Origin of the sequence: Pseudomonas sp. HOU2 (genome assembly GCF_040729435.1) — a bacterium.
GTDB lineage: Bacteria > Pseudomonadota > Gammaproteobacteria > Pseudomonadales > Pseudomonadaceae > Aquipseudomonas.
Window position 1 is genome coordinate 4,076,449 of record NZ_CP160398.1, and the last position, 53,552, is coordinate 4,130,000.

Genomic DNA, 53,552 nt, shown 5'->3' on the forward strand with positions numbered 1-53,552 from the left:
GCTCGGCAGTTGCGACCCCAATTCGCATATTCAATACGGTGCCGGCGGCATCGCAATCATGCTGGATACCCCCGTCGCGCAAAACTCGCAGGACTTGCTGTTTTCCAGCGGTACGCCATTCGCGACACCCGCCAACCTGAAACTGCCGCCAAGCGTGCAATCAGCTGCGCCGACCTCCAATATCGTCGGCAGCCTGAGCAACACGTTGGCGGGGATCAATTTGATCGTATACAGACCGCAAGGCAGTAATCCACTGGGCGCAATCGTGACTGGCGTCGCCTCATTGATCAGTGACGTCACCAATCATCTGCTGCCTGTGGTGACCAACCTGGTCAGCCCGTTGCTCGATCCATTGCTCAACAATCTGCTTAAAAGCCTGGGCATCAACCTGATGGACGTCGACGTCGGCGCCAACATGACCTGTGGCCAGACCGGCAAGGCCTATCTGGTGATCTAGGCGTCCGGGGCAATCGGCAACTCGATGCAGAAACGTGCGCCTTCCAGCGAGTTGCGCACGCTCAAATGCCCGCCCATGTTTTCGATGATGCCGTAGCTCACCGACAGCCCCAGCCCGGTGCCGACGCCCACCGGTTTAGTGGTGAAGAACGGTTCGAAAATCCGTTCCAGCAAGCGCGGATCGATGCCGCCGCCGTTGTCCTCGACCCACAGCCGTACCTTGTGCTCGTCGCGCTCGGCATAAATCGAAATCCAGGGTTTGAACGACGAGTCTTTCTCGCGTTTGCCGAGCAGCGCATCGCGGGCGTTGACCATCAAATTGATCAGCACCTGTTCCAGTTGATCGACATAACCGCGTACCTGCACGCTGAACGCGGTTTCGCTAATGCGCAGATCGACACCTTTGCCGCGCATGCCTTCGGCGAGCAACGACAGCGTGCCTTCGATAGCCGAGGCCGGGTTGAACAGTTGCTGTTCGATCTCCGAGCGGCGGCCAAACACGCGCATGTGATCGACCACTTTTGCCGCGCGCTGCACCTGGGCATCGATGCGGTTGAGCTTGTCGGTGAGGTAATCGATCTGCACATCGCCGTTGCCCAGACGCTTGAGCACGTTGACGATGGCCATGCGCATCACGTTCAGCGGCTGGTTGATTTCATGAGCCAGACCGGTGGCCATTTCGCCGAGGGTGGCCATTTTCGCGCTTTGCGTGAGTTGCTGCTGCGAGCGCCGTACCTCGGTGTTGTCGCGGCCCACGGCCTGCACTTCAATCAAGCGTCCGTGTTCATCGAACACCCCGCGGTCGGACCACACCCACCACGCATGCTCGCGCCCAGGTAATTGCAGGCTGATTTCGGCGGTGCTCACCGGCAGCTCCGGGGTCAGCAGTGTCAGACGCTGGAGGAAGGCGGCGCGTTGTTCGTCGGACATCCAGCTGCCCAGATCGACCCCCGGCAATTGCTCCGGGGTGCATTCCAGATAAGTCGCCAGCGGCCGGTTGCCGAAGGTCAGGGTCAGGTCCGGGCGGTAACGGCAGATCATCGCCGGCGAGTCTTCCACCAGAATCCGGTAACGCTCTTCACTGTGTCTGACCTGTTCGGTGGCGAGGGTCGCTTCGGTGACGTCCAGCCAAAGACCGACGGCTTCGACCGGCAGGCCAAGGTCGTTGCGCAGCAGCCTGGCTTCGTCGAGCAGCCAGTGGTACTCACCGTGCGCGTCGCGCAAGCGATAACGCGCGCGCACCGAGCCTTCGCGCAACAGCTGGCGGGTGCGAGCGAAATACAGTTCGCGGTCCTCGGGGTGAATCAGTGGCACCCAGTCGGCGGCGCAGCCCTCGGCCGGCGTCCAGCCCAGCAGCGGCTGCAGGCTGGCGCTGAAAAAGTCAGGAAGCAGCGCACCCTCGACGTAGCGCTGCACATAAATCACTGCCGGCGAACTGGCGATCAGATTATCCAGCCGCGCATGGGCGGCTTCGGCGCGCTGCTGCTGGTTGCGCATGTCGCTGATGTTTAGCATGAACCCCACCAGCCGCCGCTGTTCACCGCTGCCGGCGACCTGGCCCTGCACGCGGTACCACAGCGGTGTCTGTGCGGGGCTGGAATGGTGCAGACGAACGTTAAGGGTCAGCGCTTCGCCATGCAGTTGCAGGGCGTGCAGGCGGCTGCGCAGTTCTTCGCGATCGGCCGGATGAATCAGTGCCAGCCAGTCTTGCACGGGCATGCGCGCACTGTCCGCAGGCAACACGTCGAGCAGCGACGGGGACAGCAACATCTCGTTGCCGAGCATCTCCCACCAACCGGTGCCGAGCAGGGTCTGCAGCGATTCGAGGCGTTCGCTGTATTGATGATGCTGCTGTTCTCGCAGGCGGCTGAGCAACGGGCCGGCGAGGGCGCTGGTCAGGGCCATCCAGTCGCGGTCGTTCAGGTGCGGGGCGGCAATGTCCACGGCATAGAAGCCGCAGAGCAGCCACGCGACCACCCCACGATCATCGCTGTAGGGCACGGCGAACCCGTCGGCGTTGCCGAACGTGGCCTCCACCCGCGCGTGTTCGTACCAACCATGATGGGCGCCAAGGCGTTGCGGCGCGCTGCCGTTGAGGCTGTCGAGCGGCGTGCCCAGACGCTGGCCGTCCTGCCACAGCAGCGGCGCATCGTGGGCGCGATATTGCTCGTAGATCCGCCAGCCCTGCTCCTGTTCGTCGAGCAGGGCGAGAGCCAGACACGGGATATGCCAGCGCTGGGCGATGGCCTGCAGTTGCTCGCTGAGCACCAGCGGCAAACGCGTCAGGCTGCAGACGCGCAGGTGTTCGCTGATCTGCCCGGCAAGTGCCTGGCAGGCTTCGCGGTGGCGCGACTGCTGGCGCTCCAGCAGCAGGTCGCCGATGTCCATCAGTTGCAGCATCCAGCCCTCGGCCGAAGGCTGCACCCAACCGCGCAGGTGCAGGGTCTGATCGCTGAGACCGGGGAAATCCAGGTCGAGCATTTGCCCCTGCCAGTCTTGCGGGCGGCCTTCAATCGCCAACGTACTGTGCGCGAGTAAATAAGCCGACAACGGCAGCGGCGAGTCGTGAGGCGGCTGTTGCGCCAACAGATGACGCAACGGCCCGGCCATCTGCAATACGCCGCCGTCGTGGTCCAGTTGCAGGTGCAGGCCCAGCGGCGGTGCGCCGAGATGATCGGGCAGTTCGTTGGCCGGCGGTGGCGCGCGCTTGAGCAGGCGTCCGAACAGATTGTCGCCGGCGGTCAAAATTTCAGGCTCGACGCGGCGGAGAGGGTGGCGGGCAGACTCGGCACTGCACCCACGCCCGGCAGCACCAGAAACGGAATGACCTGATTGAGCTTGCTGGTGGGGTAATCGACCCTGACCGTCAGCGTACCTTGAGTGGCGTCATACACCGCCGAGGTGTCGACGCCGACCACCAGGTTCAGCGCTGATGGCACCCACTGCAACTGCTGGGTCAGCGCGGTATTGGCAGTGCTCACCACCACGGAGGCGTAACCGGGAGTGTTGGGGTCGACTGCGACGCTGCGGCGCACCGCTTCGGACGTCGCCTCGTTGAAAGTCTGCATCAATACAAACGGCAGGCTGTAGCTGACCAGCGCGTAGAACACGGCGAAAAAAATCACGAATACCAAGGCGAATTCGATCGCCACTGCGCCTGCCTGTGATTTTGCGAAGCCGGTTTTCATGACTGCGTCTACCCTGACGTTCACTGCGTAGTATCAGCATAGAATCATTCAGCAAAATCGGATGGATTTAACCGGATGCAGAGTTTAGTTCTCCTGATCTGGCTGGCCATGTGCGCCGCCCAGGATGCCCGGCAACGGCGCATCTCTAATGTGCTGACGTTCGGTGCAGGAGCGCTGGCGCTGATCTACCTGCTGGTCACCGGGACGACGTGGCTCGGTGCCGATGCGCAGCAGGGACTTTGGGCGGGCGTGATTGCTCTGGTGTTGACCTTGCCGGGGTATTTCATGGGCCGGATGGGCGCAGGCGATGTGAAATTAATGACAGCCATGGGCCTTGCGACGAACGGTTTATTCATTCTTTGTGCGTTTATCGGCGCGGGTATCGCCAGTCTGCTCTGGCTACTGATCGCGCCAAGAGTCTGGCTTCATATGAGTCAACGACTTAGAGAACATCTTCGATATATGGAGCCGGGAGCGTCAAAGAAGCTGCCATTTGCACCGTTCGTGCTGCTGGGGGTACTGGCTTCGATTCATTGGATCCATTAGTCGCCAGGTGCCACTAGTTCTATGTACATAGTCGGAAAGTGCGTCTACTTTCAAATGAAGTGGTTACATTGCCAAAGTGCAGAAAAAGTCAGCTTTGGCCCGAGCAATGGAGTGGTTCGTGAACAAGCTTACGTCGGCGGTAAAAGTGCTCGTGGTCGATGATCAACCGTTGATTGTCGAAGAGTTGTGCGAGTTTCTCGAAAGCAGCGGTTACCGCTGTGTGCCGTGTGAATCCAGCACGCAGGCGATCGAACGGTTCAGCGAAGACGTGGAAATCGGCCTGGTGCTGAGCGATCTGCACATGCCGGACATGGACGGTATTCAACTGGTGCAGGAGCTGCAACGCATCAGCGGCAAACACCGGGTGTTCGAAGCGATCATGCTCACCGGGCGCGCCGACAAACAGGACGTGATCAAGGCGCTGCGCGCCGGGATTGCCGATTACTATCAGAAGCCGATCCAGCTGGATGAACTGCTCGAAGGCGTGAAGCGTCAGGAAGCGGCCCTGCAAGAGCGGCACAAGAATGTGCAGTTGGGACACCTGAACCAGAAGCTGCAGTTTCTCTCGGAATCCATCGACGATCTCTACCAGGACCTGGACAAGGTCCGGCGCAATCCGGCGGCGGTGGTCAAAGACATGCTCGGCGGCGACAGTGCCGAAGCCGAGCAGGAGATTCCGGCGATCTTCAATCAGCTGTCACCACGGCAACTGGACGTGGCGCGGCTGGTGGGCAAAGGGCAGACCAACTATCAGATCGCCTGCGAGTTGGGCATCACCGAAAACACCGTGAAATTGTATGTCTCGCAGGTGTTGCGCCTGACCCATATGCACAACCGCACCCAGTTGGCATTGGCGCTATCACCCAGTGCTTCGGCCGCCCGTCAGCGTGTGACAGCACACTGATCACGATTGCCTGCCCTTCGCGGGCAGGCAGTCAATTCTTCCAAAAACACCCTGAGTGAATTACCCGGCCTGCGTCTTCGGTTTGGGGAACAGATTGTCCAGGGTTTCCAGCAGGCGCACGTGGTAGATCGGCTTGCGAAACAGGTCCAGCACCTGCAGACGCAGCATGTCGCTGACGTCTTCCATGTCGGCATGTCCGGAGGTCACGATCACCGGCAGATGCTGGCGTGAGGTGTGCTCGCGCAGACGCTTGATCAGCGACATGCCGGACTCCTCCGGCATGCGCAGATCGGTGATCACCAGGGCGATGTCCGGATAGCGAGTGAGGTGATGCAGGGCGAGTTTCACCGACGTCGCGGTGTGGCAGACAAAGCCCTCGCCCTCCAGTAGCTCGGCCAACTCAAGCAACGCATCCTCTTCATCGTCAACCAGAAGCAACTGTTGGCGGGGGAGTGAGGAAGCAGTCATGGGCAGTCCCTGAAAAGCTGAAAGTGCAATCGAGTGTAGCGCGACATTCGCCGGACGCGACTCACATCAGGGGGTTTGCACCGGAGCGGTTTGTGCAGTGCCGCCGAGGGATACCAGGACGTTGTTGAAAATCGCAAAGATTTTCGCGCCCAGCGGTGTGATGAACACCACCACCACGACCGCCACCATAGCCACGACAATCGCGTACTCGATGGCTGAAGCGGCTTCCGTGCTGGCCAGAAAGGACCTCAGGCGCAATATCAGGTATTCAACGATCATTGAAATTCTCCTCATGACAGCGGGAGATCGGACCTGTGAAATCCGATGATTGCCAGTGCCGGAGCGTTGCTGTTTTCAGCAGGGGGCCAAGGCACTGGAAGAAGGGAAAGGATTTTGATTAAGGCGCGACTCTGCTCTGTGCCGTGCCACCGAGCTTGGTCAGCACCAGGTTGAAAATGGCCAGCACCTTGTCGCCGATGGGCGTCACAAACACCACAACCACGACAGCCACCATTGCCACCACAATTGCGTATTCGATGGCAGACGCGCCTTCTTCACTTCTGCACAGCAGCCTGGCCCTGGCCAGTAGATAGTCGATGATCATCCGAAACATACGTCCACTCCTTTGCGCCTCTGGCGCCGATCCAACGCTACAGCGGCATGCTTTCACCGTGCTATCAGAGCATTGTCAACAAACCCCCGCTCAACAACTGTAAGAACGGATTAATCACAAAGGATTAACCAGAACGTTAGTCGAGCCAAACCCTGCAGTTAATTGGCCAAGGCTCATACTTTAGTGGGTTATTTTCCTGTCAGTAATGGCGTTTTGTCTCGGATCAGCTAGCTTGGAAATAGCGAAATCGTTGCATGTTCATAGCTGCCTGATCGCGAAAAATTCTCTCGACAGGAAGTACAGGCTGTCGGTGCAGCAGGAAAGGGAGAGCCGTCATGAACAGTCGCGTCACCATGGGTCTTGCAGCAGTGCTGCTGTTGGGAGCAATCGTCGTCGGTTACTGGGGCCTGGTCCTCAGTCGGCAACCGACTCCCGTTGCCCAGGTGCCTGCCGCCCCGGCAGTCGCTATGGAAAAAACCGTGGCCGCCGCCGAAGATCAGACCCGCCAGCCAGTGGTCGTGTTGTTGCACGATGTCCCGCCGTTCACGCCGCTCACGGCTGCCGATGTGGCAGTGGAGAAACTGCGCAGTGCGCCAGCCGGCAGCCTTTCCAGCGTCGACCAAGCGGTGGGTCGCACGCCGTGGCGGCACCTGAGCGCTGGCACCTGGCTCAACGATGAAAGCTTTCAGGCCGGTGGCTCACTGGCACGGATGATTCACAGTGATGAGCGCGCGTTGACCGTGGCCGTGGACGAAGTGATTGGCGCCGCCGGGCAACTGATCCCCGGCGACTACGTTGATGTGCTGCTCTACCTGCGTCAGGACGCGAGCAATCTGCAGCAGTCGGCGCAGATCGTCGTACCGGCGATGCGCGTGCTCGGTGTTGGTGAGCAATACGGCCTGACCAACGATGGGCAGCCCGCCAACCCAGCCTTGAGCGCCGACGAAAAACTCAAACAGGATCAACGCCGGATTGCTGCGCGCACCGTGGTGCTGGCGGTGCCCGAACAATTGCTCAGCCGGATGATGCTCGCCACTCAGGTCGGCACGTTGCGCCTGGCCGTGCGCAGCAGCGAAGAACAGCGTCTGGCCAAGTACTGGGCCGGTGAAACCCAGTCACCGGCGCACGTGGATAACGCCAACAGCCAGCTCTTCCAGTTCACCCAACTGGCCCTCGGTGCCGCGCCGAAAGCGCCGGCCGCTGGCGGCCATGGCGGTGCGCGGCCGATGGAAGTGATCCGCGGCAATCAGCTTTCCCAACAAGCCCCATGACTGAGCAAGGATCCACGTGCATGCAGAGTCGATTCAGGCCGCTATTAACACCTTTAGTCCGGGCCTTGATACTGATGGGACTGTCGATCAACGCCGCCATCGCGGCCACCGGCAATTGCTCGGCACTCGGCCGTATGCCGCCGGTGATCGAGATCGGCGAAGGCTTCCAGCAGGACATCCAGTCGCCGGTGGCGATCACCCGCGTGGCCATCGGCGACCCGAAAATCGCCGACGTGCACGACACCGGCAGCGCCTCGTTTCTACTCACCGGGGTGGCTCCCGGCGCCACCAGCCTGATGGTCTGGACGTCGTGTTCCAGCGAGCCGCGCCAGAGCATGGTGTTCGTCAAGGGCAGTGCCACCGCCGCACTGACCAGCGCCAGCAGAATGCCTTCCGACGATCCGACACTGCCCTCGCAAGTGCAGACCGACATTCGTTTCGTCGAAGTCAGCCGCACCAAACTCAAGGAAGCCACCGCTTCGCTGATCGGCACCCGGGGCAATTTCCTGTTTGGTTCGCCCGGTACGTTGCCACCCATCGACGGCGTGCCGACGCCGAGACTGCCGGTGGATAACGGCTTGTTCAACTTTTCGTGGATCGGTGGCAAGACCATGGCGATCATCAACGCCCTGGAAACCAGCGGTTTCGCCTACACCCTTGCGCGCCCCAGCCTGGTGGCGCTGAGCGGGCAGAGCGCAAGCTTTCTGGCCGGTGGTGAAATCCCGATTCCGGTGCCTAGCGCCGGCAGCGACAACGTGTCGATCGAATACAAGGAGTTCGGTATCCGCCTGACCCTGACGCCGACTGTCATCAGCCACGACCGCATCGCGCTGAAAGTCGCACCGGAAGTCAGCGAACTGGATCTGAGTAACGCCGTGCAAATCGCCGGCACTACCGTGCCGGCCCTGACCATTCGCCGCACCGACACCAGCGTTTCGCTGGCCGACGGCGAAAGCTTCGTGATCAGCGGCCTGATCAGCACCACCAACACCTCGCAGGTGAACAAGTTTCCGGGGCTGGGCGATATCCCGGTGCTCGGCGCCTTCTTCAAAGGCTCGCAGATCAAGCGCGAAGAGCGTGAACTGCTGATGATCGTCACCCCGCACCTGGTGCAGCCACTGGCGGCGGACGCGCAACTGCCGTCGTTGCCGGGGGAAAAACTGCGCAACTACGACCCGAATTTCTACCGCATGTTCTTCCTCGAAAACGGCAACTTCGACAAACGCAGTGGGCTGTCCCAATGAACCAGAACCTGAGCCAGACCTTTCTGGCGATCACCCGTAACAACACCGATCTGGAGTGGCTGCAAGGCGCACTCGCGCCGCTGGGCCAGGTGGTGAGCGCCGGGGCCGGGAGCCTGGACGAATTGCTGGCGCTGGTCGACGTCACCTTCGCCAGCCTGGTGTTCGTCGGCCTCGATCGCGAGCATGTGGTCGCGCAGAGTGCGTTGATCGAAGGTGCGCTGGAAGCCAAACCGATGCTCGCCATCGTTGCGCTCGGCGATGGCATGGACAACCAACTGGTGCTCAATGCCATGCGTGCCGGCGCCCGGGATTTCGTCGCCTACGGTTCGCGCGCCAGTGAAGTCGCCGGGCTGGTGCGGCGCTTGAACAAGCGCCTGCCACCGGTGGCGGCCAACACGCAGCTTGGCGGCCTTACGGTGTTGTACGGCACGCAGAGCTATTCGGATGGCGCGCTGCTGGCCAACCATATGGCGCAGGTGGTGCAAAAGAGCGGACAGCAGACCTTGCTGCTGGATCTGGGCCTGCCGCGCGGTGACAGCCTGGCGCTGCTCGGGCTCGAGAGTTCGTTCCACTTCGGCGATGCCTTGCGTCACTTGCGCAGGCTCGACGCGACGCTGATCGACAGTGCCTTCACCAGCGCTGAAGCGGGTCTGCGGATTCTGGCGTATGCCGGCAGCGACGAGCCGCTGGAAAGCACCAGTGCCGCCGAGTTGTACATGTTGCTCAGCGCCTTGCGCCAACACTTCCAGCACATCGTCGTGAACCTCACCGGGCAGTCCGACAGTGAAGCCTTGCGCACGTTTGTCAGCCACTGCGACAAGCTGATCTGGTACACCGATCAGAACGTGCTCAACTGTCGCCGCAACCTCGCTGTACTTAACTTGTGGCGCGAGAAGGGCATGAAGCTCGACCACGCGCGTTTGCTGGTGGACGGCTATCTGGGCAGCGTGGCCCCGGATGCTGAAACCCTGGGCAAAACCTTCAACCTCGAAGTGATCGCGGTATTGGCCGCCAATGCCGAAGTGCGCCTGAACGCCAAGAACCAGGGCGTCAGCCTGTTCGAACTGGCCCCGCGGGAAAAACTCACGCAAAGCCTGCGGGCTCTCGGCGAACGTCTGGCCAAGCGCTCGGAAGGCCTGGCCAAACCCAAGGTCACCTGGTTCGACCGCTTGCGAGGCACCTCATGAGCGCGGAAAAACTGTTCGGCGCGGTACACCACGGCGCGGTCGGCAATACCGATCACGAAGGCCTGAAACTGGTCCTGCACCGCTACATCATCGACGCCATCGAAGAGTCGGGGAAAAACCTGCTGGAGGGCTCGCGCCAGTTGCTGGCGCAGTTTGTCACCGACAAGGTCGCCGAATACATCGCCCGCCTGCACCTGGCGATTTCCCGCTACGAGATGGAGCGCCTGGCCGAGGAAATCGTCGACGAACTTACCGGTTTCGGTCCGCTGGAAGTGCTGCTGCGCGATCAGTCAGTGACCGAGATTCTGGTCAACGGCCCGCACCGGGTATTCATCGAACGCGATGGCGTGCTGCATCAAAGTGACCTGCGTTTTATCGACGCGCATCACGTCGAGCGGGTCATGCAACGGATTCTCGCACCACTCGGACGGCGCCTCGACGAGTCTTCACCGATGGTCGATGCGCGCCTGCCGGACGGCAGCCGGGTCAACGCGATCATCCCGCCAATCGCCCTCGACGGCCCCTGCCTGTCGATTCGAAAGTTCCGCAAGGACATGCTCAAGAGCAGTGACCTGATGGCGATGCAGACCATCGATCTGGCGATTTTCGAGTTCCTCCAGGAGGCGGTGGGCAAGCGTTGCAACGTGCTGATCAGCGGCGGTACCGGCACCGGCAAGACCACGTTGCTGAACATCCTCAGCCAATTGATCAACCCCCACGAACGTCTGGTGACCATCGAAGATGTCGCCGAATTGCAGCTCGGCCACCCGCACGTCGTGCGCCTGGAAACCCGCCCGCCGAACGCCGAGGGCCACGGTGAAGTCAAGGCCAGCGACCTGATCCGCAACGCCCTGCGCATGCGCCCCGACCGAATCATTCTCGGCGAGATCCGAGGCGTTGAAGTGGTCGATGTGCTGACCGCGATGAACACCGGTCACGACGGCTCGATGAGCACCGTGCACGCCAACAATGCCCAGGATGCGTTGTTGCGGCTGGAGACGCTGGTGGGGCTGACCGGTCGCTCGATCGCCGAGCGCACCTTGCGCCAGATGATCTGCGCGGCGCTCGACGTGATCATTCAGCTGACCCGCATGCCCGACGGCCGCCGCTGTGTCAGCGAGGTGGTGGAAGTGGTCGGCATCCGCGAAGACGTCTACGTCACCAACACCTTGTTTCGCCTTGATCGGCGTACCGGTTTCGGCTTCCTGCGCGAAGCGGTCAATCCGGCGGGCGACAAGTTGCGCCACGAGACCCACCTGGGCTGACCGCATGGGACTTGCATCATGATCGGACCGGCCATTCTCATCCTCCTGTGCCTGATCCTGCTCGGGCTGTCGATCTGGCTGTTCGTGCACGGCATCCACAAGACCAACAACGAACGGGTGCTCAATCGCCTCGCGGCGGGGCAGCCGCAACTGGTCGCACAGAAACCGGCCTGGGTCGGGCTTGAACGGATGTTTTTGCGCGCGGGGCTTGGCCGTCCCACCGAACGTTTCGGGCTGTGGATGACCCTGTGGGGCGTGGCGATTGCCCTCGGTTATCTATTGGCAGACTGGATCGGTTTGCTGGCGATGCTGCTGGCGCCGCCGCTGATCCTGCGCCTGTACATTTCCTGGCTGTACCACCGGCGGATCAAACGCATGATCGAGCAGTTGCCGCAACTGCTCGACTACACCGTACGCAGTCTCAAGTCCGGCCGCACCTTGAGCGACGCGGTCATGGGCGGCATCGAATCGAGCGAGGATCCGCTGAAAAAAGCCATGGGCCGGGTGCAGCGCAACGTGCAACTGGGGGTCAATCTGCCGGATGCGGTCAGCGATTTCGCCGAACTCTACGAACAGGACGAATTGCGCATGTTCGCCCTCGGCCTCAAGGTCAACCATCGCTACGGCGGCAACGCCAGCGAACTGCTGGAGAACCTGATCAAGCTGATTCGCGAGCGTGACCAGGGCGCCCGGCAACTGCGCGCACTGACTGGCGAAACACGCATGACCGCGTGGGTGCTGGGTTCGCTGCCGGTGATTCTGGTGAGTTACTTCATGCTGACCAACCCCGGCTACATGCTCGGCATGTGGCACGACTCCGGTGGTCGGACCATGTTGATCATCGCCGTGGTGTTGCAAGTGACCGGTTGCCTGGCGCTGTGGCGCATGTTGCGGAGTATTTGAAATGGTCTATCTCGCCGCTCTGATGCTGCTGCTCGGCGCGCTGTTGCTGGTGGTCAATCACCTGCTGACGGAGCGGCGCCGGGTGCGCCAGGTCAACCAGCGGTTGCAGGGGCATCTGGTGCGCGAGAACCGTTTTGGTAACTGGCTGCGTGCTCTGGGCAACAGCAGGTTCGGCCAGCGCTCAGTGAGCATCGACAGCGAAACCCAGACCCTGCTCAGTCGCCTCGGCTGGCGCCGCGCCAGTGAGCGCTCGCTGTTCGCCGCCTGCCAGATCGGCACGCCGCTGCTGGCGTTGGGGCTGGCGATCTTTTTGCAGGAAGTGTTTTTTCCGCACGCCGCCAACCGCTGGATCGTCCCGATGCTCGCCACCGGTGCCGGTTACCTGTTGCCAAAGCGCTTGCTGGCTTACGCCGCCGGGCGCCGGCAGAAAACCATCGCCGTGGAAATATCCACGTTCATCCCGCTGCTGCGCATCCTCTTCGAGTCGGGCATGGCGGTCGAACAAGCCTTGCGTGTGCTCAGCACCGAGGGGCAAAAACTGCTGCCGGAACTGACTCGCGAACTGCGCCTGATTCTGGCCCGGGTCGACTCGGGCCTGGAGTTGGGGCTGGAACTGAACAAAGCCTCGGTGATGCTCGCGGTCGATGAGTTCACCGACACCTGCGTGATCCTGCAGCAATTGATTCAGCAGGGCGGCGGAGCGATGAAATCGCTGCTCGCGCTCAAGCAATTGCTCGACGACCGCCGCCTGACCCGACTGCAGGAATACATCTCGAAGATGTCGGCGAAGATGTCGGTGGTGATGATGCTGTTTCTGTTTCCTGCCTTGCTGATCGTACTGGCCGGCCCGGGGTTCACCGCGATTACCCGGGCATTTGCAAACTGACGTTGGCTCATGGAGAGCGTTTGATGAAAGCACTGATTGTCTTGGCAAGTCTGTTGTTGCTCGGTGGTTGCGCCACCGACGGTCAGGCGCCGTGGTCGGCGATGCTCGCACCGACCAGTTGCAGCAAGCTCGATTCCGAACAGGAACTGGCGTTGAACCTGGCGGACGATCTGGCCAACGACGGCAAGCTGCACGCCAGCCTGGCCAACCTGCAGAGCCTGCCCGATAAACTGGTCGAGGTACGCCTGCGCAAGGCCAGGGTTTACCGCTTGCTCGGGCGCAGTGAAGCCGAGCCGCTGTATCGCGGATTGCTCGGCACCTGCCTGACGGCGGACGCCGAACATGGCCTGGGCCAGATCTACGCCGCCCGTGGCGACAACGGCCAGGCCCAGGCGCACTTGCAGCGCGCGGTACGTCTGGCGCCGACCAATGAAAAAATCCGCAATGACCTGGGCGTGGTCTACCTCAACCAGTTGCGTCTTGAGGACGCACGCTTCGAATTCCTTACCGCTATTGAGCTCAAGCAGAACGATCAACTGGCCACGCTGAATCTGGTGAGTTTGCTGCTGTATCAGAACAACTGGCAGCAAGCCGCCGAAATCGTCAGCCGCGCGCACCTGACGCCGGAGCAGTTCGCCGACGCCCAGGCCCGCGCGGAAAAACTCAAGGTACCGACCAAGGCTACGCCACCCGCCGGCAATCAGGTGGCGGTGGTGGCGGACCCGCAACCGTCGACGCTCAAGTGACATCCAGGGAGATTGCCATGAACACCTTGTACCGTGTGTGCTGCCTGACCCTGCTCAGCCTGCCGATTGCGGCCCAGGCGATCGACGCCGGCCCGGCCTCGGCGCAGCAACAGGAAACCGAAGGCTGGCTGGTGCTGCAAAGCCGCAACCAGGCCGCCTCGACCAAGCCGCAAACCGCCACGGCGGCGGAGCGCGAACAGGCGATGCAGCGCTGGTTGAAAAAGTACAAATACGAGATTCCGGATTTCTACGACCCGGATGCGGGTGGCAAGATCGAGACCAAGAACTAGGCCGATGGCGTGGCTCAAACCAGTCCTCTATCGCCGACAAGCCGGCGATAGCGGACTGGCTGAAGGCCTACAACTGATAGCTGAAACTGATGCTGTAACGCGCCCGCCGATTGAACGTATCCAGCGCTTCATCCGACATCGGCTTGGCGGCCTCCAACGCAATGTTGTAGTACTTGGCATCGCCAAAACGCAGGCCTACGGCTGCCGATGACAGGTCATTGCTCTGCACCGCCAGCTTGTTGAACCAGGTTTTCGAACGGTCCAGCACCACGTAGGGTTGCAGGATGCGCACCCAGTTGCCGTCGCGATTGAAGCTGTAGTTGACCTCATAAGCCGCGCCCCAGCCCTTGTCGCCCGACGCCTGATCGTCCGGGTAGCCACGGCCGAAATTCTGCCCGCCGAACACCGCACGTTCACTGTCGGGCAGGGTGTCATCACTCCAGTACAGCGCGGCCGACAGTACGCCCTGCCAGTTGTCGAAAAACTTGTCGCTCTGTACGCCGGAGAGACGCAGGCGCAGGAAGTTCAGGTCCAGCGCCGGGTTGTTGGAATGCGCGCCCATGCTGTCGAGGCCTTGATACACGCCACCACTGAGAATCCGCAGCTGCCGGGCATCGGTCTTGCGCCAGTCGCCTTCGAATGCGAGGGCGCGCACGTTGGTGCGCTCTTCGATGCTGATCGGGTAGCCGACCACGTTGTAGCGGTTTTTGTCATCCACTGCATAGAGCCGCGCTCCCGCGTTAAGCAGCTCGTTGGAGGCGGCAATGAACGGGTGGCTGACGCCGATCGAGTAGCGGTCATCTTCCTTGTGCGGCTTGAGTTCAAAGCCATCGCTGGTCAGCACATTGGTGCCCGGATCCGCGCGATAGCGTGAGGCGAACAGGCTCAGTTGCGTGCCTTCGCTGTTGAGGAACTGGTTGTAGTCCACACGGTAGTAATGCTCATGATCGTCCCCCGGCGGAAACAGCCCGCTGAGGGTCAACTGTTCGCCCATGGCGGTCTGCGAATTACTGCTGACCCCCAGCAAAGCCTGGGTGCCATTGCGGTTGTCTTCAGTGGTGCTCATGGTGCTGGTGAACGGTTTGCGACTGGCCTGGGCCACCAGTGTTGTTGCGCCGTCGGTGGTGCCGGGCGGCGGCACTTGCGCCTGGATGGTCACCCCGGGAATGCGGGTCATCAGGGTGGTGTAGCGTTCGAAGGTTTTGCGAGTCAGCGGGCGTTCGGCCTGGATTTTTGCCGCCAGCTCGTCGAGCAGGCCTTTGACTCGGCCGACATCGCCTTGCACCTGCACGTCGCGCACATAACCCTCGACCAGCACCACTCGGGCTACGCCGTCGTCGAAACGTTGTTGCGGCAGGAAAGCGTAGGACAGCAGATAGCCGTCCTTCTGGTAGCGTCGAGTGATGTCGCGGGTGGCTTCGATCAGCTCGGCAAGGCTGGTCTGGTGGCCGATGAGAGGTTTGTAGACTTCGGCCAGTTCGTTGAGCGGGTAGATCGTGCCGCCCTCGATCTGCACGGTTTTCAGATTGACTTTGGTGTCCATCAACAGCGGCTGCGCCGTGGCCGCGCCGGGGTCGGGGACTTGCAGAGGCGTGGCCGCGGGGCGATAGGCATCTGCCGGCAGGTTCGGCACGGGCAGGTTGCGGGTGGTTTCGTTGCTGTTGAGAAAGCTGGGCAGGGTGTCGGCGAGGGCGGCGGAACTGATACTGAGGAACAGCAGGGATGCCATTACGCGCATAGGACACTCCATGGTCAGATCACAGCGCTGAGTTAAATTTTTCCTAAGAAAAAAGCGGAAGACTCGTGGGAATCTTCCGCCCTCAACCAAGCGTAGGCGCTGTAGGTGAGGCCGTCGAATCGGCCAGGTGCAATTTAGCGTTTGTTGCCTCCAAGAGCGCCGGTCAGGCCACCGAGTACACCACCCAGGCCACCGGTTGCGGTGCCACCGGTGGCGGTGCCGCCGTTGAGCAGGCCGCCGACTGCACCAACGGTTGCGCCGACGTTGCTGACCACACCGCCGACGGCGGTAGTGACCGGGTTGTTGGTGGACGCGATGGTGGCGCCAACGGTGCTGACTGCGCCGCCGACCTGGCCGGTGAGACCGGCGACCGGTGCGCCCAGGCCTGTCGCTGCGCCAACTTGTTGGGTGACGCTGGTGACTGCACTGGTGACCGGATTAAGCCCGGCACCGACGGTGGCGCCGACGCTGGCCAGTGGCGAGGTAGTGGCGGTGATCGGAGTACCCGAGCCGCCGAGTACGGTGTTGAGCGAGGCGACGGTATTGCCCAGTCCGCCAGCCGTGACGCCGCCGGCACTGACCACGCCGTTGGTGCTGCCAGCGTTCAGCCCGGAGCCGACGTTGACCACGGCGCCGCCAACCGTTTGCAGCAAGCCGGTACCGCCCAGGCCGCCGCCGAGACCGCCGCCCAATCCACCACCGGTGCTGGTGCCGTTATCCACCAGCCCGCCGGCTTTGCCAACCGCGGTGCCGACGTTGGTCAACGCGCCGCCAACGGTGTTGGTCAAGGCGTTGCCGCCGCCAGCACCGGTTACCTGACCGCCCACGCCTTTGACGGCGCCACCGACCTGGCCGAGTACGCCATTGAGCGGAGCGCCGAGGCCGGTCGCAGCGCCGACTTTGTCGGTGGTGCTTTCAACCATCGCAATCACGGGCACCAGACCGTTGCCGACACTTTTGGTCACTGAACCGAGTGGGCCGGTGGTGGTGGCCAGGCTCAGGGTGTCGCCGAGCATGGTGACTTTTTCACCGACGCCGTCGAGTACCGGGGCGACTTTGGTGACCACGCCGCCGACAACCGGAACGCTGCCGGTGGCGGTCGCCAGCTTGCCGCTCAGGTCCGATACACCGTTGCCGACATCGCTGACCACGCCGCCCACCGAGGATGCGGTGACGCCCAGACCGTTGTCGACGGTGCCCAGTTTGCCAATGCCGTTGGCCACGCCATTGCCGAGGGTGCTGACCACGTTGCCAGTGGTGTTGGCCGCGCTTTGCACGACGCCACCGACGACCGGTACGGTGCTCAGCGAATCGCCGACCTGGCCGACGCCATCACCGACGTCTGCGACGGTTTTGCCGACATCCTGCACCAGGGTGGTGGTCACCAGCGGAGTGGTGGTCGGGTTGGTTGGACCCGTAGGGTCGGTCGGATTGGTTGGGTTGGTCGGATCGGTCGGGTTGGTTGTACCCGTACCGCCAGTACCGCCAGTACCGCCGGTGCCTCCGGTACCACCTGTGCCTGCGGTATCGGTGCCGCCGGTGCCGCCGGTGCCGCCGGTGCTGCCAGTGCCACTGCTACCGCCAGTACCACTAGTGCCGCCAGTGCCCGACGTCGCGCTGTCTGGCGAAGAGCTGCCGGAGCTGCTGTGATGGCCGCCACCGCCGCTGCTGCAGCCAGCGAGGCCAAGGGAGAGGATCAATGCCAGAGCTGTTGCCGATTTGCACCACACTTGAGTTTTCATGATTGAGATTCCTTGCACCTGTAACAACATTCGTCGTTTTCGATGGCTCACCGATCTGTCGCCGGTAATGCCTCGTCCGTGGTGTCAATCTCAATCGCGCCGCAGGTTTCGACCATTCTCAAGTTGGTATTAACGCCTTTATATATAAGGCGCCGCGCCGTGCCTAAGGACTAATACCCAGGATATAGATGCATAAAAAAAGGCCTTGAAAATCAAGGCCTGGGGTTTTTCAGAGTGCGGCGCCAAGCGTGGAAAAACTTAAGTGATATATACACAATTTACAGGCTTGCCCGGGGGTGAGGATCAGGCAATCGGTTGCCATTGCCCGACCATGTGTTCCAGATCGCCGTGGCCGATCAGGCGCAACTCGCCGCTGGATCCCGGCGCACTCGCCAGCAATGAAACCTCACTGGGCAAGCGCACCGGTTTGCGAAAGTGCACGGCGATTTCAAGGTTGGCCTTGGGTAGATGATCAGCCAGTGCCGCGAGGGTTCTGGCCTTGTTCCACAAACCGTGAGCAATCGCCGTGGGGAAACCGAACAGCTTGGCACTGGCGGCGCTCAGGTGAATCGGGTTGTAGTCGCCCGAGACTTTGGCGTATTGCCGACCGATATCGGCTGGGGCTTTCCATTGCGCCACTTGCGTCAACACCTGGGACGGCTCCCAGTGTTGCTCGACAGGTTCTCCATCGAGTTTCACCCCGCGACAGAGCATCTGGCTTTCGGCCTCCCACAGTGGTCCGAGTTGATCGTCCAGAGTGGTCAGTACGTCGAAGGTCGCACCTTTGGCATGCGGCTGCAGGTTGTGCACGCGAACACTGACTTGCGCTCGACTGATCCCGCCCATCGGTCGCAATACGCGTATGCGGTTGCTCAGATGAATCAGCCCCAGCAGCGGGAACGGAAATTCCTTGGCCGTGAGCAATTGCATCTGCAGGGCGAACGCGAGGATGTGTGGATAAGTCGGCGGCAGCAGGCCGTCATCGGCAAAGCCGCAGACCTTGCGATACGCCGCCAGTTTCTGGCCGTCGACATCGACCCAGCAGCGCAAACCGCTGTCGGGCAGTCGGGTACCGGTGATCTTGCGCCGTGTCGCGGCCCGCGCGTACAGGGCGGGCAGGCTCGGTTCACGGTCGAGGGTGTGCCATTCAATGCTCATGCCTATGCCCCCAGAACACTTTGTCCACAGACCCGCAATGCCTGACCGGTGAACGCACCGGTGCCCGGTTGCGCCAGCCATGCGACGGCTTCGGCGACGTCTTGCGGCAAACCGCCCTGGCCCAGCGAACTCATGCGCCGTCCGGCTTCACGCAGGCCGAACGGGATGTGCGCGGTCATCTGGGTTTCGATGAAGCCCGGGGCCACGGCGTTGATGCTGATGCCGCGTTCGTGCAGCATCGGCGCCCAGGCCTGCGCCAGGCCGATCAGCCCGGCCTTGCTTGCGGCGTAGTTGGTCTGTCCGCGATTGCCGGCGATGCCGCTGATCGAGGCCAGCAGAATCACCCGCCCATTGTCGTGCAGGGTGCCGCTGTCGAGCAGGGCCTTGGTCAGCACTTGCGGGGCATTGAGGTTGACCGCCAGCACCGCGTCCCAGAACTCCGGGGTCATGTTGGCCAGAGTCTTGTCGCGGGTGATCCCGGCGTTGTGCACCAGAATGTCGAGGCCCTCCGGCAGCTGTTCGACCAGTTGCGCGGCGGCATCTTCGGCGCAGATGTCGAGGGTGATCGCCCGGCCGCCGAGGCGCGCGGCGAGGGCTTCCAGATCGGTCTTGGCCGGTGGTACGTCGAGCAGAATCACTTCCGCTCCGTCGCGGGCGAGGGTCTCGGCAATCGAGGCGCCGATCCCGCGTGCCGCGCCGGTAACCAGCGCCTTGCGTCCGGCCAATGGCCGGGTCCAGTCGGTGACCGGTGTGGCGCACGCGGTGAGGCGAATCACCTGCCCGGAGACAAAGGCGCTTTTCGGCGAGAGGAAAAACCGCAGCGGGCCTTCCAGTTGATCTTCGGCACCTTCGCCGACGTAGATCAGTTGCAGCGTGCCGCCGCTGCGCAGCTCTTTGGCCAGCGAGCGCGAAAAGCCTTCGAGTGCCCGCTGTGCGCTGGACGCAAACGGATCGCGCAAGGTTTCCGGGGCGCGGCCGAGGATCACCAGGTGCGCGCTGCTGTCGAGATTTTTCATCAACGGCTGGAAGAACTCGCGCAGCTGTTTGAGCTGGTCGGTGTGCTGCAGATCGCTGGCATCGAACACCACGGCCTTGAGTTTCGGCCCGTGCCCGGGAATCCACGCGGTGGCCAGCGACGGTTCGCTGCCGTAGCTGTAGATCGCATCGGTCAGGCGGTTGGCGAACGCGTTGATCCGCTCGGCCAGCGGCCCGCCGCCGATCAGCAGCGCTCCGTCCACCGGCCGCAGGCGTCCGGCCTGCCAGCGTTCCAGCCGCACCGGCGACGGCAGGCCCAAAGCCCCGACCAGACGGTGGCCGATGGATGAGTTGGCGAAGTCGATATAGCGGTCAGACATGGAACGCTCTCCAAAAGTTGGGGTTCAAAGTGTGGACTACCAACGGCAATCAATCGTTCGATCCACGCAATAAGGCCTACGCTAGAACAGCAGAGTAGACCACCGTCCCTCTGGGAGCTGGCTTGCCAGCGATGGCGCAGTGTCAGCCACTGGAAATGCTGGATGTGCCGGCCCCATCGCTGGCAAGCCAGCTCCCACAGGGATTCCATGAATTCGGATCAACAAGGAGCTTTTCATGAGTCAGCTGCGCCGCGTCGCCATCATCGGCGGTAACCGTATTCCTTTCGCCCGCTCCAACGGGCCGTACGCCACTGCCAGCAATCAGGTGATGCTCACCGCCGCGCTTGAAGGCCTGATCGAACGCTACAACCTGCACGGCCTGCGCATCGGCGAAGTGGTGGCGGGGGCGGTGCTTAAATTGTCACGGGATATGAATCTGACCCGCGAGTGCGTGCTCGGCTCGCGGCTGTCACCGGCCACCCCGGCCTATGACATCCAGCAAGCTTGCGGTACCGGGCTGGAAGCGGCGCTGCTGGTGGCCAACAAAATCGCCCTCGGCCAGATCGACTGCGGCATTGCCGGTGGCGTCGACACCACCTCGGACGCGCCGATCAGCGTCAGCGAAGGCTTGCGCAAAATCCTCCTGCAGGCCAACCGCGCCAAGACCACCGGCGACAAGCTGAAAACCTTTCTGCAACTGCGTCCGCGGCACCTGATCCCGGAATTCCCGCGTAACGGCGAACCGCGTACCGGCCTGTCGATGGGCCAGCACTGCGAACTGATGGCGCAGACCTGGAACATTCCCCGTGAAGAGCAGGATCAACTGGCCCTCGAAAGCCATCACAAACTCGCTGCCTCCTACAGCGAAGGTTGGCACAACGATCTGATGACGCCGTTCCTCGGCCTGACCCGCGACAACAATCTGCGCCCGGACCTGACCCTGGAAAAACTCGCCACGCTCAAACCCGCTTTCGAACAAAGCGCCAAGGGCACGCTGACGGCGGGCAACTCCACGCCGCTCACCGACGGCGCCTCGGTGGTGCTGCTGGGCAGCGAGGAATGGGCGAAGGAGCGTGGCTTGCCGATCCTCGCCTATCTGCGCGATGGCGAAGCGGCGGCGGTGGATTTCGTCAACGGCGCCGAAGGCCTGTTGATGGCGCCGGTGTATGCCGTGCCGCGCCTGCTGGCACGTAATGGGCTGACCCTGCAGGACTTCGATTACTACGAAATTCACGAAGCGTTCGCCGCCCAGGTGCTGTGCACGCTCAAGGCCTGGGAAGACCCTGAATATTGCAAGACGCGTTTGGGGCTGGACGCACCGCTGGGCTCGATCGATCGCAGCCGGTTGAATGTGAAAGGCAGCTCGCTGGCGGCGGGGCATCCGTTTGCCGCGACCGGTGGGCGGATTGTCGCAAACATGGCGAAACTGCTGGATGCGGCAGGCAAGGGCAGGGGGCTGATCTCGATCTGCGCGGCTGGGGGGCAGGGTGTCACCGCAATCATCGAACGCTAAAAGATCGCAGCCTTCGACGCCAATTTCATGCAGGAGCTGCCGCAGGCTGCGATCTTTTGACCTTGAATCTTTTCATCACCGCTGCGTGTCAGATTCTGTCGCAAATGCCCTCGACAGCCGATAACTACAAGCAAGGTCGGCTCGGCTATGATCGGCAAAGCTCGATTATTTCGGCACAGTGTGTGCATCCACAGGGTTCACAGGTCGGCAACCCCTCCCCGTAGCGCGAGGATTGCCGTATAACGAGTGACATTCGCGTGTTTGGTAATAAAGGACCCACAATAAAAGCTGATGAAGACTCCAAAACGCATTGAACCCCTGATCGAAGACGGTCTGGTCGACGAAGTGCTGCGCCCACTCATGAGTGGTAAAGAAGCAGCTGTTTATGTGGTGCGCTGCGGTAACCAGTTACGTTGCGCGAAGGTTTACAAGGAGGCGAACAAACGCAGTTTCCGCCAGGCAGCCGAGTATCAGGAAGGCCGCAAGGTGCGTAACAGCCGGCAGGCCCGGGCGATGGCCAAGGGTTCGAAATTCGGTCGCAAGGAGACCGAAGACGCCTGGCAGAACGCCGAAGTCGCGGCGTTGTTCCGTCTGGCCGGTGCCGGTGTGCGAGTGCCCAAGCCGTACGACTTTCTCGATGGCGTGCTGCTGATGGAGCTGGTGGCCGACGAGTATGGCGATGCGGCGCCGCGTCTGAACGACGTGGTGCTGGAGCCGGATCAGGCCCGCGAATATCACGCGTTCCTGATCTCGCAGATCGTGCTGATGTTGTGTACCGGTCTGGTGCACGGTGACCTCTCGGAGTTCAACGTGCTGCTGACCCCGACCGGCCCGGTAATCATCGACCTGCCGCAGGCAGTGGATGCCGCCGGCAACAACCACGCGTTCAGCATGCTCGAGCGCGATGTGGGCAACATGGCTTCGTACTTCGGGCGCTTTGCCCCGGAGCTGAAGCAGACCCGCTACGCGAAAGAAATGTGGGCGTTGTACGAAGCCGGCACCTTGCATCCCAACAGCGTGCTGACCGGTGAGTTCGACGATCCGGAAGATCTGGCTGATGTTGGCGGTGTATTGCGCGAGATCGAAGCGGCGCGGCTCGACGAAGAGCGCAAGCAGGCGATCCGTGCGGCGGATGACCAGCCCAAAGGCAAGTCCGACGAACCACCGCCGCCACCGTGGATGCAGTAAGCGCTTGAACAGAAACCCGGCTTCGGCCGGGTTTTTTGTGCCCGTATATTCCGTCACCACACCTCACTGTGGGAGCTGGCTTGCCAGCGATAGCGGTGGTTCAGCTGAAAATTTTATCGGATGTACCGGCCTCTTCGCTGGCAAGCCAGCTCCCACAGGGGGCGGTGGTATCTATGGACGTTATATGGGAATCTTGTCCGCCCCCGCACACTCAAGGATTGAATGTGAACGCCCGCCTGATCATCACCGCCCGTTTGATCTCAGACTTCGGCGCTTTCCTCAACATGGTCGCGCTGGCGACTTACGTTTACCTGCTGAGCAACAGCGCCATGAGCGTCGGGATCTTTCTCGCCAGCCGGGTTGGCGGGGGGATTTTTGCCAGTCTGATCGGTACGCGCTTCTACCGGCGCTGGAATGGCCGGATGCCGTTGATTGTCTTCGATCTTTTGCGTGCGACGTTGCTCGGTCTGCTGTTGATCCTGCCAGTGAGCCAGCAGGCGTTGCTGTTGCCGGTAATCGCTTTCGGCCTGGGCTTTGGCAACTCGATGTTCGCCATCGGCCTCAACAGCCAGTTGCCGAGGCTGATCGCCCCGGCGCAGCTACTGAAAACCAACGCCTGGATCACCTCGGCGTCATCGGCGGCGATGGTTGGCGGCAGTCTGGTCTCGGGGTTGCTGGTGGCGGCATTCGGCTTCGAAACGGTGTTCGCGCTCAACGCACTGACCTATCTGCTGGCGGCGCTGTTGATTGCGCCGTTGCGCTTCGCCGCTGCAGAAGTCAGCGAACAATCGGCCAGCGAACGCGGCGAATGGTCAGCCCTGAAACAAGGCCTGCGCAGTGCCCCGGTGATTGCGGCGATGCTCGCCGTGACCATGGCCGACACCTTGGGCAGTGCCGCGCACAACGTCGGGTTCCCGATCATCTCCAGACTGCTGACACCCGATTCGGCCAGCACCACGCTGGGCCTGATGCTAGCGGTGTGGGCCAGCGGCAAACTGCTCGGCGCACGGATTGCCAGTCGCCTCAAAGGCACGGATAACCGTGATCTGGAGCGACGGTATTTCTTCGGGGTGGCGTTGATGTCCTGCGGTTTTATCCTGATGTTCCAGCAGCACAGCCTGCTCGGCCTGCTGCTGTTTTCCCTGCCGGCGGGGTTGGGTGATGGCGTTTCCGAAGTCGGCCTGATGTCGCGCCTGCAACGTGAGCCTGAGCATTTGCGTCTGCCGATTTTCAGTTTCCTGACCTTGCTGCAAATGACCGGGTTTGGCGTCGGCATGCTGATTGCCGCGCCGTTCTACGAATGGTGGACGCCGGGTGCCGTGGTCATGCTGTTCCACGGCATCCCGCTCGGTACGCTGTTGACCGTGAAGTTGCTGGCGCTCAGGCGCGGGCGGGTTGCGCGCAGCAGCCCGACGCCAGCTCCTTGAGGATCGGACAGTCGGGACGATGGTCGCCATTACAGTGCTCGACCAGATCCTGCAGGGTGTCGCGCAACTCGCCGAGTTCGCGGATCTTCTGATTCAGTTCGTCGATGTGCTGACGCGCTAGCGCTTTCACATCGGCACTGGCACGTTGGCGATCCTGCCACAGGGTCAGCAGCTTGCCGACTTCCTCCAGGGAAAACCCCAAGTCCCGCGAACGCTTGATGAACGCCAGGGTGTGCAGGTCATCATCGCTGTAGACCCGGTAGCCGCTGTCGGTGCGATGGGCCGCCTTGAGCAGGCCGATCGACTCGTAATAGCGGATCATCTTCGCGCTCAGGCCACTGTGTCGGGCCGCTTGGCCGATGTTCATCGGTGCTCCTCCAGATCCTTCGGTTTCCAGGTTTTCAACAGTAGCGCATTGCTCACCACGCTGACGCTCGACAGTGCCATCGCCGCACCGGCCAGCACCGGGTTGAGGAAGCCGAACGCCGCCAGCGGAATGCCGATCAGGTTGTAGACGAAGGCCCAGAACAGGTTCTGGCGAATCTTCGCGTAGGTCTTGCGGCTGATCTCCAGTGCCGCCGGCACCAGCCGTGGATCGCCGCGCATCAGGGTTATACCGGCGGCATGCATCGCCACGTCGGTGCCACCGCCCATGGCGATACCGATGTCCGCTGCGGCCAGTGCCGGGGCATCGTTGATGCCATCGCCGACCATTGCCACCACGCCGGTTTTCTTCAGTTCGGCGACGGTGGCGGCTTTGTCGGCGGGCAGCACTTCGGCGTGCACGTTTTCGATGCCCAAAGCCTCGGCGACCACTGTCGCGCTGCCACGGTTGTCGCCCGTCAGCAGATGGCTGTGGATATCGCGGGCGGTCAGTTGTTGCACTGCTTGCAATGCGCCGGGCTTGAGCGTGTCACCGAAGGCGAACAGGCCGATTACGCGCGGTTCAGGACTTTGCTCGATCAGCCACGACAAGGTCCGGCCTTCGCTTTCCCAGGCCTCGGCGGATTCGGCGAGATTGCCCGCGTTCAGGCCACTTTCTTCCAGCAAACGCCGATTGCCCAGCGCCAGACGCCGACCGCCAAGATTGCCGGCGATGCCACGCCCGGTCAGGGACTGGCTGTCGCTGACATCCGGCACGTTCAGACCACGCTCGGCGGCCGCGTCCAGCACGGCTTTGGCCAGCGGATGTTCGCTGCCGCGTTGCAGGGCGCCAGCCGTTGTCAGCAACGTATTCTCATCGCCATCCACCGCGCTCAAATGCGCGATGCGTGGCGTGCCGGAAGTCAGCGTGCCGGTCTTGTCGAAGACCACGTTGTCGACTTCATGGGCACGTTCCAGCGCTTCGGCATCCTTGATCAGAATCCCGTGACGCGCCGCCACGCCGGTGCCGGCCATGATCGCTGTTGGCGTGGCAAGGCCGAGGGCACACGGACAGGCAATCACCAGCACAGCGACCGCATTGATCAACGCCGTTTCCATGGGCGCGCCGTACAGCCACCAGCCGATCAGCGTCGCCAAAGCGATCAGCAACACGGTGGGCACGAACACCTGGCTGACTTTATCCACCAGTTTCTGGATCGGCGCTTTCGCCGCCTGAGCGTCCTCCACCAGACGGATGATCCGCGCCAGCACGCTTTCTGCACCGAGGGCAGTGGTGCGCACCAGCAGGCGACCTTCACCGTTGATCGCGCCGCCGGTGACCGTGTCGCCCGGCTGTTTTGGCACTGGCAGGCTTTCACCGCTGATCAAGGCTTCGTCAGCGTGGCTCTGGCCTTCCAGCACTTCACCGTCCACCGGAAAGCGTTCGCCAGGTTTGACCAGAACCAGATCGTTGAGGCGCAGGGCACTGATTGCCACGTCCTGTTCGCGACCGTCGATCACTTGAATCGCCCGCTCCGGGCGCAAGGCTTCGAGGGCGCGGATGGCGCTGGCGGTCTGGCGTTTGGCGCGGCTTTCCAGGTATTTGCCGAGCAGCACCAAGGCAATCACCACGGCTGAGGCTTCGAAATACAGATGCGGCATGCGCCCGGCGGCGGTGGCCCATTCGTACAGGCTCAAGCCATAGCCTGCGCTGGTGCCGAGGGCGACCAGCAAGTCCATGTTGCCGGCGCCGGCGCGCACGGCTTTCCACGCGGCCACGTAAAACCGTGCACCGAAAATGAATTGCACCGGGGTGGCGAGGGCGAATTGCGCCCAGGCCGGGAGCATCCAGTGAATGCCGAACGGTTGCAGCAGCATCGGCAGCACCAACGGCAACGCCAAGGCGATGGCGCAGATCAGCGCCCAGCGTTCATGGTGCAGACGCTGTTGCTGGTTATCGGTGGCGGGATGTTCGGCTTGCCAGACGCTGGCCGAGTAACCGGCCTTGCTCACAGCATCGAGCAGCGACTGAATATCGACCTGACCGAGCCATTCGAGGTGCGCACGTTCGTTGGCGAGGTTGACGCTGACGCTCTTCACCCCGGGGACTTTGTTCAGGGCGCGCTCGACGCGACCGACGCACGAGGCGCAGGTCATGCCTTCGATGGTCAATTCCACGGTTTGCTGCGGCACGCTGTAACCAGCGCGTTCAACCGCCTCCATCAACGCCGGCAAGCTGTCGCCGGGCGCCTGGACGCGGGCCTGTTCGGTGGCGAGATTGACGCTGACGCCACTGGCGCCGCTGACTTTGCGCAACGCCCGCTCGACACGCCCGGCGCAACTGGCGCAGGTCATGCCGGCAATCGGCAGATCGAAAGTGGTGGAATCGGACATCGGTCGTACTCCCTGTAGTAGATGCCTACAAGGATCAACCTTGCCATGCGGGCAAGGTCAAGCGCCAATCTGAAAAGCAAAAGATCGTCCGATCGCGGCGGTTGACTCAGTATTCGAGGGCAGCAGGTCGCAGGTACAAACCTTTGGCATTTGCCGCGATCCGGTACTTGAGCACATCGCCGGCCTTGAGCGTGATCTCCTGCGCCGGCGGCGCGAGCATGCCTGCCTGGCAACCCGGCACCTGGCCAGGCAACTGTTTCAGCCGAATGGAAATCGTGCCGTGGGGCAGGTTGAACGAAGTGGTCTGTTCCTGCAGCAGGCGCGCTGCCAGTTCATCATTGACGTACACGCCAATCTCGCAGGGAGTCGGTACTTCCAGACGCTCGCGCGAGATGATCAGTACGGCGTAGTCCTCGCCGGTCGCATTGGCCTGGGGCAGGGCGGCAAAGAGGCTGAGCAAGCCAAACAGGCTGAAAGCTGACCAGCGCATGGCTGAATCTCCTGAATTTGAGTCATTGATGCACGCAGCTTGGCTGAGCGCGGCGCCGAATGCCAGCCCGGCAGGTTTCTGCAGAACTTGACCTTGCCATGGTGGCAAGCTCGACACTGCCGGCAACCTCACTCAAAGGAGTCCATCCATGCAAGTGTTCAACGTTCAAGGCATGTCCTGCGGTCACTGCGTCAAAGCCATTACCAACGCGGTGCAGGCGAAAGATCCGGCGGCCAGCGTGCGGGTCGATCTGGGGGCCAAAGAAGTCGGCGTCGAGAGTTCGCTGAGTGCCGAGCAGGTGATCGAGGTGATCAGTGAAGAAGGCTACCCGGTAAAACTCGCCGGATAATGATAAATCCCCTGTGGCGAGGGAGCTTGCTCCCGTCGGGTCGCGAAGCGGCCCTTTTTCCAATTGAAAAACACTGGGCCTGCTGCGCAGGCCAGCGGGAGCAAGCTCCCTCGCCACAGGTTTCAGGTGTAGGTCATCTGATTTTTAATAGTTAGCGAGCTATCGGAATGTTCAAGGTGTCTCAGCGCGGCTAGACTGTCGGGCTGCCGACTTCTATCCCACCTGGATGCCTGATGAACTTCCGTACCATTCTGATTCTCGGTGCCTTGAGCGCCTTCGGTCCGCTGGCGATCGACTTCTATTTGCCCGCGTTTCCGTCGATGGCGCTGGCCTTTGGCACTGATGAAAAGCATGTGCAGCTGACCCTGGCGGCCTATTTCGCCGGCCTGTCGATCGGGCAGTTGCTTTACGGCCCGGTGGCGGACCGTTTTGGGCGGCGCCTGCCGTTGCTTGGCGGGGTCGGCCTGTTCACCCTGGCCTCGCTGGCCTGTGCCTACGCACCGAATCTGGAATGGCTGATCGGCGCGCGTTTCGTTCAGGCGCTGGGCGGTTGCGCGGGGATGGTGATTTCCCGGGCGGTGGTCAGTGACAAGTGCGATGCGGTTGGTTCGGCGAAAGTCTTCTCGCAGTTGATGCTGGTGATGGGGTTGGCGCCGATCCTCGCGCCGCTGCTCGGCGGTCTGCTGGTCAACACCACGGGCTGGCAGTCGATCTTCCTCGTGCTCACCGGCTTCAGTGCGCTGGCGGGCTTGGCTGTGGCGCTGGGTCTGCCGGAAAGTCTGCCGGCCCATGTGCCACGCCAGCCGTTGTCCGGTGCGTTGCGCCAATACGGCCGGTTGTTCGGCGACCGGGTGTTTCTCGGCCACGCCCTGACCGGCGGTATCGCCGTCGCCGGGATGTTTTCCTATATCGCCGGTTCACCGTTCGTCTTCATCAAGCTCTACGGCGTACCGGCCGAGCATTTCGGCTGGTTGTTCGGCACCAATGCCGCGGGTTTCATTCTGGTGGCCCAGGTTAATGCGCGGCTGTTGGCCAAGCGCGGTCCGGCGTTCCTGCTGGCGCGGGCGGTCTGGGTGTATCTGTTGGCCGGTGTGACTTTGCTCGCGGTCAGCTCGATGCACACCGACGCCTTGTGGCCGTTGTTGCTTCCGTTGTTCGTGTGCATTGCCAGCCTCGGCTGCATCCTGCCTAACGCAGCGGCCTGCGCGATGAACGGTCAGGGCGCGCGGGCCGGCAGTGCCTCGGCGCTGATGGGTTGCCTGCAGTTCAGCGTGGCTTCCGGCGCGGCCTCGCTGGTGGGTGTTCTGCACGATGGCAGCGCCATGCCGATGGCCATGGTCATCAGTCTGTGCGGATTACTGGTGGTGAGCGTTGCGATGTACACCCGGCATTTGCAGAATGCCCGGGCGCTGGCGCAAGCACAGGCCGAAGCCTGAAACCTTCAGCCGGCGGCGCGTTGCTGTCCGGGGTCGGGAAACTGATGGGGCGCGTGCAGGCGCGCTTCAAGGGTGCGGGTGAAGGCGAGGGCCTCGGCTTCACTGCGAAAGGTCACGGCGTGCTGGTCCAGGCGAACCTGCCATTGGGACTTTGCCACTTCTTTTATCAGGATCTTCATTGCTGACCTCCCTTGTGTAAAAGATGCATCGCAGAGGCTTCGATTGTAGACCTGAATACGATCGCATTTGTGACAACGCTCAAGCATCTGACTGACGGCAAAAAACAGCACCAGCCCTTAAAGGGTCTGGCGCTGATTGCGGCCTTCGGATTCTCAGAAACTTTCTAAAACAATTTTCCCCTTGGCTTTGCCACTTTCCAGCAACTCGTGCGCGCGACGCAGGTTGGTCGCGTTGATCGTGCCGAAATGTTCGCCCACCGTCGTTTTCAAAGTCCCCGCATCAATCAGATCGGCCACGCGGTTGAGCAGTTTGTGCTGCTCGATCATGTCCGGGGTTTCGAACAGCGATCGGGTGTACATGAACTCCCAATGCAGCGACAGGCTCTTGCGCTTGAGCTGGCTCACGTCCAGCGACTTCGGATCGTCGATCAGCGCGAGTTTGCCTTGCGGCGCCAGGGCCTCGACCAGTTGATCGAGGTGCAGATCGGTCTGGGTCAAGCTGGCGACGTGGGTCACGTGATCGATGCCGGCGCGCTTGAGTTCTTCGCTCAACGGCTGGCTATGGTCGATCACCCGGTCGGCGCCCAGCTCCGTCACCCAGTCGCGAGTCTGCGCACGGGACGCGGTGCCGATGACCTTCAGGCCGGTCAACTGGCTGGCCAGTTGGGTGAGGATGGAACCGACGCCGCCAGCGGCACCGACGATCAGCAGGCTCTGGCCCACATCGGTTTTGCCTTCGCTGATCTGCAGGCGTTCGAACAACAACTCCCACGCGGTGATCGCGGTCAACGGCAGAGCGGCAGCTTCGGCGAAACTCAGGGACTTGGGCATGTGGCCGACGATGCGCTCATCAACCACGTGCAGTTCGCTGTTGCCACCGGCACGGGCAATGGAGCCGGCGTAGAACACTTTGTCGCCAGCCTTGAACAGCGTCACTTCACTGCCGACAGCCTTGACCACGCCGGCAACGTCCCAGCCCAGCACTTTCGCCGCGCCGTTCTCCGGCGCCACGTTCTGCCGTACCTTGGTGTCCACCGGGTTGACCGAGATCGCTTTGACTTCCACCAGCAGGTCGCGCGGGCCGGCGACCGGCTCCGGCAGTTCGATGTCTTGCAGGGATTGTTCGTCGCTGATCGGCAGGGAGGCGTAATAGGCGATGGCTTTCATGACTTGCTCCATAACGGTAATAGAAGAAGGGCTCAGGCGATGGCGCCCAGGCGTTTCAATTGGAAGTGTTCGATGCAGTGGCCGGCGGCGGCCTGGAAGTTCTGAAAATGCGCGCTGGCGTTGTGCGCCGAAAGGATTTCCTCGCTGGCCCATTGTTCGATCACATAGAAAGTCAGCGGATCGGCGAGGTCGCGGTGCAGGTCGTACTGGCTGCAGCCTTTTTCGGCGCGACTCGGTTCAACCAGTGCGCGCAGGGCGTTTTCGAGGGTGTCCTGCTGGCCGGGTTTGGCGATCAGGGTGGCGATGGCGGTGAATGCTTGGGACATGTGCGGCTCCGGTCGCGGGATAAATTCGCTTGAACCCATCATTGGCTATTTCTCGGCGCGATAAAACCGGCTAAAAGAGCAGTCTCTTTCAATATTTTTTTGATAATCGAGGCTGGGAATGCTGCGTTTCGACGATTTGCAGTTGTTCGTGCGCGCGGCGGATCTGGGCAGCCTGTCTGCAGCGGCGCGGGTGATGGACATGTCTGCCGCTGTGGCCAGCGCGGCGCTCAAACGCATCGAACAGCAACTGGGCGTGCGTTTGCTGGCGCGCTCGACCCGCAGCCTGCGCCTGACCGCCGAGGGCGAAGGCTTTCTCGAATACGCGCGGGCCGCGTTGAGTTCGCTGGACGAAGGCCGGCGTTTTCTCTCCAGCGCGCAGGATCAGGTCAGCGGCATCCTGCAGTTGTCGGCGCCTTCGGATTTCGGGCGCAACCTGTTGTTGCCATGGCTCGACGAGTTTCAGCGCGAGCATCCGAAACTGACCGTGCGCCTGTTGCTCGGTGATCGCATCGCCGACCTGTTCCGCCAGCCGGTGGACATCGCCCTGCGCTATGGCGAGCCGGAAGATTCGAGCCTGGTGGCCCTGCCCATCGCCCCGGACAATCGCCGCGTGCTCTGCGCATCGCCGGCGTACCTGGCGCGCCACGGCGAACCGCGTCAGCTCGAACAACTGGCGCAGCACAACTGCCTGCTGTACATGCTCGGCAGCCGCGTGCACGACCATTGGAGTTTTCATGACGGTAAACGTGAAGTCGGCCTGACGGTCAGTGGCGATCGCTTCAGTGATGACGCCGACGTCGTCCGGTTGTGGGCGGTGGCGGGGGCGGGCATCGCCTACAAATCGTGGCTCGATGTCGGCGCGGATGTGCTCGCCGGGCGCCTCAAAGTGTTGCTGCCGGAGCTGCTCTGTGAGCGTGCTCCGCTGAATCTGTTGTGCGCCCATCGCGCACAATTGAGTAAGCCGGTGAACCTTTTGAGGGAGATGCTCGCCAGCCGATGCGCCGAATTGAGTAGTCAATTTCCCCATTTCCCGAAAGTTGATCATTAGTCGCAGGCAATTAGCGAAATTTCACTCAGGAACTATCACCATTCGTGTCAGCCACGGCGCAGGAAGCAGCGTGCATCCCGCTTATACTAGCGACCGCCTCAAACCTGCACCGATAACCGGTCAGGACTGAATCCGGCCGGTTTTTCAGAGCCGGGCGAGCGCTGTACAAACGCCGCGGACACTCCATTGACGGGTGCCGCAGCACCGGCCTGGCGTGCTCCGGTTCACGGCGTTTTACCCGTCTTGGCCGACGACACATTACTGGTCAAGATGTCTTCGAGCAGTAGACGATACGATTCAACAGGGAGTGAACACATGGAACATGCACCTTGCATCAGCCAGATCGCCACGCTGCTGGCCGACCCCAAGCGCAGTGCGATGATGTGGGCGTTGATGGATGGCTCGGCACGCCAGACCGAAGAGCTGGCGCTGCTGGCAGGGTTGTCGCCATCCTCGGCCAGTGCGCATCTGGGGCGTTTGTCCGCCGGGGGCCTGTTGAAAGTCGAGGTCCGTGGACGCAAGCGCTTTTTCCGCCTGGCAGCCCCGGAGATTGCGGCGGCCATCGAAGCCCTGGCCAGTGCCACCATCGCCAGCGCACCGCGAGAAATTCCTCACGTATTCAAACGCTCGACGCCGAGCGCCAATCCCCGGACTGCGCCGTCTTCACTGCTGCGTGCGCGCTTTTGCGATGACCATCTGGGGGGCACGCTGGCTGCCGATCTGTATCAGCGTCTGCTCGATGCCGGCTGGCTCGAACAGATCGAGCAGCGGGTCGTGGTGACCCTCAAAGGCTCGACGCAACTGGCCAACCGCGGGGTATTCATCCAGGCCCTCGCTCATCGCAAGGCTCAGGTGGCGTGTGCCTGTCCGGACTGGAGTGAACGTCGCCCGCACTTGGGCGGTTCACTGGGCGCGGCGGTGCTGCAACTGTTCATGCAGTCCGGCTGGCTGGTGCTGCCCAAGGACTCCCGAGCCTTGCAAGTGACCCCGGCCGGGCAGCGGGAAATCCAGCGTTTCGCTAAGGAAACCGAGCTGGAATTGGCGTAGTAGAGCGTTCGCCGGCCGACACTTCGACGCTGGCGTCGCCTGTGACTGCGAACAGGTCGTATCCAGAAAAAGCGCCGGGGCGTAATCGCGCACACTCGATCTGCACACATTGTGGATGGGGGATGGGGCATGGATACGCGAAACTTCAGCGCGGCAGAGCGCCTGGAACGGCTGCCGCTCAGCGGTTATCACCGGGTCATTTTCATCATCATCGCCCTGGCGTTCTTTTTCGATTCCATGGACCTAGCCATGATGACGTTCCTGCTTGGCTCGATCAAAACCGAATTCGGCTTGAGCAGTGCACAAGCCGGTCTGCTCGCCAGTTCGAGTTTTTTCGGCATGGTGCTGGGGGCGTCGCTGTCGGGCATGCTCGCCGATCGTTTCGGGCGTAAACCGGTGTTTCAGTGGAGCATCGTGCTGTGGGGCGTGGCCAGTTATCTGTGTTCGACCGCGCAAACGGTCGAGAGCCTGACGCTGTTCCGCATCCTGCTGGGGATCGGCATGGGCATGGAGTTTCCGATTGCACAGTCGATGCTTTCCGAGTTGATCCCGGCGCAGCGGCGCGGGCGCTACATTGCATTGATGGACGGTTTCTGGCCGCTGGGTTTTGTCGCCGCCGGAGTGCTGTCGTACTTCCTGCTGCCGCTGATTGGCTGGCGCGACATCTTTCTGGTGTTGGCGGTGCCGGCGGTGTTTGTGCTGGCGATCCGTTTCTTTATTCCCGAATCACCGCGCTGGCTGGAGCAAGCCGGACGCCATGAGGCGGCGGACAAAGTACTGAGCGCGATCGAGGCCCGCGTGCGGACGTCGCTCGGTGTCGAAACGCTGCCTGAGCCGGTGCGCCTGCCAAGGACAGCAACGCCGCCGGGCAATTTCTTCTCGGCCCTCAAGCAGATCTGGTCACCGCAATACCGCCAGCGCACGACGATGATCTGGAGTCTGTGGTTTTTTGCCTTGCTCGGTTTTTACGGGCTGACGTCGTGGCTCAGTGCGTTGTTGCAACAGTCGGGTTTTGCCGTGACCCAGTCGGTGTATTACACCGTGCTGATTTCTCTGGGCGGGATTCCCGGGTTTCTGATGGCGGCGTGGCTGGTGGAGCGCTGGGGGCGCAAACCGGTGTGCATCGTGACGTTGCTCGGCGGCGGGGTGATGGCGTTTCTCTACGGGCAGAGCGCGGTGTTCGGCGGCAACGTCGCGTTGCTGATCAGCTCGGGATTGCTGATGCAGTTTTTCCTGTTCGGCATGTGGGCGGTGCTCTACACCTATACTCCGGAGTTGTACCCGACCTCGGCGCGCGCCACAGGCTCGGGCTTTGCCTCGGCGATTGGCCGCGTCGGCTCGCTGCTCGGACCGCTGGTGACCGGGTTGGTATTCCCGATTACCGGGCAGGGCGGGGTGTTTGCGCTGGGTGCGCTGTGCTTTGCGATTGCGGCGGGGGTGGTGTGGCTGTTCGGGATGGAGACGCGGGGCAAGACGCTGGAAGAGCTGACTGAACTCGAGATTTCCAGCTAAACACAACTCCTGTGGGAGCGGGCTTGCCCGCGATGGCGGACTGTCAGTCAACATTGATGTTGGAACTGATGGCCTCATCGCGGGCAAGCCCGCTCCCACAGTTTTTGTATTGCTCTTTAAGGTTTTACCAGACGCGCATCCAGGCTGTTCTGCGCCAGGCGTTTAGCTTGATCCTGGGTCATGCCCAGGTGTTCATGCAGCGCATGGAAGTTCTCGGTGACGTAGCCGCCGAAGTACGCCGGGTCGTCGGAGTTGACGGTGACCTTCACCCCACGCTCGAGCATGTCGAGGATGTTGTGCTGCGACATGTGATCGAACACGCAGAGCTTGGTGTTCGACAGCGGGCACACGGTCAGCGGAATCTGCTCGTCGATGATCCGCTGCATCAGGCGCTCGTCTTCGATGGCGCGCACGCCATGGTCGATGCGCTGGATTTTCAGCAGGTCGATGGCTTCCCAGATGTATTCCGGCGGGCCTTCTTCACCGGCGTGAGCAACGGTCAGGAAGCCTTCGTGACGGGCGCGGTCGAACACACGCTGGAACTTGCTTGGCGGGTGACCCATCTCGGAGCTGTCCAGGCCTACAGCCACAAACGCATCACGGAACGGCAGCGCCTGATCGAGGGTTTTCTGCGCTTCGTCTTCGCTGAGGTGGCGCAGGAAGCTCAGGATCAAACCGCTGGTGATGCCCAGTTGCTGCTCGCCATCCTTGAGTGCCGCGGCGATGCCGTTGAGCACCACTTCAAACGGGATGCCCCGGTCGGTGTGGGTCTGCGGGTCGAAGAACGGTTCGGTGTGAATCACGTTCTGCGCTTTGCAGCGCAGCAGGTAGGCCCAGGTCAGGTCGTAGAAATCCTGCGAGGTGCGCAACACGTCGGCGCCCTGGTAATACAGGTCGAGGAATTCCTGCAAGTTGTTGAAGGCGTAGGCCTTGCGCAGGGTTTCGACATCGCTCCACGGCAGGGCGATCTTGTTGCGTTCAGCCAGGGCGAACAGCAGCTCGGGCTCCAGCGAGCCTTCCAGATGCAGGTGCAGTTCGGCCTTGGGCAGGGCGTTGAGCCAATCGTACATATTCTTTTCTCATCAGGTGCAGATGGCGGCCATTCTACAGATGCGCGCCGAAACAATTGGCAAAACCTGACCAAGCGATCCATCACACCGCTTGCGGTTCACGGCGGTAGGCGTAGGTATCGGCGAAGCGTGACAGCAGGAATTCGGCGCAGGTGGTGGTCGGATATTTAGCCGGGTGCTGTTCGTCCTGGCAACCGGGCAGGCATTCGATACGGGTGTCCGGGTGCGGTTCGGCGAAGAACGGCATCGAATAGCGATCCACCCCCAGCGGACTGATCACCCGATGCGGGGTCGAGCGATAACGGTCGTTGCTCCAGCGCGCCATCATGTCACCGAGGTTGACCACGAATGTGCCTTCGATGGGCGGCGCATCTATCCATTCGCCATTGACGTTCTTCACTTGCAGGCCGCCGGCGCTGTCCTGGTAGAGCAGGGTGATGCAGCCGTAATCGGTGTGCGCGCCGGCGCCTTGCTGCTCGGCGCTGCTGGCGGTGCGGCGCGGCGGGTAGTGGATCAGCCGCAGCACACTGACCGGCTGATTGAAGCGGGTGTCGAAGAAGTCGCGCTCGATCCCCATCGCAATCGTCATTGCCCGCAGCAGAGTTTGCGCGAGCGCCTGCATGTCGAGGTAGTGCTGCTCCAGCAGCGTTTCCCAACCGGCGATTGGCGGATGACGATTGGGCCCGCGCAAGGGTTTTTCCGCTAGCACTTCAGGATGGTTCGCCGGCAGGTGTAGGCCCATGTCGAAGGTTTCTTTGAGGTCGCTGGGTTTGTCGGGATCGAGCTGTTCGGTGGCGATGGCGCCGTAGCCGCGATGGTGGCGGGTCTGGGTGATGTCGATCCTGAGTTTTTCTTCTGTCGGTTGCGCAAAAAAGCGCTGGGCGTGGTTGAGCAGCGAATCGATGCGTTGCGCGGAAATCGGGTGACCCTTGATGTAGAAGAAGCCCCATTCGCGGCAGGCTTTGTCGATCTGCGCGGCGACGGCAGGCCACGCGTTTTGGTCGTCGCTATAGAGCGGGCTGATGTCGATGATCGGGAGCTGATCCATACACAATCCTTGAGAGCGCTGAAGATCAAAATGTGGGAGCTGGCTTGCCAGCGATAGCGGTCTGACAGGCAACAATGATGTCGAATGTGAGGACCTCATCGCTGGCAAGCCAGCTCCCACAGGGTCGATGCAAGTTTGAAGAGATTACTTCGGCATCTCGGCCTTCATCCCTTCCACGTAATAGTTCATCGATGCCAACTCCGCATTCGTTGCACTCACCCCCGCCGGGATTTTCTCCACGCCGGCCTGATCCTTGATCGGCCCGGTGAACGGTTGCAGTGCACCGCTCTTGATGTCGGCAATGATCTGCTCTGCCTCGGCTTTCACTGGTGCCGGAACCAGATCACTGATCGGCAGCTCAACCGTGCCTTCCTTCAGCCCGCCCCAGTAGTCCTGGGATTTCCAGTTGTGGTCGATCACGCTTTGGGTCGCTTGAATGTAATGCGGCGCCCAGTCGTTGACGATCGAGGTCAGTACCGCTTTCGGGCCGAAGTGCGCCATGTCCGAGGCGTAACCCACGGCGTACACGCCACGCCGTTCGGCGGCCTGAATCGGCGCCGGGCTGTCGGTGTGCTGGAACACCACGTCCACACCCTGATCGATCAGCGCGTTGGCCGCATCGGCTTCCTTGCCCGGATCGAACCACGAGTTGACCCACACCACTTTGATTTCGGTGCCGGGGTTGTACTTGTTCAGCGCCAGCTGGATGGCGTTGATGTCGCGGATCACTTCCGGAATCGGGAACGAGGCGACATAGCCGATCTTCTTGGTCTTGGTCATCTTCGCCGCGAGGAAACCGCCGACGTAACGCCCCTCGTAAGTGCGCGCCAGATAGGTGCCGAGGTTCTTGTCCTGCTTGTAGCCGGTGGCGTGTTCGAAGGTCACCTTGGGAAACTGTTTGGCGACTTTCAGCGTCGGGTTCATGTAGCCGAAAGAGGTGGTGAAGATCAGGTCGTAGTTGTCCTTGGCCATGTTGCGAATCACCCGCTCGGCGTCGGCACCCTCGGCCACATTCTCGACGTAATTGGTGCTGATCTGCGCGCCGAATTTCTCCGCCAGCGCCTTGCGCCCCTGTTCATGCTGATACGTCCAGCCGTGGTCGCCGATCGGGCCGATGTAGACGAAACCGACCTTCAGCGGATCTGCAGCGCTGGCGCTCAGGCTTATCCCCAGACCGATGGCGGCGCACAGCAGTTTGTGCAGCGGACGTATGTGCATGAATTGGAGCTCCATTTTGTTGTGTGTGGTCAGGAGCAATGCAAATTGCTGACCAACAGGACAACAAAGCCAAAGATCGCAGCCTGCGGCAGCTCCTACAGGGGATGCGCAACCTGTAGGAGCTGCCGCAGGCTGCGATCTTTTCAGCGCCGGAACCAACGCAGTGCAAGCCAGCGGATTCACGCTATCGGTTGGTGCGCTAAGGTGTAACGAAACGTTAGCGCCACGCCGCAGTCAGTAGCTCATTCGAATCTCTCGTCAAAAAGGCCCGCCATGCTCACGATCCTCAAGCAAGAAAGCTTTCTGCTGCTGGCGGTGATTGCCGCGTGCATCGCCTATCCACTGGAACACTGGATGCTGCACAGCGGGCAGATCGTCGCGTTGATTTCGGGTCTGGTTCTGATCGCCTTCATCGTTGCCGCCTCGATGCGCGTCGCTCATCAGGCCGAACTGCTCGCAGAAAAAGTCGGCGACCCTTACGGCACGATGATCCTGACCCTCGCCGCGGTGCTGGTGGAAGTGGTGATCCTGGCGATCATGATGAGCAACGAAGCCTCGGCCACGCTGGTGCGGGACACGATCTATTCGGCGGTGATGCTCGACATCAACGGCATCCTCGGCCTCGCCGCGTTGATGGGCGGGCTCAAGCACGGCGAGCAGTCGTACAACGATGATTCGGCACGCAGCTACAGCGTGATGATCCTCACCGCCATGGGCGTATCGATGGTGGTGCCGGAGTTTATTCCGGCGGCCAACTGGAAGATTTATTCAGCGTTCACCATCGGTGCGATGGTGGTGCTTTACGCGCTGTTCCTGCGCATGCAGGTCGGGCCGCACAGTTACTTTTTCAGCTACAGCTACCCGGATAAACGCCGCAAGAAAGAACCGGTGGAAGATGAACCGAAACCGCTGAGCCTGACTTGGTCGATCGGCATTCTGGTGTTCGGCGTGGTGGTGATCGGCGCTCTGGCCGAAGTGATGTCCAAGACCCTCGATCTGGGCCTGGAAGGCACGGGCGCGCCGCCGGTGATCACGGCGATTCTGGTGGCGGCGATATCGGCGGCACCGGAGATTCTGACGGCGTTGCGTGCCGCGTTGGCCAACCGCATGCAGTCGGTGGTGAACATCGCGATGGGCGCGTCACTGTCGACGGTGATCCTGACCGTGCCGGTGATGGAAGCGATGGCGCTGTACACCGGTCAGCCGTTTCAGATGGCGATGACCCCGGTGCAGACGGTGATGATCTTCATCACGCTGATCGTCAGTGCGATCAACCTCAATGACGGCGAGACCAATGCCATCGAAGGCATGACGCACTTTGTGCTGTTTGCGACGTTCATCATGCTGTCGCTACTGGGCCTCTAGAAACACCACAAATCCCCCTGTAGGAGCTGCCGCAGGCTGCGATCTTTTGATCTTGTTTTAAAATCAAAATCAAGATCAAAAGATCGCAGCCTGCGGCAGCTCCTACAGGGGGCTTTATTGGATCAGGTGCCGGCGATCAACTGGCGAGCCGCCTGGCTGTGATCAGCGATCAGGCCTTTGAGATCAAGACCTTCAACCTGACCATCAACCACCCGCCACTTGCCGCCAATCATCACCCGGTCCGCCCGATCGGCACCGCACAACAGCAGCGCCGAAATCGGATCATGACTGCCGGAGAAACGCAGTTCATCGAGCTTGAACAACGCCAGATCCGCCTGCTTGCCCACCGCCAGCTCGCCAATGTCGGTACGCCCCAGCAGGCTCGCCGAGCCTTTGGTCGCCCAGCCGAGCACGCGCTCCGGGGTGATTTTTTCCGCACCATAACGCAGACGCTGGATGTACAGCGCCTGCCGCGCTTCGAGGATCATGTTCGAGGCATCGTTGGAGGCCGAGCCGTCCACACCCAGACCGAACAGCGCACCGGCATCGGTCAGATCAATACTCGGGCAAATGCCGGAGGCCAGGCGCATGTTCGAACTCGGGCAATGGCAGATACCGGTGCCGGCCTGGCCGAGGCGGGCGATTTCATCCGGGTTGAAGTGGATGCCGTGGGCCAGCCAGGTGCGCGGGCCGAGCCAGCCGACGCTGTCCAGATAATCCACGGTGCGCAGGCCGAAACGCTGCAGGCAGAAATCCTCTTCGTCGAGGGTTTCGGCCAGATGCGTGTGCAGGCGGACGTCGAGTTTATTCGCCAGTTCGGCGCTGGCGGACATGATTTCCGGGGTCACCGAGAATGGCGAGCACGGAGCCAGCGCGATCTGGATTTGCGCACCGTCGCCGCGCTCGTGGTACTCGTGAATCAGGCGCTGGCTGTCGTCGAGAATCACCTGACCTTCCTGCACGGTCTGCTGCGGCGGCAGGCCACCGTCCTTCTCGCCGAGGCTCATCGAACCACGAGTCAGCATGGCGCGCATGCCCAGTTCGCGCACGGTGTCGACTTGCACGTCGATGGCGTTTTCCAGACCGTCCGGGAACAGGTAGTGGTGGTCGGCGGCGGTGGTGCAACCCGACAGCAGCAATTCAGCCAAAGCCACTTTCGTCGCGAGGGCGAGTTTTTCCGGGGTCAGCCGCGCCCATACCGGGTACAGGGTTTTCAGCCACGGGAACAACGGCTGATTGACCACCGGCGCCCAGGCGCGAGTCAGGGTTTGATAGAAGTGGTGATGGGTGTTGATCAGGCCCGGCAGGATCACATGCTCGCGGGCATCGAACACGTCATTGCATGGCGCGGACGGTTGCTGACCGGCTGCCAGCACTTCGACGATCACGCCGTCTTGCAGCACCAGACCGCCACGGGCATCGAGCGCGTTGGCCGTGAAAATGGCGAGGGGATTTTTTAACCAGGTACGGGTCGCAGGCATTGTGGCCGGCTCCTCTGAAAGTGGGGTTCAGGGTTGCCAGCTCAGTGTTGCCCTGTCTGCTGATCCAGGGTCGCCGCGAAGGACGAGGCGCGCAGTTTCAAACAAATCGCCGGATCGGGCAAGCCCAACCCGACAGCCAACACATCCCCCCTGTAGGAGCTGCCGAAGGCTGCGATCTTTTGATTTTGTTTTCCAAGATCAAAAGATCGTCCGATCGCGGCCCGAGCCTTCGGCAGCTCCTACAGGGGGTTTTCAGTGCTTACCAGGGAATGGTTTCACCCTTGTAGTTGATGAAGTGATGCCCGCCCTTGCCGGTGTACGCATTCACCTGATCAATCAGCCCGCGAGTGCTGGTCTCTACATCCAGATCAGCACCTTCACCGCCCATATCCGTTTTCACCCAGCCCGGATGCAACGACAGCACGGTGAGTTTCTGCTCGCCCAGCTGGGTGACGAAACTGTTGGTCATCGAGTTCAGCGCGGCCTTGCTCGCCTTGTACAGCGCCAACTCCGGCGCGTCCGGTACGGTGACGCTGCCCAGGCCGGAACTCATGAACGCCAGCACGCCGCTGCCGTCGCGGATCTGTCCGACGAAGCGCTGTGCGAGGTTGATCGGCGCCACGGCGTTGGTGAAAAACAGTTGCCCGACTTCGGCCAGTGTCGCGCCGCCCGGTGTCTGCACCTCCGGGCCTTTGACCCCGGCGTTGACGAACAACAGGTCGAAGGTCTCGCCCTTGAGCTGCTGGCTCAGGGCGATCACCGCTTGCTGGTCGTCCATGTCGAGTTTCTCGATCCGCACCTTGCCCAGCGCTTGCAGCGCCTCGGCCTTTTGCGGATTGCGCACGGTGGCGGTCACTTGCCAGCCATCGGCCAGCAGGGTTTTCACCAGCCCGAGGCCCAAGCCACGAGAGGCGCCGATGATCAGTGCGTGTTTTGCCTGGGACATGACGGGATTCCTTGAAAGTTACGGTTCACGGATTCAATGGACACGCCTGACCGAGCCGTTGTTGCAACTCTCGTCGCAACACATCGAGTTCGCTCATGCGGGTTTCGATCAAATGCAGTTTGTCGCGCAGCAACTGCGCCACGGCATTTTCCGGGTCGGGCGCGTTCCACAACGCGGCGACACTGTCGCCGATTTCGCCGAGGGTAAAACCCAGGCGCTGTGCAGTCTTGATGTAGAGCACCAGTTGCAGCATTTCCGGCGGGTAATCGCGATAACCGTTGGCACTGCGTTGTGCCGCGATCAGTCCGCGCTGCTCGTAGAAACGCAAGGTGTCGCGGCTGACGGCGCTGGCCTGGGCTAATTCACCGATGCGCATGCTGGGTCTCAAAAGAGGTCTTGACCCTGGAGCATACTCCAGGCTTTACCGTGAGTACTCCCTGAATTTCTGGAGCATGGATGATGTGGACTTCGACCCAGTATCGAAACGTGGTGCGCGGCAGCGCCTGGTATGACCTGATCGTAACGGCGGCGTTTGCCACGCCGTGGAGTTTTGCTGTGTTGCACGGTTTTTTGACCGCGTTGAATTTGCCCGGTGAGCTGCCTGCGTTTCAGCCCGTGCATATGTTGATGGCAAACCTGCTGGGCTCGGTGGTTTGTGTGTGGGCGGTGCTGCGTATTCGTGATCCGCAACCGGTGTATGGGCGCTATGACGCGGTGGCGCGGTTTCTGTTTGCGGCTTGGCAGGCGTATGCCCTGATGCATGGCGCCAGTTCGTTGCTGATCGGTTTTCTGGTCTTCGAGTTGGCGTGGGGCGTGGCTCAGGTCATGCCGGTCTGTGTCGAGGGAGCTTGCTCCCGCTCGGCTGCGCAGCAGCCGTAATTCCTGAGTGCGAGGTCTTCCAGATTCAATGTTGAGGGCCGCTTCGCGCCCCAGCGGGAGCAAGCTCCCTCGCCATAGGTCTGGTGTGTGGCTAATGCCCGGCCTGCCACGGCTGCCCCAACGACACCGGCGCATACAACCGAGTCCGAACGGCATCGCGCGACAACAGCACCAACACCACAATCGTCGCCACATACGGCAGCATCGCCAGCAGGCTCGATGGAATCGCCAGCCCCAACCCCTGCGCCACCAGGTGCAGGATGCTGGCGAGCCCGAACAGATACGCGCCCAGCAGCAAGCGCCACACCCGCCAACTGGCAAACACCACCAGTGCCAGGGCAATCCAGCCACGCCCGGCGGTCATGTTCTCGGCCCACATCGGTGTGTACGCCAGCGACAGATACGCCCCGGCCAGCCCGGCCATCGCCCCGCCAAACAGCACCGCAAGCGTGCGCACGGTCAGCACCGGCAGGCCCATCGCACTGGCCGCGTCCGGGTTCTCGCCAACGGCCTGAATGATCAAGCCGACACGGCTCTTGATGATCACCCACGCCACCAGCGCAAATAGGGCGAACGACAGGTACACCAGCAAGTCCTGAGCAAACAGCATGCGCCCGATCAGCGGAATCTCACTCAGGTAAGGAATCGCCAACGGCTCGAATCCGGCCAACGGCTTGCCGACCCACGCCGCGCCGACAAAGGTCGACAGGCCCACGCCGAAAATCGTCAGCGCCAGCCCGGTTGCCACCTGATTGGCATTGAACACCAGCGCCACCAGGGCAAACAGGCAAGACAAGAGCATCCCCGCGAGCATCGCCAGCAACACGCCGAGCCACAGGTTGCCGCTGTTGAGGGCGACGATAAAACCGATCACCGCGCCAAACAACATCATTCCTTCCTGGCCGAGGTTGAGCACGCCGCTCTTTTCGCAGATCAACTCACCCAGCGCCACCAACAACAGCGGCGTGCCGCAACGCACCATGGCGTAGAAAATATTGCTCAGCAGATCGATATCCATCACAGCGCTCCGGCGGTTACGGCAGGGGACGATGCGCGCCGTGTCCAGCGCAGTTTCAGACGTGGCCGATAGAGAATCAGCACGTCGCAGGCCAGCAGGAAAAACAGCATCATTCCCTGAAACAGTTGGGTGATGGCTTGCGGCAGATTCAGGGTCATTTGCGCGCTTTCGCCGCCGATGTACAGCAGCGCCATCAGCAGGCTGGAGAACAGAATCCCGATAGGATTCAGCCGCCCGAGAAACGCCACGGTGATTGCTGCATAGCCATAGCCCGGCGAGACTTGCGGCACCAATTGCCCGATCGGCCCGGTCACTTCGCAAACCCCGGCCAGCCCGGCCAAGCCGCCGCTGATCAACAGCGCGAGCCAGATCAGACGTTTTTCGCGAAAGCCGACGAAACCCGCCGCACGTTTATCCAGCCCCAGCACCTTGATCTGAAAACCGACAAAGCTTTTCTGCAACAACACCCACACCGCAACCAGTGCGAGCAGGGCGAAATACACCCCGGCGTGCACCCGGCCATCCTCCATCAGCAGCGGCAGGCGGCTGGCGTCGCCGAACATCGCCGACTCGGGAAAGTTGTAGCCGGCCGGATCCTTCAGCGGCCCGTGCACGCAGAACAGCAACAGGTTCAGCGCGATGTAATTGAGCATGATGCTGGTGAGGATTTCGTTGGCGTTGAAGCGTGTGCGCAGCCATGCCGTCAGCCCGGCCCAAGCGGCGCCGGCGCAGGTGCCGGTGAGCAGGATCAGCACCAGTGCCCAGCGGCTTTGCAGGTCGATGATGTTCACCGCCAAGGCACTGCCGGCGAGTGCGCCGAGGAGCAATTGACCTTCGGCGCCGATGTTCCAGATCCGCGCTTGATAAGCCACCGCCAGACCGAGTGCGCAAAGCAGAATCGGCAGCGCCTTGACCAGCAGTTCGGAGACGCCATACAGATCGCTGATCGGTGCGATCAACAGCGTGTGCAAAGTTTGCAGTGGGTCATGCCCCAGAGCGATGAACAGCAGCGAGCCGCAGCCGAGGGTCAGCAGCGCCGCCAGCAGCGGCGAGCACCACAGCATCAGGCGCGATTGCTGGCCACGGGGTTCGAGGGAAAGCAGCATGTTGGGAAAACTCCGTCAGGCCGTGGCCGATGAATGCGCGTGGTTGATGTGCCCGGCCATCCAGCCGCCGACATCGCTCAGCAGGGTGTCGGTCGTGTTCTGCAGCGGCGACAGACGCCCCGCGCACAGCGCGCCGAGGCGGTCGCTGATCTGGAACAGTTCGTCGAGGTCTTCGGAAATCACCAGGATCGCCGCGCCGGCATCGCGCAGGGCAATCAGTGCGCGGTGAATGGTCGCCGCCGCGCCAACGTCGACGCCCCAGGTAGGGTGCGCGGCGATCAGCAGTTTCGGTTGCTGGAGGATTTCCCGGCCAAGAATGAATTTCTGCAGATTGCCACCGGACAGGCTGCGTGCGGCAGCGTGAGTGCCCGGGGTTTTCACCCCGAAGCGCTGAATGACCTGTTGGGCGAGAGCCTCGACTTTGCCGCGCTCGATCAAGCCATGGTTGACCAGTCCTTGCTGGAAGGCCGTGAGCAGGGCGTTGTCAGCCAGACTCAGTTCCGGCACCGCGCCGTGGCCCAGGCGTTCTGCCGGGACAAACGCCACACCGAGTTGGCGCCGCGCATCCGGGCGCAAATCAGCGACCGCTTGCCCGGCGAAACGAATCGTTGTCGCGCCCTCGCGGGGCAGGGTTTGTTCACCGCTGAGCAGGGCGAGCAGCTCATCCTGGCCATTGCCCGCGACCCCGGCGATACCGACGATTTCCCCGCTGCGCACTTGCAGGTTGATGTCGCTCAACGAGCAGCCGAAGGGATCGGGGTTGTGCCAGCTCAAACCGTTGACCTGTAGAAAATCCGCGCCGCCACTGACCTTCGGGTATTCGCCGATCAACGCCGCCGCTTCGCCGACCATCAACCGCGCCAATTGCTGATCAGAGCATTCGGCGGGGACGCAATGTCCGGCTACTCGTCCGCCACGCAACACCGTCGCGCTATGGCACAGCGCGCGCACTTCCGCGAGTTTGTGGCTGATGAACAGAATGCTGCAGCCCTCGGCCGCCAGACGACGCAGGGTGATGAACAGTTCGTCGGCCTCTTGCGGTGTCAGCACCGACGTCGGCTCGTCGAGGATCAGCAGGCGGATGTCCTGCATCAGGCAGCGGATGATTTCCACCCGTTGTCGCTCGCCAATCGACAGGCTGTGGACAAGTCGCTCCGGCTCCAGCGCCATGCCATAGCGGCGCGACACTTCGCGGATTTTCGGTTCAAGCTGTTTCGGCGTGCCGGCCTTGGCGCCCATGGCCAAGGCAATGTTCTGCGCGACGCTGAGGGTTTCGAACAGCGAAAAATGCTGAAACACCATGCCGATCCCCAACTGCCGGGCCTGTGCCGGGTTGCGAATATTCACCCGTTGCCCCTGCCAGAGCATTTCGCCGGAATCGGCCTGGGTCACGCCGTAGATGATCTTCATCAAGGTACTTTTGCCCGCGCCGTTCTCACCCAGCAGTGCGTGGATTTCTCCCGGCGCGATGCTCAGGTCGATGGCGTCATTGGCCAGACAACCGGGGTAGCGTTTGCTGATCTGGCGCAGTTGCAGGCGCGGCGTTGAATCTGGGCTTGGCATGACAGGCTCGACTGGCTTGGAGTTGTGCCTGTGGATAAAGCAATTTCCTGGCCATTGAGTCAGGAACGCCCGCCGTCACTGTCGCCGCGCGCCGGCGGCAGAGCTTCGCGATGAAAATCGCAGGGGGAGCGGGCACCAATTCAGCGCAAAGCTGTTGATCCGGCTCCACTTTTGCACCGTGACGAACTGGTTAAAAAACGAGCAACCGGGTCGAAGCTATACAGAACCTGCGGCTGCGCCAGCCATGAACGGGTTATCCACAGGTTGCTCCACAGTATTTGTGCGCAATTGGAAATCCTTGGCATAAGCGCCGCAGTGCTATCTCCCAAAGGTGATAAAAAGCGCTAACTATTTGTTTTTACGTGGGATTAATCTTTTTTCAGGTGGAATGGACGAAAAGTGAGCAAATCGCGCAAAGCCACGTGACAGAAGGGTTACAGCCATATGTGCTCAGGTTATCCACAGTCGGGTGCACAGCAAATGTGGGCAACTCCGTGGAATAAGCAGATTGTGGGCTGCCCTAAAAGATCGCAGCCTTCGGCAGCTCCTACAGGGAAACGCAAAGTCCTGTGTAGGAGCTGCCGAAGGCTGCGATCTTTTGATCTTCTAACGCTGCAGCACAATCCGCCCACGACTCAAATCCGCTAACTGCGTTTGCAGCAAATCGATCTGCTCCTCACCCACCGCCAACTGCAACTCAACACCATTGGCCGTGAAGTTTTCTTCCACCACCAACCCCCCCAGATCCGCCACTCGCAACTTCACCAGCGCCAACTCGGCAAACCCGCAGGCGCAACTGAGCGGCACACGACTGATCAACTCGACTTTCGCCGCCGCTTGCAGACACTTGTTCGCTCCGCCGCCATAGGCTCGGGCCAAACCGCCGGTACCCAATTGAATGCCGCCATACCAGCGGATCACCAGCACCGCGACCTGGTCGCAATCCTGCGCCTCGATGGCTGCCAGAATCGGTCGTCCGGCGGTGCCGCCGGGTTCGCCATCGTCGTTGCTGCGGTATTGAGCACCGATTTTCCACGCCCAGCAGTTGTGCGAGGCATTCAAGTCGCTGTGTTGTTCGAAGAACGCCTGCGCGTCGGCGGGGCTGCCGATCGGCGCGGCGAAGGTGATGAAGCGGCTTTTGCGAATCTCTTCGCGGTACTCGCAAAAACCGCTGAGGGTGAAAGGCATAAACGTCTTAAATAGTCGGGGTGAGGCCGCAGCCTTTGAGAATGATGCGGATCAGGTTGTTGCCGGCGTCTTCCATGTCCTGTTTGGTCAACTTGTTGCGCCCGCTGACGCGGCAGATCTGCGTGGCGAAGTCGGCGTAATGCTGGGTGCTGCCCCACAGCAGGAAGATCAGGTGCACCGGATCCACCGCGTCCATCTTGCCGGCATCGGTCCACGCCTGGAACACGGCCGCGCGGCCCTGGAACCAGGCGCGGTAATCCTGGTTGAAATACTCGGTCAGGCATTCGCCGCCGCTGATCACTTCCATCGCGAAGATCCGCGACGCCTGCGGTTGGCGGCGGGAGAATTCCATCTTGGCGCGAATGTAGCGGGTCAGCGCTTCGGCCGGATCATCCTCGGCGGTCAGGGTGTTGAAGGTGCTGTCCCACAGCTCGATGATGTTGCTCAGCACCGCCACGTACAACCCAAGCTTGTTGGTGAAGTAGTAATGCAGGTTCGCCTTGGGCAACCCGGCATTCTGGGCGATGGTGTTCATGCTGGTGCCTTTGTAACCGTGACGGGCGAACTCGTCTTCGGCGGCTTTGAGGATGGTCTCTTCGTTCTTCTGACGAATGCGGCTGGCGGGTTTGCCGCCGTGAGCGGGGACTTCAAAGGTCATAGGCACTTCCGGTTTGTCTGTGGGTGCAACCAGTTGCGTTGATAACGCACCCACAGGCATCCGACAAGTCCTGAAGCAATAAAACCGTTACGCCTGTTCGATCTTGTTCAGCGCTGCGGCGGATTCGACGGGGTTGGTTTTCGCTTCTGGCAGTAACAGGCAGAGGATGATCGCGGTCAGGCCACCGCTGGTGATTGCCGAGTCGAACAGGTTCTGCACCAGTTTCGGCAGCAGGTGCAGCAGGTTGGGTTGCGCGGCAATGCCCAGGCCGACGCCGAGCGAGGTGGCGATGATCAGCATGCTGCGTCGGTCCAGCGGCGACTGTGCGAGGATCCGCACCCCGGCCGCCGCCACGCTGCCGAACATCACCAGAGTGGCGCCACCGAGCACCGGTTTCGGGATCTGCTGCAGCACCGCGCCGATCATGGGGAACAGGCCGAGACAAAACAGGATCGCACCGATGTAAAGTCCGACATAGCGGCTGGCGACGCCGGTCAACTGGATCACGCCGTTGTTCTGCGCAAACGTGGTGTTGGGGAAGGCGCTGAAGGTGGCGGCGATCATGCAGCTCACGCCGTCACCGAGCACGCCGCCACGCAGTCGGCTTATATAAGAGGGGCCGCTGATCGGCTGGCGGGCGAGCATGCAATTGGCCGTGAGGTCGCCGACGGTTTCGATGGTGCTGATCAGATAAATCAGCGCGACGGGCAGGAAAGCCGTCCAGTCGAAGCTGAACCCGAACTTGAACGGCGCAGGAAGACTGACCAGCGGCAGGTCAGGCAATGCCTGTGGGACCAGTTTTCCGCTGAACCACGCGGCCAGACTGCCAAGCAGCAGTCCGACAATGATTGCCGACAGCCGCACCCACGGCGTGTTCGAGCGATTGAGCAGGATGATCGTCAGCAACACGAACACCCCCAGCGCCAGATTGCCCGGCGCGCCGAAGTCCGGCGCATTGAATCCACCGCCCAGATCGGTGATGCCGACCTTGATCAGACTGACGCCGATCAGGGTGATGACGATCCCGGTCACTAGCGGCGTAACAACCCGGCGTAATTGACCGATGAAACGGCTGAGGACGATCTGCACCACGGCGCCGAAAAAGCACACGCCGAAGATCATCGCCAGAATGTCTTCCGGGCTGCCGCCGCGCTGCTTGACCAGAAATCCGGCGGACAGCACCGCGCCGAGGAAGGCAAAACTGGTGCCCTGCAAACAGATCATCCCGGCGCCGATGCCGAACGGCCGCCGCGCCTGAATAAAGGTGCCGACGCCCGACACCATCAAGGCCATGCTGATCAGGTACGGCAAGTGCGCGGTCAGCCCGAGGGCCGAGCCAATCACCAGCGGCGGGGTGATGATGCCGACGAAACTGGCGAGCACGTGTTGCAGGGCGGCGAGGATTGCGGCGGGTGGTTTGGGGCGGTCGTCGAGGCCGTAAATCAGGTCGCTGGACGGTACGGAGTCTGGCTGCATGGCTGAGGGCTTCTTATCAAAGGAACGAAGTAATTCCTCCTCTGCAAAAACCTGTCCACTTGCTCAACTTTCTGCCTGTAAACCTTCCAATGTAGGAGCTGCCGAAGGCTGCGATCTTTTGATCTTGCTTTCAACGCGTCGCAGCGAGGCTTTCAAGAAAGCTCTCCAGCACCAAATGAGGGCGCCGCCCCTTGCGCGTGACCGATGCAAGGCTCAAATCATAAAACCGCGTCGTCGATTTCAGCGCACGCAAGCGCCCTTGCTGCACCCACAGGCTGGCGTAGTGATCCGGCAGATAACCGATGTAACGCCCGGTCAGAATCAGAAACGCCATGCCCTCACGATCGGACGCGCTGGCTGTGCAATTGAGCGCCTGATAATGCGCCTGAATCTCCGCCGGCAAACGAAACGTCGGGGCAATCGCGTCCTGACTGTTAAGGCGCTCGTCATCCAGTTGCTTGTCATCCACATAAAACAGCGGATGGCCCACCGCGCAATACAACAGCGAACGTTCGCTATACAAAGGTTGATATTCCAGCCCCGACAGTGCGCTGGCCTGCGGCACCACGCCGACATGCAGGCGGCCGTCGAGCACGCCTTGTTCGACTTCATTGGGCGCGATCATGCGGATCTGGATCTGCACGTCCGGCCCGCGTTCCTTCAACTGGGCGAGGGCATGGGTGATGCGCATGTGCGGCAGGGTGACGAGGTTGTCGGTCAGGCCAATGATCAGTTCGCCACGCAGGTGCTGGTGCAGGCCATTGACCTCGGTGCGGAAACTTTCCAGCGCACTTAACAGTTGCAGCGCTGACTGATAAACCTCGCGGCCCTCTTCGGTCAGCGAGAAGCCGGCGCGCCCGCGCTGGCACAGGCGCAGGCCGAGACGCTGTTCGAGATCGCTCATTTGCTGGCTGATCGCCGAGCGACCGATGCCAAGCACGGTTTCCGCCGCCGAAAAGCCGCCGCACTCCACCACGCTGCGGAAAATCCGCAGCAGGCGAATATCAAAATCACTGACCTGGGCCAGCGGATCGGGGCGGCGACTGCTCATGCTGTTGTTCTCATTGTTTAGCAGGCTTCTAACTGAAGGTTAGAAAAGTTGGATTTCACCGACTTTATCCGCGTGGCAATTTAGCTGCAACAACGCTTTTTATCTCCCTGATGCTTATGCCCTGCGAGGTTTTGCCCGATGAACATGCCTGAAAACGCGCCGTCGCCACTGGCCAGCCAACTGAAGCTGGACGCGCACTGGATGCCGTACACCGCCAACCGCAACTTCCAGCGCGATCCGCGTCTGATCGTGGGTGCCGAAGGCAGCTGGCTGTTCGATGACAAGGGCCGCAAGATCTACGATTCGCTGTCCGGTCTGTGGACCTGCGGCGCCGGGCACACCCGCAAGGAAATCCAGGAAGCGGTTTCCAAGCAACTGGGCACCCTCGATTACTCGCCAGGCTTCCAGTACGGCCACCCGTTGTCGTTCCAGTTGGCCGAGAAAATCACTGACCTGACTCCGGGCAACCTGAACCACGTGTTCTTCACCGACTCCGGCTCCGAGTGTGCCGACACCGCGGTGAAGATGGTTCGTGCCTACTGGCGTCTGAAAGGTCAGTCGACCAAGACCAAAATGATCGGCCGTGCCCGTGGTTATCATGGCGTGAACATCGCCGGCACCAGCCTCGGCGGTGTCAACGGCAACCGCAAACTGTTCGGTCAGGCGATGATGGATGTCGATCACCTGCCGCACACGCTGCTGGCCAGCAATGCATTCTCCCGTGGCATGCCGGAGCAGGGCGGTATCGCGCTGGCTGATGAACTGCTGAAGTTGATCGAACTGCACGACGCATCGAACATCGCGGCGGTCTTCGTTGAGCCAATGGCCGGTTCCGCTGGCGTACTGGTTCCGCCTCAGGGTTACCTGAAGCGTCTGCGCGAGATCTGCGATCAGCACAACATCCTGCTGGTGTTCGACGAAGTGATCACCGGTTTCGGCCGCACCGGTTCGATGTTCGGCGCCGAGAGCTTTGGCGTGACCCCGGATCTGATGTGCATCGCCAAGCAAGTCACCAACGGCGCGATTCCGATGGGCGCGGTGATTGCCAGCTCCGAGATCTACCAGACCTTCATGAATCAGCCGACTCCGGAATACGCGGTGGAATTCCCCCACGGCTACACCTACTCGGCCCACCCGGTGGCGTGCGCCGCTGGCCTGGCGGCACTCGATCTGCTGCAAAAGGAAAACCTGGTGCAGAGCGTGGCCGACGTCGCCCCGCATTTCGAAAACGCGCTGCATGGCCTGAAAGGTTCGAAAAACGTCATCGACATCCGTAACTACGGCCTGGCCGGCGCGATTCAGATCGCGGCCCGTGATGGCGACGCCATCGTGCGTCCATTCGAGGCCGGCATGGCCCTGTGGAAAGCCGGGTTCTACGTGCGCTTCGGCGGCGACACCCTGCAGTTCGGCCCAACCTTCAACAGCAAGCCGCAAGACCTCGATCGTCTGTTCGACGCGGTTGGCGAAGTGCTGAACAAGCTCGACTGATTTTTCCCTCTATATATACCTGCGAATAACGGGCGCCCCATGTGGGCGTCTGTACACAAGAATTCAGGAGTTTTCGATGAGCGTTATCCCGCATTTGATCAATGGCGAACTGGTGACCGAGAACGGTCGCGCGGTTGATGTGTTCAACCCGTCCACCGGTCAGGCGATCCACAAGCTGCCGCTGGCCACCCGCGAAACCATTCAACACGCGATCGACGCTGCCAAGGCTGCGTTTCCGGCATGGCGCAACACCCCGCCGGCCAAACGTGCCCAGGTGATGTTCCGCTTCAAGCAACTGCTGGAGCAGAACGAAGCGCGCATCTCGCAATTGATCAGCGAAGAACACGGCAAGACCCTCGAAGACGCCGCCGGTGAACTGAAGCGTGGTATCGAGAACGTCGAGTTCGCCTGCGCCGCCCCGGAAATCCTCAAAGGCGAGTACAGCCGTAACGTCGGCCCGAACATCGACGCGTGGTCGGACTTCCAGCCACTGGGCGTGGTTGCTGGTATCACACCGTTCAACTTCCCGGCGATGGTGCCGCTGTGGATGTATCCGCTGGCGATCGTCTGCGGTAACTGCTTCATTCTCAAACCATCCGAGCGTGACCCGAGCTCGACGCTGTTGATCGCTCAACTGTTGCTGGAAGCTGGCCTGCCGAAAGGCGTGCTGAGCGTGGTGCATGGCGACAAGACTGCGGTGGACGCGCTGATCGAAGCACCGGAAGTCAAAGCGCTGAGCTTTGTCGGCTCGACGCCGATTGCCGAGTACATCTACGCCGAAGGCACCAAGCGCGGCAAGCGCGTTCAGGCACTGGGCGGGGCGAAGAACCACGCGGTACTGATGCCGGATGCGGATCTGGACAATGCGGTCAGCGCACTGATGGGCGCGGCCTACGGTTCCTGCGGTGAGCGCTGCATGGCGATTTCGGTCGCAGTGTGTGTCGGCGACCAGGTGGCGGATGCGCTGGTGGCGAAACTGGTTCCACAGATCAAGGCGCTGAAAATCGGCGCTGGCACTTCCTGTGGTCTGGACATGGGCCCACTGGTAACCGGTCAGGCGCGGGACAAGGTCAGTGGTTATGTCGATGACGGTGTGGCAGCGGGCGCGACCTTGGTCGTCGATGGTCGCGGCTTGAGCATTCCGGGTAACGAAGAGGGCTTCTTCCTCGGCGGCTGTCTGTTCGATAACGTCACCCCTGAGATGCGCATCTATAAGGAAGAGATCTTCGGGCCGGTGTTGTGCGTGGTCCGGGTCAACAGCCTGGAAGAAGCGATGAAGCTGATCAACGATCACGAATACGGCAACGGCACCTGCATCTTTACCCGTGACGGTGAAGCGGCGCGTCTGTTCTGCGACGAGATCGAAGTCGGCATGGTCGGCGTCAACGTACCGCTGCCGGTACCGGTTGCCTACCACAGCTTCGGCGGCTGGAAGCGTTCGCTGTTCGGCGACTTGCATGCCTATGGCCCGGATGGTGTGCGCTTCTATACCCGTCGCAAGGCCATCACCCAGCGCTGGCCGCAGCGTGCGAGCCATGAAGCTTCGCAATTCGCTTTCCCTAGCTTGTAAGTAGCAGGGCAGTGCATAGAAGGCCGAC

The 53,552-nt window shown here is 61.5% G+C and carries 51 protein-coding genes (1 of these 51 running past the window's edge); 23 read left to right on the top strand and 28 right to left on the bottom strand.

From position 1 onward, the window contains the following. Positions 1–457: the end of a pilus assembly protein TadG-related protein gene (locus ABV589_RS18375; protein WP_367082918.1), read on the top strand. Its footprint begins 1,532 nt before the window's first position; only the last 457 of its 1,989 coding nucleotides appear in the window; its start codon lies beyond the left edge, outside the window; it ends in the stop codon at positions 455–457. Here the strand turns inward: ABV589_RS18375 and ABV589_RS18380 are convergent. Continuing rightward, entirely contained in the window at positions 454–3,201 is a 2,748-nt protein-coding gene (locus tag ABV589_RS18380; protein WP_367082920.1) for a PAS domain-containing protein, read from the bottom strand. The two genes, ABV589_RS18375 and ABV589_RS18380, sit on opposite strands and share 4 nt — an antisense overlap. Beyond that, entirely contained in the window at positions 3,198–3,644 is a 447-nt protein-coding gene (locus tag ABV589_RS18385; RefSeq protein WP_007963015.1) for a TadE/TadG family type IV pilus assembly protein, read from the bottom strand. The genes ABV589_RS18380 and ABV589_RS18385 overlap by 4 nt, the downstream gene beginning before the upstream one ends. A gap of 75 nt (positions 3,645–3,719) precedes the next feature. Between ABV589_RS18385 and ABV589_RS18390 the strand changes: the two genes are divergently transcribed. Further along, positions 3,720–4,190, top strand: coding sequence for a prepilin peptidase (locus ABV589_RS18390; protein WP_367082922.1), 471 nt, complete (start codon positions 3,720–3,722; stop codon positions 4,188–4,190). Positions 4,191–4,308: 118 nt separating this feature from the next. Further along, positions 4,309–5,094, top strand: coding sequence for a response regulator transcription factor (locus tag ABV589_RS18395; protein WP_007963013.1), 786 nt, complete (start codon positions 4,309–4,311; stop codon positions 5,092–5,094). Positions 5,095–5,154: 60 nt separating this feature from the next. On the opposite strand, the gene ABV589_RS18400 is transcribed toward ABV589_RS18395, so the two are convergent. The 3 genes from ABV589_RS18400 to ABV589_RS18410 all read right to left on the bottom strand — a co-directional run bounded on the left by ABV589_RS18400 (position 5,155) and on the right by ABV589_RS18410 (position 6,166). Then, entirely contained in the window at positions 5,155–5,562 is a 408-nt protein-coding gene (locus tag ABV589_RS18400) for a response regulator (RefSeq protein WP_007963012.1), read from the bottom strand. A gap of 66 nt (positions 5,563–5,628) precedes the next feature. Beyond that, entirely contained in the window at positions 5,629–5,841 is a 213-nt protein-coding gene (locus ABV589_RS18405; protein WP_367082924.1) for a Flp family type IVb pilin, read from the bottom strand. A gap of 118 nt (positions 5,842–5,959) precedes the next feature. After that, positions 5,960–6,166 carry a Flp family type IVb pilin gene (locus tag ABV589_RS18410; RefSeq protein WP_045121964.1) on the bottom strand — a complete coding sequence of 69 codons (207 nt, stop codon included), beginning with the start codon at positions 6,164–6,166 and terminating at the stop codon, positions 5,960–5,962. Positions 6,167–6,510: 344 nt separating this feature from the next. On the opposite strand from ABV589_RS18410, the gene cpaB reads away from it, so the two are divergent. From cpaB to ABV589_RS18450, 8 genes are read left to right on the top strand one after another with little or no spacing between them, the layout of a single operon-like run. Further along, a complete protein-coding gene (gene cpaB / locus ABV589_RS18415; RefSeq protein WP_367082926.1) occupies positions 6,511–7,446 on the top strand; it encodes a Flp pilus assembly protein CpaB in 936 nt (311 codons plus the stop codon). A 20-nt stretch (positions 7,447–7,466) separates the two neighbouring features. Further along, positions 7,467–8,690 carry a type II and III secretion system protein family protein gene (locus ABV589_RS18420; RefSeq protein WP_367082928.1) on the top strand — a complete coding sequence of 408 codons (1,224 nt, stop codon included), beginning with the start codon at positions 7,467–7,469 and terminating at the stop codon, positions 8,688–8,690. Beyond that, complete coding sequence (locus ABV589_RS18425; RefSeq protein ID WP_367082929.1) at positions 8,687–9,877, top strand: pilus assembly protein; 1,191 nt, start codon at positions 8,687–8,689, stop codon at positions 9,875–9,877. Before ABV589_RS18420 ends, ABV589_RS18425 begins: the two co-directional genes overlap by 4 nt. Then, positions 9,874–11,142 (top strand): CpaF family protein, encoded by a 1,269-nt coding sequence (locus ABV589_RS18430; RefSeq protein ID WP_007963006.1) that lies wholly within the window; start codon positions 9,874–9,876, stop codon positions 11,140–11,142. Before ABV589_RS18425 ends, ABV589_RS18430 begins: the two co-directional genes overlap by 4 nt. 18 nt (positions 11,143–11,160) lie before the next feature. Further along, a complete protein-coding gene (locus ABV589_RS18435) occupies positions 11,161–12,045 on the top strand; it encodes a type II secretion system F family protein (RefSeq protein ID WP_007962998.1) in 885 nt (294 codons plus the stop codon). 1 nt (position 12,046) lies between these two features. Next, on the top strand, positions 12,047–12,931 hold the full coding sequence (locus ABV589_RS18440) for a type II secretion system F family protein (protein ID WP_367082930.1): 885 nt from the start codon (positions 12,047–12,049) through the stop codon (positions 12,929–12,931). Between the two features lie 23 nt (positions 12,932–12,954). After that, positions 12,955–13,677: a tetratricopeptide repeat protein gene (locus ABV589_RS18445; protein WP_367082932.1), complete on the top strand. Its 723-nt coding sequence runs from the start codon at positions 12,955–12,957 to the stop codon at positions 13,675–13,677. 17 nt (positions 13,678–13,694) lie between these two features. Further along, complete coding sequence (locus ABV589_RS18450; RefSeq protein WP_367082933.1) at positions 13,695–13,967, top strand: DUF3613 domain-containing protein; 273 nt, start codon at positions 13,695–13,697, stop codon at positions 13,965–13,967. A 67-nt stretch (positions 13,968–14,034) separates the two neighbouring features. On the opposite strand, the gene ABV589_RS18455 is transcribed toward ABV589_RS18450, so the two are convergent. The 4 genes from ABV589_RS18455 to ABV589_RS18470 all read right to left on the bottom strand — a co-directional run bounded on the left by ABV589_RS18455 (position 14,035) and on the right by ABV589_RS18470 (position 19,960). Beyond that, positions 14,035–15,705, bottom strand: coding sequence for a POTRA domain-containing protein (locus tag ABV589_RS18455; protein WP_367082935.1), 1,671 nt, complete (start codon positions 15,703–15,705; stop codon positions 14,035–14,037). Between the two features lie 134 nt (positions 15,706–15,839). Next, a complete protein-coding gene (locus ABV589_RS18460; RefSeq protein WP_367082937.1) occupies positions 15,840–17,447 on the bottom strand; it encodes a collagen-like triple helix repeat-containing protein in 1,608 nt (535 codons plus the stop codon). A 303-nt stretch (positions 17,448–17,750) separates the two neighbouring features. Further along, entirely contained in the window at positions 17,751–18,605 is an 855-nt protein-coding gene (locus ABV589_RS18465) for a MaoC/PaaZ C-terminal domain-containing protein (protein ID WP_367082939.1), read from the bottom strand. A 2-nt stretch (positions 18,606–18,607) separates the two neighbouring features. Beyond that, positions 18,608–19,960, bottom strand: a complete 1,353-nt coding sequence (locus ABV589_RS18470; protein WP_367082941.1) for a 3-oxoacyl-ACP reductase — start codon at positions 19,958–19,960, stop codon at positions 18,608–18,610. 235 nt (positions 19,961–20,195) lie between these two features. Here ABV589_RS18470 and ABV589_RS18475 point away from each other — a divergent pair, with 235 nt between their 5' ends. The 3 genes from ABV589_RS18475 (at position 20,196) to ABV589_RS18485 (ending at position 24,088) form a co-directional block, all read left to right on the top strand. Further along, positions 20,196–21,473, top strand: coding sequence for an acetyl-CoA C-acetyltransferase (locus ABV589_RS18475; RefSeq protein ID WP_367082943.1), 1,278 nt, complete (start codon positions 20,196–20,198; stop codon positions 21,471–21,473). 291 nt (positions 21,474–21,764) lie between these two features. Continuing rightward, complete coding sequence (locus ABV589_RS18480) at positions 21,765–22,661, top strand: PA4780 family RIO1-like protein kinase (RefSeq protein WP_367082945.1); 897 nt, start codon at positions 21,765–21,767, stop codon at positions 22,659–22,661. Between the two features lie 284 nt (positions 22,662–22,945). Continuing rightward, positions 22,946–24,088 (top strand): MFS transporter, encoded by a 1,143-nt coding sequence (locus ABV589_RS18485; protein ID WP_367086216.1) that lies wholly within the window; start codon positions 22,946–22,948, stop codon positions 24,086–24,088. Here the strand turns inward: ABV589_RS18485 and cueR are convergent. The 3 genes from cueR to ABV589_RS18500 all read right to left on the bottom strand — a co-directional run bounded on the left by cueR (position 24,042) and on the right by ABV589_RS18500 (position 27,335). Beyond that, positions 24,042–24,455: a Cu(I)-responsive transcriptional regulator gene (gene cueR, locus ABV589_RS18490; protein WP_007962968.1), complete on the bottom strand. Its 414-nt coding sequence runs from the start codon at positions 24,453–24,455 to the stop codon at positions 24,042–24,044. The two genes, ABV589_RS18485 and cueR, sit on opposite strands and share 47 nt — an antisense overlap. Beyond that, positions 24,452–26,845 carry a heavy metal translocating P-type ATPase gene (locus tag ABV589_RS18495; protein ID WP_367082947.1) on the bottom strand — a complete coding sequence of 798 codons (2,394 nt, stop codon included), beginning with the start codon at positions 26,843–26,845 and terminating at the stop codon, positions 24,452–24,454. The genes cueR and ABV589_RS18495 overlap by 4 nt, the downstream gene beginning before the upstream one ends. A 106-nt stretch (positions 26,846–26,951) precedes the next feature. After that, positions 26,952–27,335, bottom strand: a complete 384-nt coding sequence (locus ABV589_RS18500) for a hypothetical protein (protein WP_367082949.1) — start codon at positions 27,333–27,335, stop codon at positions 26,952–26,954. Between the two features lie 148 nt (positions 27,336–27,483). On the opposite strand from ABV589_RS18500, the gene ABV589_RS18505 reads away from it, so the two are divergent. Together ABV589_RS18505 and ABV589_RS18510 are read left to right on the top strand one after the other, a co-directional pair. Then, the gene (locus tag ABV589_RS18505) at positions 27,484–27,684 is read left to right on the top strand and encodes a heavy-metal-associated domain-containing protein (protein WP_007962964.1); all 201 of its coding nucleotides are present in this window, start codon (positions 27,484–27,486) and stop codon (positions 27,682–27,684) included. A 233-nt stretch (positions 27,685–27,917) separates the two neighbouring features. Next, positions 27,918–29,120: a multidrug effflux MFS transporter gene (locus ABV589_RS18510; protein ID WP_367082950.1), complete on the top strand. Its 1,203-nt coding sequence runs from the start codon at positions 27,918–27,920 to the stop codon at positions 29,118–29,120. 5 nt (positions 29,121–29,125) lie between these two features. Here ABV589_RS18510 and ABV589_RS18515 read toward each other — a convergent pair whose 3' ends face one another. The 3 genes from ABV589_RS18515 to ABV589_RS18525 all read right to left on the bottom strand — a co-directional run bounded on the left by ABV589_RS18515 (position 29,126) and on the right by ABV589_RS18525 (position 30,792). Continuing rightward, a complete protein-coding gene (locus ABV589_RS18515) occupies positions 29,126–29,299 on the bottom strand; it encodes a hypothetical protein (RefSeq protein ID WP_007962962.1) in 174 nt (57 codons plus the stop codon). Positions 29,300–29,452: 153 nt separating this feature from the next. After that, a complete protein-coding gene (locus ABV589_RS18520; protein ID WP_367082952.1) occupies positions 29,453–30,466 on the bottom strand; it encodes a zinc-binding alcohol dehydrogenase family protein in 1,014 nt (337 codons plus the stop codon). A 32-nt stretch (positions 30,467–30,498) separates the two neighbouring features. Then, positions 30,499–30,792, bottom strand: coding sequence for a putative quinol monooxygenase (locus ABV589_RS18525; RefSeq protein ID WP_367082954.1), 294 nt, complete (start codon positions 30,790–30,792; stop codon positions 30,499–30,501). 118 nt (positions 30,793–30,910) lie between these two features. Between ABV589_RS18525 and ABV589_RS18530 the strand changes: the two genes are divergently transcribed. From ABV589_RS18530 to ABV589_RS18540, 3 genes are all read left to right on the top strand, one after another. Further along, positions 30,911–31,840 carry a LysR family transcriptional regulator gene (locus tag ABV589_RS18530; RefSeq protein ID WP_007962958.1) on the top strand — a complete coding sequence of 310 codons (930 nt, stop codon included), beginning with the start codon at positions 30,911–30,913 and terminating at the stop codon, positions 31,838–31,840. A 315-nt stretch (positions 31,841–32,155) separates the two neighbouring features. Further along, a complete protein-coding gene (locus tag ABV589_RS18535; protein WP_007962957.1) occupies positions 32,156–32,887 on the top strand; it encodes a helix-turn-helix transcriptional regulator in 732 nt (243 codons plus the stop codon). A gap of 129 nt (positions 32,888–33,016) precedes the next feature. Further along, positions 33,017–34,399, top strand: coding sequence for an MFS transporter (locus ABV589_RS18540; RefSeq protein WP_367082955.1), 1,383 nt, complete (start codon positions 33,017–33,019; stop codon positions 34,397–34,399). 116 nt (positions 34,400–34,515) lie between these two features. Here ABV589_RS18540 and ABV589_RS18545 read toward each other — a convergent pair whose 3' ends face one another. From ABV589_RS18545 to ABV589_RS18555, 3 genes are all read right to left on the bottom strand, one after another. Further along, complete coding sequence (locus ABV589_RS18545) at positions 34,516–35,469, bottom strand: adenosine deaminase (protein ID WP_003221371.1); 954 nt, start codon at positions 35,467–35,469, stop codon at positions 34,516–34,518. Positions 35,470–35,551: 82 nt separating this feature from the next. Then, complete coding sequence (locus ABV589_RS18550) at positions 35,552–36,517, bottom strand: 2-oxoglutarate and iron-dependent oxygenase domain-containing protein (RefSeq protein ID WP_367082957.1); 966 nt, start codon at positions 36,515–36,517, stop codon at positions 35,552–35,554. 144 nt (positions 36,518–36,661) lie between these two features. Beyond that, positions 36,662–37,735 carry a BMP family ABC transporter substrate-binding protein gene (locus tag ABV589_RS18555; protein WP_367082959.1) on the bottom strand — a complete coding sequence of 358 codons (1,074 nt, stop codon included), beginning with the start codon at positions 37,733–37,735 and terminating at the stop codon, positions 36,662–36,664. A gap of 273 nt (positions 37,736–38,008) precedes the next feature. Between ABV589_RS18555 and ABV589_RS18560 the strand changes: the two genes are divergently transcribed. Further along, positions 38,009–39,100, top strand: coding sequence for a calcium:proton antiporter (locus ABV589_RS18560; RefSeq protein ID WP_367082961.1), 1,092 nt, complete (start codon positions 38,009–38,011; stop codon positions 39,098–39,100). 122 nt (positions 39,101–39,222) lie between these two features. Here ABV589_RS18560 and ABV589_RS18565 read toward each other — a convergent pair whose 3' ends face one another. The 3 genes from ABV589_RS18565 to ABV589_RS18575 form a co-directional block, all read right to left on the bottom strand. Continuing rightward, positions 39,223–40,581, bottom strand: a complete 1,359-nt coding sequence (locus tag ABV589_RS18565) for an 8-oxoguanine deaminase (protein ID WP_367082962.1) — start codon at positions 40,579–40,581, stop codon at positions 39,223–39,225. A 259-nt stretch (positions 40,582–40,840) separates the two neighbouring features. Beyond that, positions 40,841–41,527, bottom strand: a complete 687-nt coding sequence (locus ABV589_RS18570; RefSeq protein ID WP_041067945.1) for an SDR family oxidoreductase — start codon at positions 41,525–41,527, stop codon at positions 40,841–40,843. A gap of 25 nt (positions 41,528–41,552) precedes the next feature. After that, positions 41,553–41,903: a MerR family transcriptional regulator gene (locus ABV589_RS18575; protein WP_007968100.1), complete on the bottom strand. Its 351-nt coding sequence runs from the start codon at positions 41,901–41,903 to the stop codon at positions 41,553–41,555. 83 nt (positions 41,904–41,986) lie between these two features. Between ABV589_RS18575 and ABV589_RS18580 the strand changes: the two genes are divergently transcribed. Then, entirely contained in the window at positions 41,987–42,406 is a 420-nt protein-coding gene (locus ABV589_RS18580; RefSeq protein WP_367086217.1) for a hypothetical protein, read from the top strand. 91 nt (positions 42,407–42,497) lie between these two features. Here ABV589_RS18580 and ABV589_RS18585 read toward each other — a convergent pair whose 3' ends face one another. From ABV589_RS18585 to ABV589_RS18615, 7 genes are all read right to left on the bottom strand, one after another. Further along, positions 42,498–43,424 carry an ABC transporter permease gene (locus ABV589_RS18585; protein ID WP_367082964.1) on the bottom strand — a complete coding sequence of 309 codons (927 nt, stop codon included), beginning with the start codon at positions 43,422–43,424 and terminating at the stop codon, positions 42,498–42,500. Then, positions 43,424–44,530, bottom strand: coding sequence for an ABC transporter permease (locus ABV589_RS18590; protein WP_367082965.1), 1,107 nt, complete (start codon positions 44,528–44,530; stop codon positions 43,424–43,426). The genes ABV589_RS18585 and ABV589_RS18590 overlap by 1 nt, the downstream gene beginning before the upstream one ends. Before the next feature lie 15 nt (positions 44,531–44,545). After that, positions 44,546–46,093: an ABC transporter ATP-binding protein gene (locus ABV589_RS18595; RefSeq protein WP_367082967.1), complete on the bottom strand. Its 1,548-nt coding sequence runs from the start codon at positions 46,091–46,093 to the stop codon at positions 44,546–44,548. 606 nt (positions 46,094–46,699) lie between these two features. Next, positions 46,700–47,281 (bottom strand): YigZ family protein, encoded by a 582-nt coding sequence (locus ABV589_RS18600; protein WP_367082969.1) that lies wholly within the window; start codon positions 47,279–47,281, stop codon positions 46,700–46,702. A 7-nt stretch (positions 47,282–47,288) separates the two neighbouring features. Beyond that, complete coding sequence (locus ABV589_RS18605; protein ID WP_367082970.1) at positions 47,289–47,939, bottom strand: TetR/AcrR family transcriptional regulator; 651 nt, start codon at positions 47,937–47,939, stop codon at positions 47,289–47,291. A gap of 87 nt (positions 47,940–48,026) precedes the next feature. Then, the gene (locus ABV589_RS18610; protein WP_367082971.1) at positions 48,027–49,415 is read right to left on the bottom strand and encodes a nucleobase:cation symporter-2 family protein; all 1,389 of its coding nucleotides are present in this window, start codon (positions 49,413–49,415) and stop codon (positions 48,027–48,029) included. 130 nt (positions 49,416–49,545) lie between these two features. Beyond that, a complete protein-coding gene (locus ABV589_RS18615) occupies positions 49,546–50,466 on the bottom strand; it encodes a LysR family transcriptional regulator (RefSeq protein WP_007968115.1) in 921 nt (306 codons plus the stop codon). A 138-nt stretch (positions 50,467–50,604) separates the two neighbouring features. On the opposite strand from ABV589_RS18615, the gene ABV589_RS18620 reads away from it, so the two are divergent. Together ABV589_RS18620 and ABV589_RS18625 are read left to right on the top strand one after the other, a co-directional pair. Continuing rightward, a complete protein-coding gene (locus tag ABV589_RS18620; protein ID WP_097089949.1) occupies positions 50,605–51,954 on the top strand; it encodes an aspartate aminotransferase family protein in 1,350 nt (449 codons plus the stop codon). A 76-nt stretch (positions 51,955–52,030) separates the two neighbouring features. After that, on the top strand, positions 52,031–53,524 hold the full coding sequence (locus tag ABV589_RS18625) for a CoA-acylating methylmalonate-semialdehyde dehydrogenase (RefSeq protein ID WP_041067919.1): 1,494 nt from the start codon (positions 52,031–52,033) through the stop codon (positions 53,522–53,524). The last annotated feature ends 28 nt before the right edge of the window (positions 53,525–53,552 follow it).

Coding starts and splice junctions, on each gene's coding strand:
- ABV589_RS18405 (WP_367082924.1), bottom strand. CDS start 5,841: ATGATCGTTGAATACCTGATATTGCGCCTGAGGTCCTTTCTGGCCAGC.
- ABV589_RS18515 (WP_007962962.1), bottom strand. CDS start 29,299: ATGAAGATCCTGATAAAAGAAGTGGCAAAGTCCCAATGGCAGGTTCGC.
- ABV589_RS18550 (WP_367082957.1), bottom strand. CDS start 36,517: ATGGATCAGCTCCCGATCATCGACATCAGCCCGCTCTATAGCGACGAC.
- ABV589_RS18425 (WP_367082929.1), top strand. CDS start 8,687: ATGAACCAGAACCTGAGCCAGACCTTTCTGGCGATCACCCGTAACAAC.
- ABV589_RS18625 (WP_041067919.1), top strand. CDS start 52,031: ATGAGCGTTATCCCGCATTTGATCAATGGCGAACTGGTGACCGAGAAC.
- ABV589_RS18485 (WP_367086216.1), top strand. CDS start 22,946: ATGGTCGCGCTGGCGACTTACGTTTACCTGCTGAGCAACAGCGCCATG.
- cueR (WP_007962968.1), bottom strand. CDS start 24,455: ATGAACATCGGCCAAGCGGCCCGACACAGTGGCCTGAGCGCGAAGATG.
- ABV589_RS18440 (WP_367082930.1), top strand. CDS start 12,047: ATGGTCTATCTCGCCGCTCTGATGCTGCTGCTCGGCGCGCTGTTGCTG.
- ABV589_RS18535 (WP_007962957.1), top strand. CDS start 32,156: ATGGAACATGCACCTTGCATCAGCCAGATCGCCACGCTGCTGGCCGAC.
- ABV589_RS18400 (WP_007963012.1), bottom strand. CDS start 5,562: ATGACTGCTTCCTCACTCCCCCGCCAACAGTTGCTTCTGGTTGACGAT.
- ABV589_RS18385 (WP_007963015.1), bottom strand. CDS start 3,644: ATGAAAACCGGCTTCGCAAAATCACAGGCAGGCGCAGTGGCGATCGAA.
- ABV589_RS18590 (WP_367082965.1), bottom strand. CDS start 44,530: ATGCTGCTTTCCCTCGAACCCCGTGGCCAGCAATCGCGCCTGATGCTG.
- ABV589_RS18470 (WP_367082941.1), bottom strand. CDS start 19,960: ATGTCTGACCGCTATATCGACTTCGCCAACTCATCCATCGGCCACCGT.
- ABV589_RS18455 (WP_367082935.1), bottom strand. CDS start 15,705: ATGCGCGTAATGGCATCCCTGCTGTTCCTCAGTATCAGTTCCGCCGCC.
- ABV589_RS18530 (WP_007962958.1), top strand. CDS start 30,911: ATGCTGCGTTTCGACGATTTGCAGTTGTTCGTGCGCGCGGCGGATCTG.
- ABV589_RS18565 (WP_367082962.1), bottom strand. CDS start 40,581: ATGCCTGCGACCCGTACCTGGTTAAAAAATCCCCTCGCCATTTTCACG.
- ABV589_RS18560 (WP_367082961.1), top strand. CDS start 38,009: ATGCTCACGATCCTCAAGCAAGAAAGCTTTCTGCTGCTGGCGGTGATT.
- ABV589_RS18620 (WP_097089949.1), top strand. CDS start 50,605: ATGAACATGCCTGAAAACGCGCCGTCGCCACTGGCCAGCCAACTGAAG.
- ABV589_RS18465 (WP_367082939.1), bottom strand. CDS start 18,605: ATGAGCATTGAATGGCACACCCTCGACCGTGAACCGAGCCTGCCCGCC.
- ABV589_RS18595 (WP_367082967.1), bottom strand. CDS start 46,093: ATGCCAAGCCCAGATTCAACGCCGCGCCTGCAACTGCGCCAGATCAGC.
- ABV589_RS18545 (WP_003221371.1), bottom strand. CDS start 35,469: ATGTACGATTGGCTCAACGCCCTGCCCAAGGCCGAACTGCACCTGCAT.
- ABV589_RS18575 (WP_007968100.1), bottom strand. CDS start 41,903: ATGCGCATCGGTGAATTAGCCCAGGCCAGCGCCGTCAGCCGCGACACC.
- ABV589_RS18570 (WP_041067945.1), bottom strand. CDS start 41,527: ATGTCCCAGGCAAAACACGCACTGATCATCGGCGCCTCTCGTGGCTTG.
- ABV589_RS18430 (WP_007963006.1), top strand. CDS start 9,874: ATGAGCGCGGAAAAACTGTTCGGCGCGGTACACCACGGCGCGGTCGGC.
- ABV589_RS18410 (WP_045121964.1), bottom strand. CDS start 6,166: ATGATCATCGACTATCTACTGGCCAGGGCCAGGCTGCTGTGCAGAAGT.
- ABV589_RS18420 (WP_367082928.1), top strand. CDS start 7,467: ATGCAGAGTCGATTCAGGCCGCTATTAACACCTTTAGTCCGGGCCTTG.
- ABV589_RS18510 (WP_367082950.1), top strand. CDS start 27,918: ATGAACTTCCGTACCATTCTGATTCTCGGTGCCTTGAGCGCCTTCGGT.
- ABV589_RS18610 (WP_367082971.1), bottom strand. CDS start 49,415: ATGCAGCCAGACTCCGTACCGTCCAGCGACCTGATTTACGGCCTCGAC.
- ABV589_RS18505 (WP_007962964.1), top strand. CDS start 27,484: ATGCAAGTGTTCAACGTTCAAGGCATGTCCTGCGGTCACTGCGTCAAA.
- ABV589_RS18525 (WP_367082954.1), bottom strand. CDS start 30,792: ATGTCCCAAGCATTCACCGCCATCGCCACCCTGATCGCCAAACCCGGC.
- ABV589_RS18615 (WP_007968115.1), bottom strand. CDS start 50,466: ATGAGCAGTCGCCGCCCCGATCCGCTGGCCCAGGTCAGTGATTTTGAT.
- ABV589_RS18580 (WP_367086217.1), top strand. CDS start 41,987: ATGTGGACTTCGACCCAGTATCGAAACGTGGTGCGCGGCAGCGCCTGG.
- ABV589_RS18500 (WP_367082949.1), bottom strand. CDS start 27,335: ATGCGCTGGTCAGCTTTCAGCCTGTTTGGCTTGCTCAGCCTCTTTGCC.
- ABV589_RS18435 (WP_007962998.1), top strand. CDS start 11,161: ATGATCGGACCGGCCATTCTCATCCTCCTGTGCCTGATCCTGCTCGGG.
- ABV589_RS18605 (WP_367082970.1), bottom strand. CDS start 47,939: ATGACCTTTGAAGTCCCCGCTCACGGCGGCAAACCCGCCAGCCGCATT.
- ABV589_RS18475 (WP_367082943.1), top strand. CDS start 20,196: ATGAGTCAGCTGCGCCGCGTCGCCATCATCGGCGGTAACCGTATTCCT.
- ABV589_RS18520 (WP_367082952.1), bottom strand. CDS start 30,466: ATGAAAGCCATCGCCTATTACGCCTCCCTGCCGATCAGCGACGAACAA.
- ABV589_RS18390 (WP_367082922.1), top strand. CDS start 3,720: ATGCAGAGTTTAGTTCTCCTGATCTGGCTGGCCATGTGCGCCGCCCAG.
- ABV589_RS18445 (WP_367082932.1), top strand. CDS start 12,955: ATGAAAGCACTGATTGTCTTGGCAAGTCTGTTGTTGCTCGGTGGTTGC.
- ABV589_RS18600 (WP_367082969.1), bottom strand. CDS start 47,281: ATGCCTTTCACCCTCAGCGGTTTTTGCGAGTACCGCGAAGAGATTCGC.
- ABV589_RS18540 (WP_367082955.1), top strand. CDS start 33,017: ATGGATACGCGAAACTTCAGCGCGGCAGAGCGCCTGGAACGGCTGCCG.
- ABV589_RS18555 (WP_367082959.1), bottom strand. CDS start 37,735: ATGCACATACGTCCGCTGCACAAACTGCTGTGCGCCGCCATCGGTCTG.
- ABV589_RS18450 (WP_367082933.1), top strand. CDS start 13,695: ATGAACACCTTGTACCGTGTGTGCTGCCTGACCCTGCTCAGCCTGCCG.
- ABV589_RS18460 (WP_367082937.1), bottom strand. CDS start 17,447: ATGAAAACTCAAGTGTGGTGCAAATCGGCAACAGCTCTGGCATTGATC.
- ABV589_RS18585 (WP_367082964.1), bottom strand. CDS start 43,424: ATGGATATCGATCTGCTGAGCAATATTTTCTACGCCATGGTGCGTTGC.
- ABV589_RS18480 (WP_367082945.1), top strand. CDS start 21,765: ATGAAGACTCCAAAACGCATTGAACCCCTGATCGAAGACGGTCTGGTC.
- cpaB (WP_367082926.1), top strand. CDS start 6,511: ATGAACAGTCGCGTCACCATGGGTCTTGCAGCAGTGCTGCTGTTGGGA.
- ABV589_RS18495 (WP_367082947.1), bottom strand. CDS start 26,845: ATGTCCGATTCCACCACTTTCGATCTGCCGATTGCCGGCATGACCTGC.